Raw genomic sequence first — 56205 nt, forward strand, 5'->3', positions numbered from 1 at the left:
CCGTGGTCGCCGTCGCCGATCCGGACATGCCCACGCGCCCGCTGCTCGACTTCGGTGCCGGATACGTTCAACGGGCCCTGGACACACTGCCGAAGCAGGGACCGAAGGCGCCGTGGGTGATGTCGATGAGCTATTACGCGGATCGTCGCCTGCTCCGCGGTGACGTCGCGGACGAGAATCTGAGATTCTCCGGCGCGAAGGACCGAGCCCGGGAGCGCGCCGCGGTCTGATCGGAACGGCCCGCGTCAGTGGCTATGGGCGAGAACCTGAATCGACAGCACCACGAGCCCGATCACCACGAGGGTCACCAGCGCTGCGATCTTCTGCAGCCAACTGATCTCGGCCCTGCGGACTGCGAGCCAGGCGATCAGTCCGAGCGTGGCGATGTAGATCCACCCGGCGATCAGGAGCGCGGTGTCGAGTTTCAGGACCCCGACCCAGGCCACGACGATCAGACCCAACGGGAACACCAGGGTTCCGAGGGCGTGCGCAGAGATTCGGGCCAGATCGCGAAGCTCCCTGCCGTGGGGGAAGTGCCGGTGTACGGCCAGATGTGCGATGCCGTCGGAGGCGAACCCGGCCAGAATGACCGCGAGAACTCCGAGCAGCAGGATCTCGAAGGCGTACGCCGCACTGTGGTGGCCGCCGCTGTTGTAGAGGACGAGCACAATCGCCAGTCCGGTGAAGGTCGCGTAGACGCGCTCCTTGAGGTACATCACGGCGAGGCGTTTGCGGTCGTCGGGTATGTCCCGGGCGCTGAGCGGGTCGGGATCGTGTACCTCGGTCATGACCAATATTCTGCGCCACGACCGCCGCGGTGCGGGTGGTCCGCGGCAACTGCCTGTTCCCGGCTCATGGTGACCTCAGCTTCCGGTCCTAGTCTCGACACCATGCAGATCAATCCCACGGTTCCGGTTTCGTCCGTCGGCCTGGTCGGCGGGTACGCCGCCGCGCGCTTCTCGGGTCGTCGAGAACTCGGCGGCGTCGTTCTCGCCGCCGCGGGCGCATGGTGCACACGCGAATGGGCGCGGCAGGGACCCGCCGCAGCGGCCGGACTCCTCACCACCTACCTCGGGGCGTTCGGCCTGTCGCATCCGCTCGCTAAGAAGATCGGGGCCTGGCCGTCGGTGTTCGCGGTGACCGCGGCGACGGCAGGTGCCGCCTATGCGGTGACACGCTCGGCCTGATCGTGGGGCCGGAGCCCGCCGGGTCTGGAACAATCGGCAGGCGTGGCAACCCACAGCGCGTCCGGTCGGCCTCATGTCGTCATCGTCGGTGCCGGCTTCGGCGGCATGCATGCGGCGCGACGCCTCAAGCACGCTCCGGTGCAGGTGACCATGGTCGACCGGGGTACCAGCCATCTCTTCCAGCCGCTGCTCTACCAATGCGCCACCGGACTGTTGTCCGAGGGGGCGATCTCCAGTCCGATCCGGCACGTGCTGCGACGGCAACGCAACGTCAAGATCGTTCTGGGGGAGGCCGAGGATGTCGATCCGGTCGCGCACACGCTGAGGGTCTGTCGGCCCGACGGGACCTCGATGTCGATCGCCTACGATCACCTCGTCGTCGCCACCGGCATGCGTACCGCCTATCACGGCAATGACGAGTTCGCGCAGTTCGCGCCCGGTATGAAGACCCTCGATGATGCGCTGGCCATCCGGCGCAGGATCATCGGGGCCTTCGAGGTCGCCGAGACCCTGCCCGACGCGGATCAGCGGCGGCCGTGGCTGACCTTCGCGATCTCCGGCGGAGGGCCCACCGGGGTGGAACTGGCCGGGCAGATCCGGGAGTTGGCGACGCTGGCGTTGGAACACGAGTTCCGCACCATCGATCCCGCCGAAGCGCGGGTCCTGTTGCTGCACGGCGGTGATCGGGTGCTGCCCTCGTTCAGTCCCGGCCTGTCGCGGCGGGCGCAGAAGATCCTCGACGAACTCGGCGTCGAGACCCACCTCGGGGTCCATGTGACCGACGTGACCGCGGAAGAGGTCGAGACCACCGGCAAGGCCGAACCGCACGAGGTCATCCGCTATCCGGTGCGGACGACGCTGTGGACCGCCGGTGTCGAGGCGGTGCCGTTCGCGGGGGCGCTGGCACGTGCGCTCGGCATCGAGCAGGGTCATGGCGGGCGGATTCCGGTCGATGCCGATCTGTCCGTCCCGGGCCATCCGGACGTCTGGGTCGTCGGCGACATGAGTTCGCGCGACAACCTGCCCGGCGTCGCGGAGGTCGCGATGCAGGGTGGCCGACACGTCGGAGCGGTCATCGCGCACCTCGCCGACGGCGGCACCGAACGGGCGCCGTTCCGCTACCACGATCTCGGCAGCGCGGCCTACATCGCCCGGCGTCACGCCGTGGTGGAGGCGGGCAAGCTCCACCTCTACGGCTACCCCGGCTGGCTCGCCTGGGGTGTCATCCACATCGCGTTCCTCGCCGGCATCCGGAATCGCCTGGGCACCGTGGTGAACTGGGGCGCGACATTGCTCACGGACTCCCGACGCGAACGCGCCATCACCTACGGCGATCCGGAGACAGCGCGGCAGCCCTACCGCTGAGCGGTTCGCCCGGGCGTAGGCGTATCGATTCCACTACCTCTCAGGTAGTGGATTCACGATGTCCTCGGTACGACGATGGAGGTGTCGGTAGAGGAGGCACCAGATGTCGCGATCACGGTCCGTACGAGTTCCGGCTACGGCCCCCACCCCCTCGAGTCCCCGCTGGTTGACCATCGTCATGCGCTGCGATCGCTGGGGCTCGTATTGGTATGTGGCCGCGGGATTCTTCTTCGCCCCGGCACTGCTCGTGCTGGACCCCTGGTCCGGGGCGGTCGTGGTGGCGTGGACCCTGATCTCGTTGAGCGGATTGTGGCTCGGCGTCCTCGGCATCTTCATGGCGATCGGACTGGCGAAGGTTCTCCGTGCGGGCGAGGAGATCTCCGAGGAGTACTGGTGGTCGCTGCTGGGGCGGGATTCGCCGCCGGCCGATCACCCGGCCGGCGAGTGAGAATCGGCTACGCCAGCAGCCGCCACAGGCCGATCATGCCGACGATGACGATCGTGATGCGTAGGGCCGTCGGCGAGAGCCGTCGGCCGTACCGCGCGCCGATGACCCCACCCAGCAAGGACCCGATGGCGATGACGCCGGCCGCCGCCCAGTCGATGCGATGGAAAGCGACTGTGGTGTAGGTGATCGCGGCGACGATGTTCACCACCAGCGCCAGTAGGTTCTTTGCGGCGTTCATCCGCTGGAGATGGTCGGGGACGATCACCCCCAGCACGCCCATCAGCAAGATTCCCTGAGCCGCAGTGAAATAGCCGCCGTACACGCCCACCGCGAACGTCGCGGCCACCATCGCCGCGATCCGCGGCGCGCTCAACGGAGCCGGATGGTGTGCCGGTCCGATCGACCGATGCCCCACCCACCCCTGAATTCGAGGCTGCGCGACCACCAGGATCAGCGCCAGCACCAGCAGCACGGGCACCACCGACTCGAACACGGTCTCGGGGAGATGCAAGAGCAGCCAGCACCCGACGAGTGCCCCCGCGAACGACGCCGGGATCTGCCACCGCAGCCGCGGCCACTGGCCCTCCAGCTCGCGCCGGTATCCCCACGTTCCCGAGACCCCGCCGGCGACCAGCCCGATCGCGTTCGACATCGTCGCGCTCACCGGAGGCACCCCGAACGCGACCAGCGTCGGGAAGGTGATCAGCGTGCCGCTGCCGACGACTGCGTTGATCGCCCCGGCGCCGACCCCCGCGAGCAGTACGGCCACCAGTTCCCACGTCGTCACCCCTCGAGGGTGCACGGGCCCCGAGTTGGGTCCGACGCCGGGTGCCCGGTCGTCGTCTTCCCTAGACTCGAGTCATGAGCACCACCGACGAGGTCGTCGAACAGATCCTGCGCACCTACGACACGATCACGGTCGTCGGCGCGAGTGCCAACCCGGCCAAGGCCGCCAACGAGGTCCCGGCGTACATGGCCGAGCGCGGCTGGCGGATCATCCCGGTCAATCCGCACGCCGACGAGATCGTCGGCGAGAAGGTGTACCGGTCGCTGGCCGACATCCCGGAACAGGTCGGGCTGGTCGACGTGTTCCGCCCTTCGGAGGACACACCCGAGGTGGCCCGGCAGGCGGTCGCCGCCGGGGCCACCGCTCTGTGGCTGCAACTGGGTATCAGTTCGCCGGAGGCGCGCGCGATCGCCGAGGACGCCGGCCTGCTCTACGTCGAGGATCGGTGCCTGATCATCGAACAACGCCGCACCGGGCTGGCGCCGGCGCGGTCCTGACCCGAAGAACTGCCGACCGGGCGCCGTCCTGACCTGACCGGGCTTGACACACAGTGCATCTCGACATCCACAACGTCACCGCCGGCAGTCGACTGCCACTGTTCCTGCTCTTCTGCTCGTTCGCCGCGACCTTCATCGTCACGCGTGTCATCACCCGGCTGATCCGCGCGGGCAGGGGACCGTTCCGCAACAACGTCCGGGGCGGTGTCCACATCCACCATGCCGTGCCGGGGATCGTCCTGACCGTCGCGGGCGCGTTCGGGTCGGTGGCCGTCGACGGATCGTCGCCCGGCGCCGAGATCAGTGCCGTGGCAATCGGCATCGGAACATCGCTGGTGCTCGACGAGTTCGCTCTCATCCTGCACCTCGAGGACGTCTACTGGTCGCGGGAGGGTCAACTGTCGGTGCAGGTCGCCTGCCTGACCATCGCGGGTCTGGGCATGGCGGTCCTGGGGATCACCCCGCTGGCCGTCGAACACGAGGACACTGTCCGGATCGGGCCGATCGCGTTGTCGGTGAACCTGCCGATCCACATCGCCTGTGTCCTGATATGCGTTGCCAAGGGCAAATATTCGACGGCGGCCATCGGCGCGTTCATCCCACCGGTCGCCTGGGTCGGGGCGATCCGGCTCGCCCGTCCGCGCTCGCGATGGGCCCACCGACGCTACCGGCCGGACAAGCTCGCGCGGGCCGAGAAACGCGCCGACACGTTCGATTCCCGGTACGGCAATTGGGGACTCGACATCGAGGATCTGGTGGCCGGCAAGCCGACCGAGCATGATGCTCAGGACGCCGCGGTGGCCCCACCCTCGTGATGCAGCCCGAAACTCTCGGCCGCGAGACCGCGGAACGCCCGGACCGCAGGGCCGCCCGGGGCCCGCCACACCAGGCCGAGTGACGCCCGGTGATCCACGCCGCGGATCGGGCGACCGACGACGACATCGGCACGATCGGCGACCATCGACTGGCTCAGCACACCGATTCCCAGGCCGCTCGCGACGAGTTCGATGACCGCATCCGGCGACGACGCCTCCAGCATGATGCGGGCGTCGCCGCCCGCCCGGTCGAATGCCGTTCGGATGCCCGCGCCCGGCGGGAGGCCGATCAGCTCGTGCTGACGGAGATCGCGCATCGTGACCGTGGTCCGCGAGGCTAGCGGGTGGTCGCGGGGGAGGACCGCGACGACTCGCTCCCGGACCACGTTCAGCTCCTCGATGCCCTCGGGCAGATCGTCGGCGTAGCCCACCAGGGCGACGTCGAGCGAGCCCCGCAGCACGGCTCCGACGAGCCGGTCGGAGGGACCCTCGGTCAGGGAGAGTCCCACTCCGCGGTGACGATCGCGGAAGGCGCCGAGGGTGGTGAACAGTGGTCGCACGGTACAGCCGTCGACCATCCCCACCGAGAGGTGCCCACGCAGGACCTGATTGACCTCGGCGACCGCGTGCCGCACCGATTCGGCCGCGTTCAGCGTGTCGTGCGCGGCGGCCAATGCGGCCCGGCCGGCATCGGTCAGACCGACGCGACGTCCGGACCGATCGAAGAGGTCGGCACCCAGCTCGCGTTCCAGCCCACGGATCTGCGCGCTGATGTTCGGCTGCGTCGTGTGTACACGAGCGGCCGCCGCGGTGAAACTCGCCTCGGAGGCCACCGCCACGAAATACTCGAGCTGACGTAGATCCATAACTGTCAACGATACTTCGGATCAGTCGAATCAGTTGGACTTCTCGATATCCGAAGCGGGATGGTGGAATCACCGACCGACGACAACCCCAGGAGCGACCATGTCCGACAGGCCCACCGTCCCAACAGCCTCGGTCCCCGAGGACATCACCAGGCTCTTTGTCGAGTTCTCCAATGCCGGCGACGCCGACGCCGTCGCATCGCTCTATCACCCGGACGCGGTGATGGCCTACCCGCCCGGGGAGGTGACGCGTGGCCGTGCCGCCATCCGTGACCTGTGGGCGTCGGTGTTGGTGCACCGCCCCACTTTTGTTCCCGAAAAGCCGTTACCGACACTGTATTTCGGCGATGACATGGCCCTGACATCGACTCCGCCCCGGGATGGCGCCGGTGCGCGCGCCCAAGTCGTCATGCGACAGGACGACGGTTCGTGGGTGCGGGTCATCGATCAGCCGGAGTTCCAGTCCCCGAGCTAGGCTGACCGGCGAGTGCCTGCTGTGGAGCAGCCGCCCGATACCCGGCCGTTGACCCGTCGGGAACCGGTCGCGGCTATGGTCGAAGAATGGTGGAGCTGACGACGGCAGAGTCGAGGTTCGGAACATGATCGCGGTATTGGTCATCGTCGTCACCGTCGTGGTGGCGCTCTTCGTCCTCGGCGGTGCCGCCTGGTTCGCCTGGGATTCGGACAAACGGGTCAAGAAGTTCGCGCGCTCCACCGACCTGGTCCCGGGGAAGCCCGGACGGGCGCCGGCGTCATGGACCACGGCGACGAGCAAGGAAGCCCTGCTGCATCAACGAATTCGCTACGCCATCGCCGACGTGCACGCCAATCCGGCCATCCCCCACTTCCCCGACCTGGTGGCCGCCCGAGACCGCCTCGACGACGCGGTGTTCGATCTCGACGACAAACTGATCGCGATGTCCGAGATGCCCGACGACGAGGAGAAGACGGCGCGCCTGTCGTCGGCGGAGTCGGCTGTGGTGGTGCTCGAGGAACTGCCGAAGAAGCTGTGGGAGGCGCCCGAGGAGACCCAACTCGCGGATCTGGAGAAGGTGACGACCGCGCTCGTGCGCTCATGACGCCCACGACAGGGCGGTCGGCATGACGGGGGCCGAAGGGCAGGGCGCCGACGGGCACGCGTCCGACGATCAGATGCCCGACGATCAGATTCCCGACGATCAGGTTCCCGAGGAACCGCACGGCGATGCCGGCGTCGACGACGCCATGCTCACCGGGCGGACACTGTGGATCATCCTGCTGTTGGCTGCCGGCGCCGGTGCCGTCGCCGGGTTTGTCGGCGGCGCATTCCGATGGCTCCTCGAACGCACCGATCGCTGGCGCGGGGACGTCGTCGACTGGGCGCACACACACCCCGCGTGGGGGTGGTTGATACCGGTCGCCATCTCCGCCGTGGCCGCGGCGGCGGCCGCCGGCATCGCGCGGTGGCAGCCGCTTTCGTCGGGCAGCGGTATCCAGCATGTGGAGGCCGTCGACCGCGGCGAGGCCGATCCGCCGCCGTTGTCGGTGGTGCCGGCACGGTTCGTCGGCGGCCTGCTGACGATCGGCGCGGCCGGCATGGTCGTGGGCCGCGAGGGTCCGACGGTGCACATGGCGGCGGCGATCGGGGCGGCGGCGGGCCGACTCGCCAAGCTGCCTCTCGACGAGATCCGGTTGTTGCAGACGGTGCTGTCGGGTACCGGTCTCGCGGTGGCGTTCAATGCGCCGATCAGTGCTGTCTTCTTCATCTTCGAGGAGATCACCAAGAAGTTCCGGCTCCGCGAGGCTCTCGTCACGATGGTGGCGGTGGCGATCGGTCTGGGGGCCTCGCGACTGGTGCTGGGCGACGAACCGGACTTCCGGCACGTCGTGTCCGTCTCCGCGCCGTCGATCACGACATTGCCGATCTTCGTGGTGTTCGGTCTCATGGTCGGATTCCTGGGGGTCATCTACAACCGGCTGATCCTGGAATGCCTCGAGTGGTTCGACATGATCCGTCGTGTGCCCGCGGTGGTGAAGGCCGCGGTGATCGGCGCCGTGGTGGGTGGTCTGCTGATCGCCGATCCGGTGATGGGCGGCGGCGGTGAGGTGCTCGCCAGCCTCATCCTGGCCGGTCAGCACTACGCCTTGCCCGTCGTGATCCTCTACGTCGCGGTGCGCTTCGTCGCCGGTCCGTTGTCGTACGCCGCGGGCACACCCGGCGGTATCTTCGCGCCGATCCTCGCGCTCGGCGCGCTCATCGGGCTGGCGGCGGGCCGGATCACCCAGGTGGTGGTGCCGGGACTGAACGAGGACCTGACCATCGCGTTCGCGCTGGTCGGCATGTCCTGTCTGTTCGCCTCCATCGTGCGCGCGCCGTTCACCGGTCTGGTCCTCGTCATCGAGATGACCGCGGTCACCTCGGTCACCGTCCCCATGCTGGTGGCGGGGGCGATGTCGGTGGTGATCGCCTCGCTGCTGCGGTCACCACCGATCTATGACGCCCTGCGGGTGCGGATGTTGCGCAAACACGCCGAGGAGGAGCATCAGCCGTCGGGATGAGCTCTGCTCAATCGGAGGCGAGCTCGATCAGCTTGCGTACCGTCTTGAGGTTGCGCCCCGTGCCCTGCACCCCGAGTCCCTTGGCGATCACCGGTGCGGTCAGCTTCGACACCCCGGCGCCGCCGGCGTAGCGGATGTGCAGATCCTCGCCGATCACCGTGAACTCGTCGTCACCGAACTCCCGTTCGGCGAACTCCGTGGCCTTCGCGGCAGCGGGTTTCGACGTCAGGCAGTACACATAGGAGAATTTCGGATCGATGACCTCGAACGGATGTGCGGCCAGCGCCGCCTCCAGCTCATCGACCGACCGGCTGATCACCTCGCGAAACCAGCCGAACCGGTCGGTCATCGCCGTCTCGAGGGCGCGGTCGAATTCGTCGGGCGCACCGGGTGGTTCGCAGATGAGATTGCCGGAGGCGATGTAGGTCGACACGTCGGTGGCGCCGAGTTCCGCGGCGATCTCACGGAGGTCGGCCATCGGGAGCTTTGTGCCGCCGACGTTGACCGCGCGGATCAAGACCACACGTAGCGCCATCTACTCTCCTGTGTCGCCGGATTTCCGCCTGTGCGTTCAGATCACCACCGGGCGTGGCGGCGGATCCGGTTCGGGAGGACCGGGATTCGGGTTCGGGATCGGGTCCGGCTCAGGAACCGGGATGGGTGGCTCCGGGGTCGGCTCCGGAATCGGTTCCGGCGCGGGAACCGGTTCGGGTGGTGGCGGTGGAGGTGGGACAGGCCGACTCATGCGGATCACTCCTCACTGAGCTCTGGTGCTCGTCACTCTGCTGCTCGTCACTCTGCTGCTCGTCGCTCTGCTGCTCGTCGTGGTGGATCGACCCCTTCGACCGACGTTACGCCGATGGTCTCCGACCGGCCACGTCGTAGGTCAGGTGGGTGACCATCGACGTCGCCCGCGCCGATCGCGGGACGAGCCGCAGATCGTCGAGTCCGTCGAACACCTTCTCTCCGCGACCCAACACGAACGGCGCGATATGCAAACGCAATTCGTCGACAAACCCTGCGCCGAGGCACTGACGCAGCGTCGACGGGCCGCCCGCGACGGCGATCGAGCCGTCGGGCCCGGCGGCCTCGACCGCGTGGGCGTATGCCTCCTCGATCCCGCCGGTGACGAAATGAAACGATGTCCCGCCGGCCATCTCGACCGAGGCGCGGGCGTGGTGGGTCAGCACGAAGACGGGTACGTGATACGGCGGGTTCGGCCCCCACCAGCCCTGCCAGCTGTCGTCGGGCCAGGTGCCGCGGACGGGACCGAACATGTTGCGACCCATGATGTACGCGCTGTGGCCGGTGATCGCGGCGATCTCGGCGGCGTTCTCCTCCGCTGCGTCGAACATCCACCGGTGCCCGCCACCTTCTTCGAACCCGACACCGAGCGGCGCATCCAGCGACTGATCGGGGCCGGCGCCGTAACCGTCCAGGGACATCGTGATGTCGGCGGTGACGATGGGCATGTCGCGTCCTCCTGGCGGTCCGGGCTGTTCAGCCTGGTTGACTCGCCCACCGCGACAAAATCATCGGCGCGGCGTCAACGCACCTTCGACAGATCGGTGCGGATGAGCATGACGTTGTAGTCATCCCATCGAGAGGCCACGAAGTAGAGCGATCGGCCGGTGGCGCGGGGATGGATGTACGGCGCGTACAGACCCTGGGTCTGGGCCACCGGGACGATCACCTTCTGCCCGCTCCACGGACCGACCGGGGAGGGGGAGGTGCGCATCATGATGTTGCCGCCACTCTCGGTCAGCATGATGTAGCGCTTGAGGTAGTCGTTGTACGCCACCGACATCTCGCTGACCGGCTGACCGACGACCGGCACCGCGTCGCCCGGCCGCGGGGACCATGCGCCGCCGCCGCGGTAGTACTGATAGGCGTTCAGATTCAGGATCTCCCCCGGCCGCACGCGCGAGACGTACGCCGACCCGTACCGGCCGGCGGGTGTGCCGTACTCGTAGACATAGTCCCCCGACCGCAGGAAGGCGCCCATCTGGAACCGGTCGTGGCCCTGCGCGACCTGGCTGACCCCGGGCACGGTCACCTCGAGATTCATTCGGATGGTGTTGTTGTCGGTGGCCCAGGTCTGACCGTTGTCGTGCGAGACGGCGATCGCGGAGTAGCCGGTCGCCCAGCGGCCCGGCGACAGCCAGCGGCGGATCGACATGTAGCTCATGTACTGGGTGCCGTTGATCGAGATCCCGCCGGTCGGGATCTTGCCGACCTCGATGTTGCGGACGCCTACCGCGTTGAGCATCGGTTGCGCGAATGTCGGATGCTGCGGTGTCACCGACGCGCCCGACCGGATGGCGCCGGGTATGGCGTTCGGGAAGGTCATGCCCTTGTCGAGGTTCGAATTGCCGTTGCTGCGCAGCATGGTGTTGTTGCGCCACACCATCTGACCCGCACACGGGCCCCATGTGTCGCCGAACGCCATCAGTACCTGTCCGGAGCCGTTGTCCCACGGCACCCCGACGTCGGCGGACGTGATGGAGAAGCGTTTGTCGGTTTTGTTCGGGCTGCGTGGGCCGGTCACCCATTGGATCGCGGTGCTGGCGCCGTGCAGTTTGACCAGGGGCATCTGCGGTTTCTTGCCGTTCGGCCGATAACTGCCGAAGTCGGCGCTGCCGAGGCCGATGTCGCTCGACCCGGAGCTGCCGGTGCTGCCGACATCGGCGCCGTTGAAGCCGATCGCGCTGCAGATCGATGCCTGTGCCGGAGAGTCCACGGCCACCGCGCCGCCGACCGTGAGTGCGACGATGGCGGCTCCGGTGATGAGCGCACGCCGTCTGGACATGGGTGTTCCCCCCTGTGCGGACCGTGACTGTGGTGCCAGTGTTGCAGAAGTGGCACATCGATCACAGGTCCTGGTGCGAACCGAGATCCTGGCGTGACCCGGTCGGGTGGCGATGGTCCCGGGTGGGCCGTGTCGGTCACGCTACCGCAGGTGAGCCCATCGGTCGCGAGGATCGGGCATCAGTGTGGGGCAGGTCCGACATAGCGGGCACGCGGCCGGATGATCTTGCGTGACCGCGCCTGTTCGGCGATGTTGGCGCACCACCCGACGACGCGGCTCACCGCGAAGGTCGGGGTGAACATCGACCGGGGGATCGCGCAGGCATCCATCACGACGCCGGCATAGAACTCCACGTTGGCGTACCGCGGCTGGTCGGGATGGGCTTCGCGGAGTACTTCCACCACCGCTCGTTCGACGTCGACCGCCCGCTCGACCGTCGGCCCGCCCAGCTCGACGGCAATCGATCGCAGCAACTCCGAGCGGGGGTCGGTCGTCCGGTACACGGCGTGCCCGAAGCCCATGATCCGGCGGCGGGCGGCCACCTGTTCGCGGGCCCAGGTGGTCGCATCGCCGTGTCGGGCGATGTCGTCGAGTGCCTCCAGGGCGCGGTCCGGGGCACCGCCGTGCAGGGGGCCGGAGAAGGCGCCCAAGGCGCCGCACACCGCGGCGTAGACGTCGGCGCCGGTGGAGGCGATGACACGTGCGGTGAAGGTGGAGGCATTGAACCCGTGATCGATGGTCGCGATGAGGTACTGCTCGACGGCGCGCACATGCGCGGTCTCCGGGCGGCGGCCGGTCAGCTGGTAGAGCCAGTTCGCGGCCACCGGCAGGTCGGGGTCGGGGGCGATCGGCTCCTCGCCGATCCGGATGCGGTGCAGCGCGGACAGGATCGTCGGGGTCAGCGCCGCCACCCGCATCGAATCGGCCCGGACGGTCTCGGGTGTGCTCTCCCACAGCGGCGCGGCATGGGCGGCCGGGCCGGCCGCCGACAGGACGGTGCGTAGCCCGGCCAGGGTGTCGCGTTCGTCGCCCAAGAGTGCGACGGTTCGCAGAACGCCACCCAACTCGTCCGGGAGGTCCCGCAGTTGTGCGGTGGCGGCACGGAATTCGGCGAGCTGTGCGGATGTGGGCAGTTCCCCGTGGACGAAGAGGTACCAGACCTCCTCGAACGAACGGGTGCGGGCGAGCTCGATGGCCGAGTACTCGCGGTAGTGATAGAAACCCTCGTCGCCGCGGACGTCTCCGATCTCGGTGTCGGCGACGACCACGTTCGCCAGCCCCTCCGGCGCGATCAGCTGCTCCATTCCGATCTCCACTCTTGCTCGGCCACAACCGGATCGGTGTGGGGTGACTCCACGATGCGTCGTATTGATCAACGGCGTCAATGTTGATTTCATCAACGTATGGAGCGTGTGCACACCCGGCGGTTCCCGAAGCCGATCCATCACGACGGACGCGATTACCTGACCACCGAACAGGTCGCGCGGATGCTCGGTGTCAAGGTCGCGACCGTGTACGCCTACGTGAGTCGCGGGCGGATGACGAGCGTGCGGATCGACGGTGTGGACGGAAGCGTGTTCGCCGTCGACGACGTCGAGTCCTTCGTCTCCGACCGGACCAGACGAGCCCCGGCCGGGGTCGTCGAGCGCATCCACACACGGCTGACGCTGTTGCAGGACGACCGCCTGTACTACCGCGGACGTGACGTCGGCGAGCTGGCCCGTCGGCGCACGTTCGAAGATGTGGCGAACCTGTTGTGGGACAACGACGTGTCGTGGGATTCGGCGCCGATCGAGGCATCGCTGCAGGCGGCGATTCGAGGTGTCGCCGGCCGGTCGGCGCGCGGACTCGATCTGATCCGTCTGACCGTGGATGCTCTCGGGGCCCGGGATCCGGGTCGACATCAGCGGGAGCCGGGTGCGGTCGCGGCGACCGCTGCGCGGATCATCACGGGCTGTGTCGATGCGCTGGGTGGCGGCGGAGCTCGGTCGGGGACGATCGCCGAGCGTCTGTGGCCGTGCCTGACCGACGAACCGCCGACGCCGCGCAAGGTGGCTCTCCTCAACGCCGCGCTGGTCGCGCTCGCCGATCACGATCTGGCGGCCGGGACCGTGGCCGCGCGGGTGGCCGCGAGCGCCCGTGGGAGCATCTACGCGGTGCTCGTCGCCGGCCTGGGTGCGTTCGACGGTCCGGTGCACGGTGGCGCCACCACTCTGGCCTACCGCCTGCTCGCCGGTGCACTCGACGATCCCCGCGCCGCCATCGCCGAGCAGCTCTATCTGGGAAATGCGATCCCGGGGACCGGCCACGTGGTGTACCAGCGGCACGATCCGCGGGCAGAAGTGCTCCTGGAGCTGCTGCGATCATCAGGCGGCGGTGATCGCCGCGTCGTGGGCGTCGTCGACGAGATCCGCCGGCAGGTGCCGAGCTCGACCTTCGTCAACTCAGACTTCGCGCTCGCCGCCCTGGCGCTGCGCCACCGGATGCGGCCCGACGCTGCGGAAACGATCTTCGCGATCGCCCGGATGGCGGGCTGGACCGCGCATGCACTCGAGGAGTACGGCGAGCGGCAACTCCGATTCCGGCCGGAAGGCGTCTACACGGGGGTCCGGCCGGGTACCCGGTGAGTGGCCGGGTGTGCGGGGTGTGCGGACCCTTCGTGACGCTTCGCTCGTTCCTCGCGAGGCTCCTCAGGGATCGGGGGGGGGATGGACGCTTCGCTCGTTCCTCGCGAGGCTCCTCAGGGATCGGGGGGGTGGACGCTTCGCTCGTTCCTCGCGAGGCTCCTCAGGGATCGGGGGGGGGGTGGACGCGTCGCTCGTTCCTCGCGAGGCTCCTCAGGGATCGGGGGTCGTGACGCGTCGCTCGTTCCTCGCGAGGCTCCTCAGGGATCGGGGGGCGGACGCTTCGCTCGTTCCTCGCGAGGCTCCTCAGGGATCGGGGGGATGGACGCTTCGCTTGTTGCTCGCGAGGCTCCTCAGTGATCGGGGGGCGTTTCCTTCGGTCCCTGAGGAGCCTCCGAGCGTGCGAGGATGCGTCACGAAGGGCGCCACCGCTCAGAACGGCGTGGCGACGGCAAACGTCCGCCGGAACGGCAACACCGTCACGCCCGACGGCTCGGGTGGGTAGGCGTCGCGCAGCCGTTGTTTGAGCTCGGCGGTGAAGGCCTCGAGCGCATCGCCGTCGTTCTCGAGTGCCAGGAAGAACGGGCGTGCCGCGGTCCCGGAGATCCAGTCGTAGACCGGGTCCTGGCCTTGCAGCACATGCAGATACGTGGTGGACCAGGCATTGGTGGTGAATCCGCGTTCGGAGAAGAACGACAGATAGTCCCTCGCGTCGAAGCGGGGAACGTGGCGGACACCGGCGAGTGCGTCGGCGAAGCGTGGGTCGTCGGAGAGCTCCATGAGCGTCTGGTGTGTCGGAGCGTCGCGGTTGTCCGGTACCTGCAAGGCGAACACACCGCCGTCGTTGAGATGGCCGAGCAAGCGGTCGATGACCGAGAACTGTTCGGGGACCCACTGGAACATCGCGCTGGAGACGATGAGGTCGACGGGTTGGTTGGGCGCCCAGGTCGTCACATCGGCGAAGTCGTAGTTGGCGTGCGGGTCGGTGTTGTCGCGAATGGCCTGATCGATCATCGTCGGCGACGAATCGATCCCGAGGACCGTCGCCTCCGGCCAGAGCGCACGAAGATGTCGGGTGAGGTGGCCGGGGCCGCAGCCGAGGTCGACGATCAGGTTGGGCGCCGTCGGCACCTGTGCGATGAGGTCGATGTACGGGCGGGCGCGGGCGTCGGCGAATTGCAGGTAACGGTCCGGATCCCAGGTCTGCATAGCTCCTACAGTAGTGCGGTCGCACCGATTTCCGGAGGGTCGTAAGGCGTCGAAAGTACTCGGCATGGGCGCCGAGGGGGTTGCAGTAACCTTCCTTGCGTGACCGACGCTGCCTTCGATGACCCTCAGATCGCCCCAGACGCCGACATCGCTGATCCCGGCTCGACGACCGCCACCGACGTCGTGGAGATCTCGACCGATGGTGCGTGCCTGGGTAACCCGGGGCCGGGCGGTTGGGGAGCGGTACTGCGGTTCGGACGTCACGAGAAGCGCATCTCGGGTGCCGACCCCGACACCACCAACAACAAGATGGAACTGACCGGCGCGATCGAGGGACTGGCCGCGCTGACGAAACCGTCGACGGTCGTGCTCTACACCGATTCGAGCTATGTCCGCAACGGCATCATGAAATGGGTCGCCGGATGGCAGCGCAACGGCTGGAAGACCTCGGACAAGAAGCCGGTCAAGAACGCCGACCTCTGGCGGCGGCTGATCGAGGAGGAGAAGCGCCACGAGGTGACCTGGAAATGGGTCAAGGGTCACGCCGGCGACCACTACAACGAGATCGCCGACGAGCTCGCGACCACCGCCGCACGAGAGATCGCCGGGACGCGCCGATGACCGCGGGTCCGCTGCCGGTTGCGATCGAGCCGAACCGCGACGAGCACCTGGTCGCCGCCGTCGAGGCCGCGGGTGCCCGGGTCGTCGGTCTCGACGAGGCCCGCGTCCTGGTCTGGATCGGCGTGGTCGCCGAGTTTCCGCAGGTCCCTGATCAGGTCGAATGGGTGGCGCTGAAGACCGCGGGAATCGAGGAGTATGTCGGGGCAGGCCTGATCGACGACCGGCGGATCTGGACCAACGCGTCGGGCTTCTACGCCGAGAACGTCGCCGAGCATGCGTTGGGCCTCCTGCTGGCCGGGCTGCGCCAGATCAACACGGCCGTGTTGCGGCATTGGGACAAGCAGCCGATCGACACCGCAGTCCGATCGCTGCACGGGTCGACCGTGGCGATCGTCGGCGCCGGCGGTATCGCCGCATCGCTGATCCCGCGACTGCGCGCATGCGGTGCGCAGGTCATCGCGGTCAACCGATCGGGGCGGCCCGTCGAGGGGGCGTCGTTGACGCTGCCCGCCGAGCGAACCGACGAGATGTGGGCCCAGACCGACCACGTGGTGCTCGCCGCACCGGCCACCGCCGAGACCCGGCACATGATCAACGCCCGCACGTTGGCCGCGCTGCCGTCGCACGCCTGGGTGGTCAACGTCGCGCGTGGACCGCTGGTCGATCAGGAGGCGCTGGTGAGCGCACTGCGCGACGGGCAGATCGCGGGCGCCGCGCTCGACGTCACCGATCCCGAACCACCCGCTGCCGACGATCCGCTGTGGTCGATGGACAACGTGATCATCACTCCGCACGTCGCGAACCCGTCGTCGGGGCTGACCCGCACGATGGCGCCGTGGATGGCCGAGAACATCCGGCGCTATCTGGCCGGGGACGACCTGCTGTCGCGGGTGACGCCGGGGCGCGATTACTAGACCCGAGGCAGTGATCGGCGCCGGGGGTGTTGCGATCTGATCGGACAGCAGTGAGCGGGTCGCCCGAGCTGCTCTCGCGGTGCCGCGGTGATGCGATCGGCACCCGGTGGGGTCCATCATGGAATGACCATGGTCAGCCACGCGGGCGCGGATGACGGTCGGCTACTCGAGCAGGTCGCCCGGATCTGTGCTCGTGCCGAGGAGCCGCTCATCCTCCTCGAACACGTGGCACACGCCGTGCGCCGGCACATTCCGTATGCGGTGGCCGGTTGGCTGCTCGTCGACCCGGACACGCTCCTCATCACCGGGGTCTACGAAGAGGGCGTGCCGAGGGACGCGCACCTCGCGCTCATCGAGCTCGAACTCACCGTCCCGGACTTCACCAAGTTCGTCGACATCGCCCGGGGTTCGGAAACGGCGGCGGCGTTGAGCGCGGCGACCGGTGGACACCTCGACCGCAGCGCCCGCTGGACCCGGATCTACCAGCCGGGCGGCTTCGGCGATGAGCTGCGGGCGGTGTTCCGGGCGGGCCAGGTCACCTGGGGGCACGCCTGCTTGACCAGAACCGCCGACGATCCCTGGTTCACCCGCCGCGAGGTCGAGCTGGTGGCCCGGCTGTCGGCGCATGTGGCGCACGGTCTTCGGGCCGGTCTGCTGGTGCATCAGGTGGATACCCTGCGGACGGATGGTCCGCCCGCGATGATCGTGCTGGACGACGACGGTCGGGTCCGGACCGCGACGCAGCGTGCACGTGACTGGCTGGGCCCCATCGAGTCCTCCCGGCTCGATGCCTCGATCGTGGTGCACGAGGTGGCCGCCCAGGCACGCGCCCTCGCCGACGGCGAGCGCGTCGGGCCGCCGGCGGTCGCTCGGGCCCGCGCTGTCTCCGGTGAATGGTTGCTCGTGCGCGGGCTGCGCCTCGACAGCGTCAGCACGGCGGTCGTGCTGGAACCGGCACGCCGCGCCGACGTCGCACCCGTTCTGCTCCGGCTACATGAGTTGACGCCGCGAGAGCGCGAGGTCACCCAGTTGTTGCTGACCGGGATGGACACCGCCGACATCGCCCGTGAACTGTGGATCACGCCGGAGACGCTGCGCGGGCATGTGAAGTCGGTGTTCGCCAAGCTCGGGGTGGGCAGCCGGCCAGAGCTGCTGGCCCGGCTCCAGCATCAACCGCCGGTGCACTCGGCGTCGGGCTGATCGGTTCGGGACGCGAGGGGTGTCGGGGTGGCTCCGGCGGCAGCGATTCCACGGGCGGCTTGTCGGGCGAGCTTGCCGGTGTAGCCGGTGAGTCCGGGGCGCAGGACGTAGCCGACGAAGCGCAGTCCGGGCCGCGCCTCACCGCCGTCGACGACGCGCGGCAGACCGCGATCGTCGAGGACGCCCAGGTGCCCGGCGAGGGTGGGTAGGCCGCTGGTGTAGCCGGTCGCGGCGATCACGGTGTCGACGTCGACGTGTGAGCCGTCGCCGAGGTGGGCGCCGCGCTCGTCCAGTCGATCCACCGCGGCCACGACGTGGATCGCACCGCTGCGGATGGCGTCGATCACCTCTTTGTCGACGATGGCGGTGCCGGCGCCGCGTTCGAGCAGCTGCGCGAACACCCCGGCCGGCGGTGTACCGAGGCCGTATGCGGAGAGGTCTCCGACGGTCGCGCGCTGGATTCGGGCCAGCAAGGTGTCGACCGAGCGGGTCGGCATCCGGACGAGGATCGGCACGGGAAGGTCGCCGGGTATACCGGCGCTGCTCCGCAGCAAGATGTTCGGCGGCGTCCGAACCGACAGCAGCACCTCGGCGGCACCTTCGTCGGCCAGCTCTCGCGCGATCTCCATCCCCGTCGATCCCGCGCCGACGACGAGGACCCGATCCCCTCGGTACGGTGCGGCATTGCGGTACGCGGCAGAGTGCACGACCCTGGCCGGGGTGTGCGGACCGGTCGCCCACGCCGGGAGCGAGGGCACGTTGAAGATGCCGGTGGCCACCACGACGTGAGGCGCGTGCACCGTCCCGTCGTCGGTGGTGACGTCCCAGCCGCCGCCCGGGCTCGGGTCCAGGCGCTGCACTCCGACGCCATGCCGCACCGGGACATGTCGGGCGGCGGCGTAACCGTCGAGGTAGTCGACGTACTGGTCGCGGGTCGGAAACCAGCCGTAGGAACGGGGGAACGGGGAGCCGGGCAGCGCCGACCACCATCGGCTCGTGTTGAACCGAAGACCGTCATATCGGCCCGCCCAGGCGGCCCCGGTCCGCTCACCGCGTTCCAGCACGGTCACCGGGACGCCGCGCTTCACCAGTTCGGCGCCGGTGGCCAACCCGGATGGCCCGCTGCCGATCACGAGTACCTCATCCATGATTCTCACCTCCGCGGTCCGTTTGATGGACCCATACCCCAGTCTCGTCGCAGGTCCCGGGGGTGACCATCCCCCAGACGGGGGGTGTGGACGAGGGGTGCAGTGCGCCGGCTCGAACCAAGCAACTAGAACATGTTTCAGTTTTGGTCGAATCGATGGCATTCTGGCAGGCGTGATCCTGGACAGATTTCGTATCGATGACAAGGTGGCGATCGTCACGGGCGCCGGACGTGGACTGGGGGCGGCCATTGCGGTCGCCTTCGCCGAGGCCGGGGCCGACGTGGTGATCTCCGCGCGCAGTGAGGACGAACTCGACAAGGTCGCGGCCCGCGTCCGCGAGGCGGGTCGTCGGGCCAAGGTGGTGGTCGCCGACCTCAGTGATCTCGACGCCGTCGCCGGGCTCGCCCAGACGGCCGTCGACGAGTTCGGTCGGCTCGACATCGTCGTCAACAACGTCGGCGGCGCGCTGCCCCGACCCCTGATGGACACCAAACCCAAGCACCTGACACAGGCCTTCGACTTCAACGTGACGAACGCGCACGCGCTGATCGTGGCCGCGGTGCCGCACCTACTCGCCAGCAAGGATGGCGGAGCGGTCATCAACGTCACCTCGGCCGTCGGTCGCACGCCGGGTCGCGCGTATGCGGCCTACGGAACCGCCAAGGGTGCCCTCGCCCAGTACACGCGCCTCGCCGCGATGGACCTCAACCCGAAGATTCGGGTCAACGGCATCGCGCCGGGAGCGATCCGCACCTCGGCGCTCGACGTCGTCGCCGCCGACGAGGGCATGCGCACGGAGGTGGAAACCGCAACCCCGCTACATCGCCTCGGCGAGCCGGACGACATCGCGGCCGCGGCGCTCTACCTGGCTTCGCCCGCCGGCTCCTACGTCACCGGCAAGATCCTCGAGATCGACGGCGGCATCATCGCGCCCAACCTGGATCTGCCGATCCCGGATCTGTAGGTTTTCGCGCCCCGGGTCCCTGAGGATATCCGCCCTTCGTGACGCATCCTCGCAGGCTCGGAGGCTCCTCAGGGATCGGGGGGACGCATCCTCGCAGGCTCGGAGGCTCCTCAGGGAGCGGGTGGGGGGCCTTCGGCGCTGGTGGAGACGAGTTCTACCGGTCCCTGAGGAGGCCCGGAGCGCTAGCGGAGGACCGTCACGAAGGGCCCTTCGTGACGCATCCTCGCAGGCTCGGAGGCTCCTCAGGGAGCGGGGTGACGCATCCTCGGAGGCTCGGAGGCTCCTCAGGGAGCGGGGTGAAGGGTGGCTTCGTCGATCACGAAGGCCGTTCGTTGCGGGCGGCCTTTTCGACGATGGTCGCAATCCGTCTGGTCTTCGTCGCCGGCTGCTTGGCGAAGGCGATCTGACTCAACCCGAACTTGCGAGCGCTCGGCGGGAAGGCATCCCAATTCGCCCGGGCCTGAGGGTCGGCGTCCAGCGCGGCGGCGAGTTCGGGCGATTCGATCAGCGCCTCCGCGTCGTCGAGCAGATTCCAGAGGCCACGGGCCTTGGCGTCGTCGATGACGGCCTGGCCGGCCGGCTGCATCCGTCCCTCGGCGAGCAGATCGGCGACGCGTGCCTTGTTCGACGCTGCCCACGCGCTGTTGCGTCCTCGACGGGTGAACCACATGCCGCGGCGGTCGTCGTCGATGGTGCGGGTGTGGCCATCGACCCAGCCCCAGCACAGTGCTTCTCGCACGACCTCGTCGTAGTCGAGAGGCGCGTTGCCGGACTCCTTGCGCCAGAAGACGAACCACACGCCGTCGGATCTGTCGTGGTGGTTGCGGAGCCAGTCGTGCCACTCGTCGAGGGAAACGGGGTGCAGATGTTCGGCGCTCGGGTCGGCCACCTGAATGAGAGTAGCCGTCGGGGTGGTCGGTCTCGGTACAGTTGAGATGTGGGCGGTTTCATGGGCTCTATCGGCGATTTCTGGTGGCTGATCTTCCCGATCGGCGGCATCGTCGGGGGCTGGGGTGCCCGGATTGCGAGCTATAACGAGAAACGGCGTCGCGACAAGATCGAGCTCGAACGCATCCGCGCATCCGCCAAGACCGAACAGCTACGCATCACCCAGACGAGCCGGACCGCGATAGCCAAGGCGCTGGCACGCCATGATGACGTAAATGCGCGCTGGTTCGGCTACGAACTCGACCTGGCCACCCTCATCCAGTTCCCGATGATGACCGACCTTCGTGAGCCGCTGACACTGACCTTTCACCGCGCCAAGGTGCGGGCCGACGATCTCCGGCCCGACAACCCCGACGAACTGCTCGATCCGGCCGTGTTCGCCGAATACCGCGATGCCGTCGGCGAGTTCGCGACCGCCTTCGACGCCGCCGAACGGGAGGCCCGTCGTCGCAAGCAGGCCGACTTCTCACCGATCGAGCGGGAACGTCTCGAGCGGGCGCGTCGGTTGGTGGCGGTGGCGGCGGATTCGGCGGCCACACCCGCCGAACGGCAGGCCGCCTACCGCAAGGCGCGCGACGAACTCGAAGGCCTCATCGTGGTACCACCGGCTGCCAGCGAGCAGCTCGAGGGCCGGATCGCGGCCGCATTGGAGCCGGGCCGCGAGGGCTGAGCGTTCGTGTTCCCGGTTCGAACACGCACACCTCCCACAAACACGCGATGCATTGCGTGGGTGTGGGAGTTCTGCGTGTTCAGGCCGTGATGCCCAGTCGCTCAAGCCATCCACGGACCATCGGGACGACCCGCCCGTGGCGCAGATCGTCCCAGATCCACCGGACTACCTGGATACCCAGCCGGCGCAGTGCATCCTCGCGCGCCTTTTCGCGCTGCATCACGTCGAACGGACTGTCACCGTCTCTCAGATGCTTCTGGTATTTCGTCATCCCGTCGAACTCGCCGACGAGCTTGCCCATCCAGTCGTAATCGGTGCGCGCGATGAAGATTCCGTAGGGGTCGTAGAACTCGTGCTGCAGCCGTGGGACCGGCAACCCGGCGTTGATCATCTGGGCTCGGCCCCAGGACTCGCCCGCGTTCTCGGCGCCGGGGTCGGCGAACGACAGGGCCCGACGTGCGTGTGTGACGCCGCGCCGTCGATCAGCCAAGAGATCCGCGAGTACCTCGGCGTCGGCGCCACGGCGAAGCCCGGAGTCCAGCACCGCCAGGGCCTGGGCGAAGCCGTTGCTGCAGGCGACGTCGATGACAGTTCGTTCGAGCGAGGTGACCGTGAGATCGCCGATCGCGGTGATGTCGCGTGTGTCGAGCGGACCGGAATGAAGGTGCCGGTGCTTTTCGATCCGGCCACCCGTGTGCGCCCCGGTGGCGAAGTGCACCCGCTCCAGGCGCGGGTGGAGGAGCGACAAGCCGTGCTGGAGCGCTGCGGACTCGTGGCTCAAGGCGAACCCGCCTTCGCTCAATTCGACGGCAGCGAGCGATCGGAGGCGGTGCAGGTCTTCGGGCTTGGTGGGGATAGATGTTGCCGGCACAAAGGCTCCCGGCCAGATACGCCTGATGGTGCCGGCACGAGTCGCGCGTGCGAGGTGATTGTCGGTAAATCCGCGATCGAGCGCGTCGCGGCGGAGGATGAGGCCGTGGTCGTTGGTGGGGAAGTTGTCCATGGGTCTTGGACGTCGCGCAGCGCCAATCGGCTCCGCCGAACCTTCGAACACCCAAAACTCCCACAAACACGCGATGCATTGCGTGGGTGTGGGAGTTCTGCGTGTATTACCGCACCGGTTCGCCGACTTCGCTGACTTCGGTGACCTCGGTGTCGGCCGGCCCGGCGAACTGGCTGTTGTAGAGCCGGCAGTAGGCGCCGCGGGCGGCGAGCAGTTCGTCGTGGCTGCCCTGCTCGACGATCCGGCCGTCCTCCATCACCACGATGACGTCGGCGTCGCGGACAGTCGAGAGCCGGTGGGCGATCACGAAACTCGTGCGATCGGTGCGGAGGTTCGCCATCGCCTGCTGGATGAGCAGCTCGGTGCGGGTGTCCACCGAACTCGTCGCCTCGTCGAGAATCAGGATCGTGGGCTTGGCCAGGAAGGCGCGGGCGATCGTGATCAGCTGCCGTTCACCGGCGCTGACACCGCCGCCCTCTTCGTCCAGAACCGTGTCGTACCCGTCGGGCAACGTCCGCACGAAGTGGTCGACGTGACTGAGTTCGGCGGCCTCGATGACCTCGGCTCGTGTCGCGGTCGGGTCACCGTAGTGGATGTTCTCGTAGATCGTCCCGCCGAACAGCCATGAGTCCTGCAAGACCATGCCGGTCCGTTCGCGCAGGTCGTCGCGGGTCATTCGGCGCGAGTCGACACCGTCGACACGGATCGTGCCGTGGTCGACGTCGTAGAACCGCATGATGAGGTTCACCAGCGTCGTCTTGCCGGCGCCGGTGGGTCCCACGATCGCCACCATGTGGCCGGGTTGGGCCACCAGCGACAGGTTCTCGATGAGTGGCCGCTCCTCGACGTACCGGAACGACACGTCTTCGAATGCGATGAGTCCGTGATCGTGCGACGGGGTGTCGGGGGTCGACGGGTCGGGCGTCTCCTCCTCGGCGTCGAGGACATCGAAGATCCGTTCCGCCGACGCCACGCCGCTCTGCATCAGGTTGAACATCGACCCGATCTGGGTGAGCGGCTGGGTGAACTGCCGCGAGTACTGGATGAAGGCCTGCACCTCGCCGAGGCTCAGCGAACCCGACGCCACCCGCAGTCCGCCGACGACCGCGACCGCCACATAGTTCAGGTTTCCCAGGAACATGATGGTCGGCATGATGATCCCGGAGATGAACTGGGCGCGCCAACTCGATTCGTAGAGCTTCTGGTTGCGCTCGTCGAACGTCGCCTCGATCTCGGCCTGCCGACCGAACGCCTTCACCAGTTCGTGTCCGGTGAACGCCTCCTCGACCTGCGCGTTGAGCGCACCGGTCGACGCCCACTGCGCCATGAAATGCGGCTTGGACCGTTTGGCGATCTGCGCGGTCGCGATGAACGCGCACGGCACGGTGAGGATCGCGATGAGCGCGAGCAGCGGGGAGATCCAGATCATCATCACCAGCAGCGCGATCACCATCAGCACCGAGTTGAGGAACTGAGCGATGGTCTGCTGCAGGCTCTGCGACAGATTGTCGAGGTCGTTGGTGACGCGGCTGAGCAGGTCGCCGCGGGCGGAGGCGTCGTAGTAGCTCAGCGGTAGGCGGTGGACTTTGGCCTCGACGTCGGCGCGCAGGCGTCGGATGGTGCCGACGACCACGATGTTCAGCAGGTACGCCGACAGCCACGCCAGCGCCGACGACAGCACGTAGAGGACCAGCACGATCAGCAGCACCCGGCCCACGGCGGCGAAGTCGACGCCCACGCCGGGGGTGACGTCCATCGAGCTGACCATGTCGGCGAAGGTGTTCTGACCCTGCTCGCGCATTCCGGCGATCGCCTGGTCCTTGGTGAGACCGGCGGGCAGTTGCGACCCGATGATGCCGTCGAAGACGAGGTCGGTGGCATGGCCGAGCACCCGCGGCGCGACCGCCGACAAGATGACCGACACGACGATCGAACCGACGACGGTCACGGTGAAGACGCGGTAGGCGAGCAGCAGACGGATGAGTCGTTTCACCGACGGCCCGAACGAGCGTGCCTTCTCCGCCGGACCGGCCATCATCGGCGGGCCACCGCCACCGGGCCGTGTCATGACGCCTCCTGGATCGCGAGCTGGGATTCGACGATCTCGGCGTAGGTCTCGCAGGTCCCGACGAGGTCGTCGTGGCGTCCGAGCCCCACCACGCGACCTTGGTTGAGGACGACGATCTGGTCGGCGTCGACGATGGTGGACACCCGCTGGGCGACGACGATGACCGCCGATTCGCGGGTGGCCGGGCGCAGTGCGGCTCGCAGGCGGGCGTCGGTGGACAGGTCGAGAGCGGAGAACGAGTCGTCGAAGAGATAGACCGAGGGTCGGCGGATCAGTGCGCGCGCGATCGCGAGCCGCTGACGCTGACCGCCGGAGACGGTGGTGCCGCCCTGGGCGACCTTGGTCTCGAGTCCGTCGGGCATCCGGGCGACGAAGTCGTCGGCCTGTGCGATCCGCAACGCCGCCCAGATCTCCTCGTCGGTGGCGTCGGCCTTGCCGTGACGGATGTTGGAGGCGATGGTCCCGGAGAACAGGTACGGGCGTTGGGGCACGAGACCGATCGCCGAGCGCAGTTCGTCCGGATCGAGGCGTCGTACATCGGTTCCGCCGACGCGGACCTCACCGCCGGTGGCGTCGATGAGCCGGGGGATGAGTCCGAGGACGGTGGTCTTACCGGATCCGGTCGATCCGACGATCGCCGTTGTGGTGCCGGGTTCGACCCGGAAACTGATGTCGCGCAGGACGGGGTCGTCGGCGCCCGGGTAGCGGAACTCGGCGCCACGGAACTCGACCGTGCCGGGATCGCCGGCGAAGCCGATCGGAGACGACGGCGGCACCACCGACGTCTCGGTGTCGAGCACCTCGCAGATCCGCTCGGCGCAGACCGCGGCGCGCGGCGCCATCATCGCCAGGAAGGACGCCATCATCACCGACATCATGATCTGCATGGCGTAGCTCATCATCGCGGTCAGGGCGCCGATCTCGACGCTGCCGTCGGCGACCGCGTGCCCGCCGAACCAGATGATCGCGACGATGGTGACGTTGGTGATGAGCATGACCAGGGGGAACATCAGCGCCATCAACCGGCCCACGCGCAGGGTGGCGTCGGCGAGGTTGTCGTTGGCGCCGGAGAAGCGCGTGATCTCGTGCCGTTCACGCACGAATGCGCGGACCACCCGGATGCCGGTGATCTGTTCGCGCAGTACCCGGTTGACCGAGTCGATGCGTTCCTGCATGGCCCGGAATCCGGGGATCATGCGGCTGATGATCAGCGACATGGTGATGCCGAGGACGGGTACCGCGATCGCCAGCAACCACGCGAGCCCGGGTGCGACATGGATACCCATCACGATGCCGCCGACACACATGATCGGCGCCATCACCAGGATCGCGGTGCTCATCACCACCAGCAGCTGCACCTGCTGCACATCGTTGGTGGTCCGGGTGATCAGTGACGGCGCGCCGAAACCGCCGACCTCGCGGGCGGAGAAGGTGTTCACCCGGTGCAGCAGGTCGCCGCGGATGTCGCGGCCCACACCGAGCGCCGCGCGGGCGCCGAAATACTGGGCGGACACGGTGCAGATCACCTGGGCGACGGTCACCACCAGCATCCAGCCGCCGATGCGCAGGATGTAGTCGGTGTCGCCTTCGGCCACGCCCTTGTCGATGATGTCGGCGTTGAGCGTGGGCAGGTACAGCATCGCCGCGGTCGCGACGGATTGCAGGGCCACCACGACCACCATGTAGGAGCGATAGCCCGACAGGTAGGTGCGGATGAGTCGGGTCAGCATGAGGTGATCACTCAGAAGACGCTAGCAACCGGCACCGACGGTGCGCGACAGTGTTTCTGTTCCGTCGACCACGCTGGTAACCCGTCGGGCGATCGGGTGGCTCGGGGTGGCCGCGTGTGGGGTGTCCAGTTCGCTGGTCGGGTAGTCCGGGGTGGCCGCGTGTGGGGTGTCCAACTCGCTGGTCGAGTGACCCGGGGTGGCCGCATCGTGGGTGTCTAATTCGCTGGTCGAGTGACCCGGGGTGGCCGCATCGTGGGTGTCCAATTCGCTGGTCGAGTGACCCGGGGTGGCCGCATCGTGGGTGTCCAATTCGCTGGTCGAGTAACCCGAGGCGCTAGCCGAGGGTGTATCGAGACCTCGCGAGTCGCCTGGTCTCGATACGTCCTCGGCTAGTGGTGTGTATCGTAAATAATCGTCTAGTCGTTGGGTATGATTTCGGTATGAGCGCGCCTGCAGCACCGTTGGCTTTGTCGGCCGGTGAGCGAGAGACATTGGAGAAGTTGACCCGTAGCCAGCGGGTGCCGCATCAGCAGGTGTTGCAGGCTCGGGTGTTGTTGATGGCCGCCGACGGGGTGGCCAACATTCGGATTGCTGAGGAGGTCGGGGTGCGCCCGGCCACGGTGCGGGCGTGGCGCAACCGGTATGCCGAGGACGGTTTGGCGGGGTTGGGGTTGATCCGAAAGGGCCGCGGTCGACGTTCGTCGATCAGTGAGGAGAAGATCGCCGAGATCGTGAGGTTGACCAAGACGACCACGCCGCCGGGGCACACGCATTGGTCGTGCCGCACGATGGCGAAGAAGGTGGGTGTGAGTCCTTCAACGGTGCAACGGATTTGGTCTGATCTTGACCTCAAACCGCATCGGGTCGACTCGTTCAAGGTGTCGAATGATCCGCGGTTCGAGGAGAAGCTGATCGATGTGGTGGGACTGTATGTGAACCCGCCGGAGAACGCGATCGTGTTGTGTATGGACGAGAAAAGCCAGATTCAGGCGCTCGATCGCACGCAACCGTCGTTGCCGCTGGTGGAGGGGCGGGCCGGCACGATGACCCACGACTACAAACGCAACGGCACGACGACCTTGTTCGCGGCGTTGGATGTGCTGACCGGTTCGGTGATCGGTCAGTGCCTGCCGCGTCATCGCCACAACGAGTTCATCAAGTTCCTCAACACGATCGACAAGCAGGTGCCGGCGGGGTTGGAGGTCCATCTGATTCTGGATAACTACGCCACCCACAAACATCCCGAGGTGAAGCGATGGATGGATCGGCACAAACGGTTTCACTTCCACTTCACCCCGACATCGTCGTCCTGGCTCAACCAGGTCGAGCGCTGGTTTCGGGAGTTGACCGACAAGAACATTCGCCGCGGCATTTTTGGCAGCGTGCCCGAGTTGATCGCCAGCATCGAGGCATTCCTCAACGCCCACAACGATGATCCGAAACCCTACGTGTGGACCGCCACCGCCGAATCCATCCTGGCCAAAATCGCCCGCGCACGCACGACACTCGAACGAGTAGCCAACTAATTCAGATACACACCACTAGCGCCTCGGACTACTCGACCAGCGAGGGCGAGGGGGCGAGGGGCGCAGGGCGCCTCGGACTACTCGACCAGCGAGGGGCGAGGGGTGCGGGGTGGCTGGGACTACTCGACCAGCGAGGGGCGAGGGGTGCGGGGTGGCTGGGACTACTCGACCAGCGAGGAGCGAGGGGCGAGGGGTGCGGGGCGCCTCGGACTGCTCGACAAGCCAGGGGTGCGGGGCGCGGGACCGGCCTCACCCGGAGAAGGTGAACGGGACCACGGCCTCGGGGGTGTAGGTGAGGTAGGTGAAGGTCTCCTGGAAGTAGAGCGTCACGGTGTCGGCGTCGTGACTGTCGTAGCCGATCGACACATCCTGGCCGATGCTCATCTCGAAGTCGCCGCCGCGGGTGCTCAGCAGGAACGCACCCGAGATCGCGGGCGCCCAGACGATCTCACCGCCCCCGACCAACAGCCGCTGCAGGTGATCGCGGATCGGGACACCGTGGTTCGAGGTCTCGTTGACGAGTGTGTAGACGTCCTTCGACAGCGCCAGCGAATACGGGCCCTCGACCGAGGCCAGCCTCAGGGCGGTGGTGGCCTGCGACAACGCCTCGGCGTAGTCGCGTACGTCGCTGGGCAGGGCGATCGGCTTCACCGATGCGGTGGGGCGGATACCGGTGATCCCGCCGGCGGGGTAGCCCTCGAAGATCGCCCGGTCCTCCGCGCGGGCGAGTTCGGCGGCGGCGTCGCGGACGGGGTCCCAGTCGGAATCCTGCGCGCCGCGATCGACGTCGTCGATGGCCTCGCGGCTGACGGTGAACGGAACCCTCAGCTCGACCAGTGGCTGTGCGCGCCGCTGGTGCGCGATGATGCCGTCGGCGGGCGGGTCGATCTTGCTCCGATGACCGAGCGTCACCGAGGCGATCTCGAGGCCGAGCGGGCCGTTGACGTCGACGAGTCGACGCGCCGCGCTGTTGCGTTTGAACGAACGAGTCGCCTCTTCCTCGATCTCCGCCCACGCGGAATCGGAGATCGGTGCGAGTTCGCGATGCAGGTTGTTCATGCTGTCTCCTGAAGGTCGTGGTCGGGGGGATCGGATGAGTCAGTGCAGAGAGCCGATGCCTAGGGAGCCGTCGGTGGGATCTCGATACGCCTCGGGCTCGCTGCGCTCGCTCGTGGCTACTCGATCATCGGGGAAGGTAGCGGTGTCGCCATCGACCTCCTCGGCGGGCGCCGTCGGTGGGTCGGGCAGGTCCTCGAGGAAGTCGACGGTCGGGGTGAAGAACTGCGCGCCACTGACCGCGGTGGTGAAGTCGAGCAACCGGTCGTAGTTGCCGGGCGGGTCGCCGATGAACATCTTGCGCAGCATCTCCTCGGTGACGTCGGGTCCGGCCGAGTAGGCGATGTAGAAGGTGCCCCGCTCACCGGACCCGGAGGCGTCACCGTAGGGCATGTTGTCGCGGACGACGTCGATCTCCTCGCCGTCGGCATCCTCGACGACGTTCAGGGCGATGTGCGAGTTCGTGGGCTTCACGTCGTCGTCCATCTCGACGTTGTCGAACTTCGTGCGCCCGATCGCGTCCTCCTGCTCGGCGACACTCAGCCCGTTCCACGATTCGAGGTCGGTGACATAACGCTGGATCGCCACATAGCTGCCGCCCGCGAATGCGGGGTCGTCGTCGCCGACGGTGATCGCGTCGATGGCCGCCTGCCCGACCGGGTTCTCGGTGCCGTCGACGAAGCCGATGATGTCGCGCAGGTCGAAGTACCGGAAGCCGTGCACCTCGTCGACGACCGTGACCGCATCGCCGAGGGCGTCCATGGCCAGTCTCGCCACCTCGAAGCACAGATCCATGCGATCGGCCTTGATGTGCAGGAGCAGGTCGGCCGGCGTGGCCGGTGCCGTGTGCACCTCGCCCTCGTAGACGACGAAAGGCCGCAGCGCGCGGGGACGCGGCCCGTCGAACAGTCGATCCCAGGCCTGCGAACCGATCGAGACGATGGCCGCCAGCGCCGCCTCGGGCGCCCGCGACGAGACTGCCCTGGTCAGGGTCGGTAGATCCGACAACAGGTCGCGGACAGCGTCTTCCCCGCCGTCGTCAATCGTCAGGACCAGGAAGAGCGCCGATGTCGTCTTGCGCGTGAGGATCGTCTGCGGGACCGGCACGGACTCACTGTAACCGACGGTCGATCGGTGCCCGAGACTCGGCGACCGCGACGTCAGCTGCGCGCGATGGCCCGACCCGCGGCACGACCGGAGAAGATGCACCCACCCAGGAAAGTCCCCTCCAGAGCGTTGTAGCCGTGCACGCCACCGCCACCGAAACCGGCGACCTCACCGGCCGCGAACAGGCCGTCGAACGCGGTGCCGTCGGGATGCATCACCTGCGAATCGAGGTTGGTCTCCAAGCCGCCCAGAGTCTTTCGGGTCAGGATGTTGAGTCGCACAGCGATCAGCGGCCCGTGGGCGGGGTCGAGCAGGCGATGCGGCTTGGCGACGCGCACGAGTTTGTCGCCGAGGTATTGGCGTGCGTTGGTGATCGCCATCAGCTGCGCGTCCTTGGAGAACTTGTTGTCGATCTCGGCGTCGCGCGCGGAGATCAACCGTTCGACGTGCTGGAGGTCCAGTTTCGGGCCGCGCGCGATCTCGTTCATTCCGGCCACCAGCTCGGGAAGGTTGTCGCGCACGACGAAGTCCACCCCGTGCTTGGTGAACGCGTCGACCGGCCCCGGCGCGCCTTTCGCGAATCGGCTCTTCGCCGCGAACTTGAGGTCCTTGCTGGTGATGTCGGGGTTCTGTTCGGACCCGGACAGCGCGAACTCCTTCTCGATGATGCTCTGGGTCAGGATGAACCACGAGTAGTCGTGTCCGGTGGCGAGGATCTCCTTCATTGTCGCGTTGGTGTCGAAGCCGGGGAAATTCGGCGGCGCCAGGCGATTGCCGTTGGCGTCCAGCCACAGTGACGACGGTCCCGGGATGATGCGGATCGCGTGGTCGGGCCAGATCGGATCCCAGTTGTGGATTCCCTCGGTGTAGTGCCACATCCGGTCGCGGTTGACCAGACTGGCGCCCGCCTCCTCGGCGATGCCGAGCATCCGCCCGTCGACGTAGGCGGGGACACCGGAGATCATCGTCTTCGGGGCCGGACCCAGGCGCTCCGTCGGCCAATTGGCCCGGATCAGATTATGGTTGTGGCCGATACCGCCGGTGGTGACGACGACGGCGCCGGCCCGGATCTCGAAGTCACCGGTCACCTCCCGCGACGATGCGACACCGCGGTCGAGATCGGTCGGCGCGAGCACGCTGCCGCGGACGCCGACCGCGGCCCCGTCCTCCACGACGATCTCGTCGACCCGGTGACGGAACCGGAACTCCACCAGGCCTCGCTTCTCCGCCTCCAACACCGGTTCGACGAAGACGCGCACCACCTCGGGGCCGGTGCCCCAGGTCAGATGGAATCGGGGCACGGAGTTGCCGTGGCCGTCCGCGAAGCCACCGCCGCGCTCGGCCCACCCGACGATCGGAGTGATGCGCAGCCCCAGGTCGTGGAGGTACTGCCGTTTGATGGTGGCGGCGAAATCCACATACGCGCGCGCCCATTGCCGGGGCCAGAAGTCCTCGTCCTCACGGTCGAAACCGGCCGATCCCATCCAGTCCTGTAGTGCCAGCTCCGCCGAGTCCTTGATGCCGAGGCGTCGCTGTTCCGGGCTGTCGACGAGGAACAGGCCACCGAGCGACCAGAACGCCTGCCCGCCCAGGTTGTTGCGGTTCTCCTGATCCACGACGACGACCTTGCGGCCGGCACGAGTGAGTTCGTAGGTCGCGACCAGTCCCGCCAAACCCGATCCGACGACCACCGCGTCGGCTTGTTGCTGGCTCACGCCACCCTCCTACGAATGCTCGGTTGAGGTCGACCATAGCGCCAGCGACGGGGCTGTCGGCAGCAGTCGGTCAGAGTGCGATGTCGGCGTACCGATGTGCCCACGGTGCGGCCTGCTCGAGCTGGGCGGCGAGCTTCAGCAGGGCGCCGTCGGCACCGAGCCGGCCGACGAACTGGACGCCGAGCGGCAGCCCCTTGGCGGTCCAGTGCAGTGGGACGCTGATCGCCGGGCGGCCGGTCAGGTTGGCGAGCTGGGTGTAGGGCACCCAACCGAGGCTCTGTTCGATGAGGTCGTCGAGGATTCCGGTGCGCGCCAACAGGTTGCCCGCACGGACCTTCGAGATGACACGGGACGCCCGTTGCAGCAGCGCTGGCGTCGTGGTCGCGCCGACCGGCAGGGGAGGGGTGGCCAGCGTCGGGGTCATGAAGTAGTCGAAGGACCGGTGGAACCGCTCGAGGGAGAGCACGTAGTCGTTGACCTTGTTGAGGGCGGACATCGCGGCGACCACTCCGGAGGACCGGCCGAGTTCGGCGAGGGCCAGGGTGTCGGCCTCGAAGTCGCGGTCGGTGGCGCCGGTCTGGGCGCGGGCCTCGTCGACCTCGGTGGCCAGCACAGCGAACCAGATGGTCAAGAAGTCGCGGGCCAGCGCGCCGTCGTCGTAGGGCGGGGTCACCTCCTCGACGTGGTGTCCGAGGCCATCGAGCACCTGCGCGGCGTGGTCGAGGGCGGCGATCGCCTCGGGATCGGGTCTCGGGTTGATCGCCGATGACGACGAGTACCCGATCCGCAACCGTGACGGCGGGGTCGCGATCTGGTCGGTGAACGGGGTGTCAGCGGTGGGAGTGGGGTAGACCGAGCCCGGCGTGGGGCCGACGATCGCGTCGTAGAGTGCGGCGGCGTCGCGCACCGTCCGGGACACGACACCCTGAACCGCCATCCCGAACATCGATTCGCCGGTCGACGGGCCGAACGGCGACAGCCCGCGTGTCGGCTTGAGGCCGACGAGACCGTTGCACGCGGCCGGGATGCGGATTGATCCGCCGCCGTCATTGGCGCCGGCGGCCGGCACGATGCCGGCCGCCACCGCTGCCCCGGAACCACCCGACGATCCGCCGGGCGTGTGGCCGGGGTTCCACGGGTTGCGTGCGGCGCCCCAGAAGTCGGGTTCGGTCACACCCTTCGCGCCGAACTCGGGTGTGTTGGTCTTGCCGAAGATCACCAGCCCCGCGTCCAGGAACCGGGCCACGACGTTGGAGTGCTCGGTGGCGATGTGGCGGGACAGCGCGCGCGAACCGTAGGACGTCGGATAGCCCCGGTACTCCTGGGCGAGGTCCTTGATCAGGAACGGGACACCCGCGAACGGCCCGGCCAGATCGGCACGCCGAGCTCGGGTGCCGGCCTCGTCGTCCATCCGCAGCACGATGGCGTTGAGAGTCGGATTGACCTGGTCAGCGCGTTGCCGCGCGAGGTCGAGCAGCTCGGCCGGGGTGACCTCCCCTTTCGCGACGAGGTCGGCGAGCGCGGTGGCGTCCTGGCGGAGGTACTCACTGAGGTCCACGGCCAAACCCTACGGGCATGCCTGTAGGCCGGGGAATGGTCACCGTTTGTTGAGCAAACCGATAACACCCCGATAGCGTCGGGGGGACGGAACCTGAACGTGGTGGATCTTCGCTTCTCAGTTGGATTTACGTTTGTGCAGGTCCGCCGTGGCAGGGTGAGTCCCGGGCGCCGAAATCGCAAGTCAGGACCGTCGTTCGTGCTTTTGCCGGAGTGTTATCGATCCGTTACACTGCCTCACGACGGGTGGCGGCACGGCCGTGGAGCCATAGAATCCCGTGAGAATGACTTAAGAGTTTTGATGTGGCCCGTCATCGAGGTCGAGATCGAGAAGGACTAGTGAATGCTGACACGCGCCCGTAAGCGCCTGGTCGCCGGACTTGTGGCCGTCATCGCCGCAACGGGCGTGACCATGGTTGCTGCTCCGACGGCTCACGCAGCCGGAACCACCGAGTACGTGTACTCCGCGGCCATGCACCGCAACATCCCGGTGCGCATCGTCGACGGAGGTGGCGGCGGCCCGAAGCCGACGCTGTATGTGCTCGACGGTCTCCGTGCGCCGAACAACACCAGCGGCTGGCTGCAGAACACCAACGTCGACGACTTCATGGTCGGCAAGGGCACCAACGTCGCGATTCCGTTCGGTGGCGGCGGCAGCTTCTACACCGACTGGGAGCGCACCGACCCCAAGTTGGGTGTCAACAAGTGGGAGACCTTCCTGACCCGCGAGCTGCCCGCCTACATGGCGCGCAAGCACAACAGCGACAACCGTCGTAACGGCATCGCCGGACTCTCGATGTCGGGCACCTCGGCGCTGAACCTCGCATCGCGCCACCCCGGTTTCTACAAGGCGGTCGCGTCCTACAGCGGCTACCCGACCGTCACCATGCCCGGCTTCACCCAGGGCATCCAGGCGGCAGTCGCCGAGATGGGCGGCAACCCGATCAACATGTGGGGCTTCTATCCCGCAGGTGAGTGGTTTGCCAACGACCCGTTCCTGAGCGCAGGCAACCTCGCCGGCAAGTACGTCTACGTCTCGTCCGGCACCGGTGTCGGCAGCAAGTACGACACCTCGGTGAACCCGGCCAGCTCGAACTTCGACCCGGTCAAGTTCGCGCAGATGGTTCCGCTCGAGGTCGCGGCCTCGACCAGCAGCCAGATCTACATCGGCCGTGTGGCGCTGGTGCCGGGAGTCAAGCTGACCACCCACATCACCCCGGACGGTGTCCACTGGTGGGATTACTGGCAGAACGACTTCAAGCAGTCCTGGGCCACGACCTTCCGCCCGGCGTTCTTCTGATCGCAGCAGACTGAATCACGCAGATGCGGCCGGTGACCTTCGGGTCACCGGCCGCATCTGCGTTGTGTCGAGGGGCTGAGGGGCCTAACCGCGGGGCTATCAGGGCAAGCGTCACCACCCGGTCCCTGAGGAGCCTCCGAGCCTGCGGGCGTCACCACCCGGTCCCTGAGGAGCCTCCGAACCTGCGGGCGTCACCACCCGGTCCCTGAGGAGCCTCCGAACCTGCGAGCGTCACCACTCGGTCCCTGAGGAACGAGGCGCTAGCCGAGTGTCACGAAGGGCGCCCCTTCGTGACGGTCCTCCGCTAGCGCTCCGGGCCTCCTCAGGGAGCGGGTGGAGCTCCGCCGCCGGGCCTCCTCAGGGAGCGGGTAGGGCTGCGGCGCGGGGCCTCCTCAGGGAGCGGGGCACAGCTCGAGGGTTCGTCAGTCTCAGGCAGCGGGGGCAGCACCGGGGTCCGTCAGTCTCACGGAGCGGGGGATAGCTGCCCGCGCCGGGGTTTCCTCAGGTGCCGAGCCGACTTCGTCCGCCTACTCCGACGACGGGCGACGGAATCGGTGGGTGTCGTCGTCGGCCGGCGAGGTGGACGGTCGCGTTGCGCCCTCATCGGTGAGCTGGCCAAACGACCGGGTTGCCGAGTCGTCGGCGGGCGAACCGGCGTCCGTCTCCGGTGCGGACTCCACGCGCGGGATCTTCTCCGTCGGCTGATCCCACGGATCCGCTCGCGTGGTGGTCGCTGCTCCGGCGGCGGTGCCCGCCGCGGCGCCGGCGGCCGCGTGGGTGCCCTGGCCGCCGTCCTGCGGCTCGTCGAGCCGAGTCGTCGCGGCATCCTCATCGGTGGGCGGCGGAACGTCGTCAGGTGCGTCGTCTCCACGGCGACGTCCCCGCCACCACAGGAAGCCCCACAGGGCCAGCAGCAGCACGCCGACGATGCCGAGGATCAGCGGCAACCAGAAGCCACCGAGACGGAGCTGATCCACATAGCCCTGAGCCTTGGTGGTCTGATGCTCCACGGTTTGATCCGACCACTTGAACCGGCCCTTGAGGACGTCCATACGGAAGTCCCGGATCGGTGCGGGGGTGTCGCTGCTCTGGTCGGGTGATCGGAAGTACTGGTGCTGATCCTCCAGGCCGTCGACGATGGTGCCCGTCTGCGGCTCGACCCAGACGTGTCGGTTTGCAGTGGCGTAGCGGTGCATCGTCACCTTGTCGCTCGGCTTCACGCCGGGACCCGAGATGCCCCACCAGCTGGCGGGCATGGTCAACATGGTGCCCAGCGCCGCCTCACCCTGCGCGTTGGGCAGGCTGGAGACATCGGTCTCCGGGACGTCGCCGGCGAACTCGTAGGCCGTCAGACCGTTGATCGTCTTCTCCCCGACGAAGTTCATCGGGATGTCCTGGCGGGTGTTGGTGTCGTAGTAGAGGTACGAGCGCTTCTTGACGTCGAAACCGAACTTGTACTGGAAGCCCTTGCGGTCCGGCAGGTCCACCGAGACATCCTTGGGATTGACGCCCTCGGGCGCGGCCTCCAACTGCAGGGAACTCACGGTCCCGTTCGGCACCGACGTCTTGCGGTTCACCGAGACCCGGTCGATGTTCGCGGTGAGCAACCCGTCGTCACACTTACGGTCGGCGTCGGCGGCCGCCATCGTCGGCTCCGTCTCGTCGCCCTGCGAGTTCCGATACCGGTCGATCTCGACGGTCTGGGCGGACTGCAGCGTGGCCTGGCGCCGATCCGACGGGTCCACGATGACCGACCGCCGCTGCTGGGTGAGATGGGCGTCGAGCACCTGCGCCTTGCGCTGGGTCACCGAGCACCGATCGAAGATCTGGGCGGGGAAGCGGTCGCCGCTGGAACCGTCCTCGGGCACCGTCGTCGACACCGACGTGATGTCCAGGTCGAGGGGCACCACACGCAGCTGTGGCACCAGGAACAGCGGTATGGCTATGGCAGCGGCGATGCATGCGGCGCCGAGGAACGCCGGCAACGCCAGCCAAAGTCGTCTCATTCTCCACTCCCGTGTCAGGACTCAACGCCCCAACCCTAGCGGCGAGGAGTCCGGAGGCTGCGAACCTCATGGGCATTTCTGACAGCGGAGGGCCGATACAGGTCGGTGTGATGGCCTCGCGGACCATCGTTCCGTCACCTGATCTGAGCGCGATCGGTACGCCGATCCCGCTCGGCCTCCTTCATGATGCCGGCCATGTAGCCGTAGATCTCCTTGTCGGACATGGCTTTCCATCGCGGAGCCAACAACTTCATGTACTTTTCGACGTAGAGTAGCTGCTTGCCGACGAGCACCAGTTCCCGCGGTAGTCGTGCGTCGTGGGCTTTCGCGACCGCCGCCAGCTGCCGGCCGAGGTCCGTGTAGGACATCGAACCGAGGTCGGTCGAGGACAACGGCATCGCGACGTTCTTGATGTCCTCGGCGCCTTTGGCCGTCGAACCCGGCCGATGAACCGCGCCGAGAAGGAAGATGGCCCGCCCCGCCGACTCGTAGTCGCCCCGTACGAGCAGGTCGACGACCAGCTGCCGCAGGATGCGGCGGGTACGCGGGGTGAACCGACCGACGATGCCGAAGTCGAGGAGTACGAGCGTGCCGTCGGCGTCGACGAGGACGTTGCCCGCATGCAGGTCGCCGTGGAAGAGCCCACCGTGAAATGCCGATTCGAGCAGCGAGAGCAGCAGGTTGCGGCACAATGCCACACCGTCGTGCCCGGCCGCCCGGACCGACTCCACATCGTCGATGCGGATCGCGTAGATGCGCTCCATCGTGAGCACACGGGAGGTGGTGTAGGCGTCGTAGACCTCGGGCACGCGCACCCGGTCGCCGAACGGGCCGGGTCGCAGACACTCGTACCACTCGCGCATCGTGTTCGCCTCGTTGCGGAAGTCGAGTTCGGCATCGAGGCCGTCGGCGAAGTCCTCGACGACGTGCCGCGCGCTGAGCATGCGGCCGTACTCGGAGATCTCTGCGAGACCCGCGAATCGCTCCAGCAGCGCGATGTCGGGAGCGAGTCGGTCGACGATGCCGGGGCGCTGGATCTTGACCACGACTTCTTCGCCCGAATACAGGGTGGCGGTGTGCACCTGTGCGATCGATGCGGAGGCGATCGGAACGACGTCGAACGTCGCGAAGACCTCCTCCGGCGGCCGTCCGAGCTCCTCGATGAACAGCGCGCGGACGACGGCGGGTTCGGCGGGCGGCACCCGATCGAGCAGCGACTCGAATTCGGTGGAGAGCGTGTCGGTGAAGACCCCGGGGCTCGACGCGATGAGCTGGCCGAGCTTCACATACGTCGGACCCAGATGTTCGAACGTGGTCCGGATCTCGTGCGCGACCCGGCGGGCCGTCGGCGGTTGGCCGCCGATCGCGTCGCGTGCGGTGTGGAACAAGAAGCGTCCGACACCCGCCGCCGTGTGGGCGGTCGCCGCACCGAACCGCGTGATCTCGGTGAGCGCCGACACCGTGGGCAGTTGCGCGCGGAGGTCGGGCCGCACGTTCGGGCGGCCTGCATCTGCGGAGTTCTGCGTTGTCACCATCGGCAAGTGTAACGATCCGGACCCCCTCATCCCAGGTGACGACCCGGTCGGGTGGGGTCGGACAATGCCTGATCCCGGACGACGTACCCGGTCAGGCCGCCGATTTGGGCGCGCGGTTCGGTGATGGGGATCTCGTCACACCTGGCGTTCGGGGGCGCCAACGGGGATGTCGATTCACAAACAGGACACGACTGTGGTCAGATTGGCGTGGGGAACCTGAAACGACGGCTGTGCCGGTCTCGGCGCGGCAGAGGCGAAACACGGGAGGGGCGTGCACATGCGTACACGGATGATGCGGGGCGTGGTTGCCGCGGTGGCCACCGCGATGGCGTTGGGGGCCGGGACGGGGGCCGCGGGGGCAGATCCGAACATTCAGACTCCGGGGGTCGACGACGGGGTGCCGAACTGTGCCGTGCTGCAGCCGCGCGCGGCTGCCGGCTACATCGGCACCAACGACCCGAAACCGGTCCGCAGGATGGATGAGGACTTCGCCCGCGTACCGAGGGACTGGTGCAACACGTCCGTCGGCTACAGCCGACTGTCGTTCGGCCAGCAGAAGGGAGTGACGTTCGGCATCCCGGACACCCTGCACGCGCTGTTCCCGTACAACAACGCCGAGATGCTGTCGAAACCGGTGTTCGAACCGGGGTGGACGATGACCATGCGGGTCGGCGGAACCCAGCAGATCCCCAGCTGGGCCGGCACCACCGGTTGGGGTGTGTCCAACCGGTCGATCGATCCGCTCGGGCTCGAGCTCGCCTGGTTCATGTACAACGGCGCCGACAAACCGATCGGCGACGCGAGCACGCTCGCGAAACCGATCATCAACGCGCTCGGCATGGACTTCCCGCGCGGCTTCTTCCTCATGACCAAACGTGCCGGCGAGATCGTGCCGCAGATCCGGTTGCTGCCGCTGGACATTCTCGAGAAGCAGCACGACTACTCGGTCGTGCTCGGTCGCAAGACCGTGAGGTTTTACATCGACGGCAAGGAAGCAGGTACCGACATCGCGCCGTTCCACGCCGACGGCAAGAAGCAGAAGGTCGGTGGGCCCGGTTCGCACTACGGCACTTTCGACAACCCGCCGATCGGTACCTGGCATGACATCTCGGGGCAGCCGGTCCCGCTGCTCGGTCAGATGTGGCTCGACAGTGGCTACTGGTTCCCGCTGCCGTTGCCGCAGTGGAACAATCGCTGGCAGCAGGCCTACATGAAGCGCTACGTGCAGGGGCCGACGGGGCAGACTCCGCTTACCCTGTCGGGGTGGCAGGGCTGGCAGTAGGGCGTGGTCCGGGCCTCACGAATGTGTCGGTTCACCGGTGATCTGGTGATCGGCATGGTTGAGGGCCTCGGTGATCAATCGGCTCAGATGGCCGTCGCGTATTCGGTAGATGACGCGGCGGCCGTCTTTGCGTGTGTCGACCAAGCCGGTGAAACGGAGTTTGGCCAGGTGCTGGCTGACCGCGGTCCGTGAGGCACCGGTCGCCTCGGTCAACGCACCCACGTCGGCCTCGCCGGCGGACAGCAACCATACGATGTGCAGTCGCGTGGGCTCGGCCAGCATGGCGAACACCGACGTCGCCGCGCCGAGCAGCGCGGGGTCGGGCTCGATCGCGTGGTGCAGGCTGTCGGACTCGCGCGCCGGCGCCGTGTCGTCCATCATCTGGCCGAGCCTCCTCGCGAGATCGACAGTGCCGCCTGCACCGGGCCAACCCGCTCTCAGGCGGTCAGGGCCTCGCCTGCCATCGTAGGTGACCCGCGTCCGTGAGCCGGGTTCGACGACGCGGCGCGACGCCAGATCCGCCGCGCGGTGACTCCCGCCGTCGCGGCGAGGGTCGCCAGAACCAACGGTGTCGCCCAGGGGCCGACAAGGGCCGGCCCCCACCCCGCGACCGGATAGGTCACCAGGAACGCGGCGTGCGATGCGGAGAACTGCGCGGTGAACACCGCATCCCGGTCGGCGTCTCCGGTGTGATCGCGCAGCAGGCGGGTGGAGGCCGTGTTGATGAACGACGTCCCCATGCCGAGGACGAACCAGAGGACCAGCAGCGCCGCGAGCCCCGGGGTCAGTGCGAGCATCGCGCTCAGTCCGGCCAGGGTCATCGCGCACACCATCGCCGCACCACACACGACGCGCACCGTGCCGACCCGCCCCACCAGCCACGGTAGTGCGATGGCCGCCGTGATCGACCCGGTGCCGAACACGCCCAGCACGACGGCGAGCATCGAGGGGTCGAGTCCCAGCACCGTACGGACGTAACCAACCGAACCGACCACCACGACGGCAGTCGCCGCGGCGGTGGCCACATTGGCCCAGAGGAGCCCGCGGAGGACGGGGCGATTCACCATGGCCCGCAGTCCGGATGTGGCTCGGTGCCAGAAGTCGCCGACCGAACCCGCACTTTCACATTTGCCGGGAGCACCGTGCAGGCCCGACGACAGCACCAGGACGGCCGACCCGGCGAACCCGGCGGCGGTCCCCACGAAGAGGAACGAGTACCCGATCACCGTCAGCAGTGCGGCGGCGATCATGGGGCTGACCACGGACTCGAGGTCGTAGGCGATCCGCGAGGCAGACACCGCGCGCGTGTAGTCGTCGGGGTCGGTCACCACCGACGGAATCACGGATTGGAAGGTCGGGGTGAAGGTGGCCGACGCCGACTGCAGCGCGAAGACCAGCAGATAGACCTGCCAGATCTCGCCGATCCACGGCAGCGCGACCGCCATCGACAAGCGGACGAGATCGGCGCCCACGAGCACCGATCTCGCGGACCATCGGGCGCAGACCGCGCGCATCACCGGTGCCATGACGACGTAGGCGATCATCTTGATCGCCAGGGCGGTGCCGAGGACAACGCCCGCCTGACTGCCGGCCAGATCGAACGCCAGCAGACCGAGCGCCACCGTCATCAATCCCGTACCCAGCAGCGACACCACCTGTGCGGCATAAAGGCGACGGAACGTCGGGATACGGAACAGCGCTGCCACCCCTAGATGGTAAGCATGTGTGCGCATATGCGCACATAAATATTCCTGACTGTGATCTATTCGCTCGTCGTCCCACGCGTCGGCACTTCTCCGGAACACTGGAACGAGTGCGGGCCAGCCCCGCAGCGCCGTGCGCGGACCACAAGTCCCACGCACACATCTGACGTCGAAGAGAGGGAGTACCCATGCCCACCACCGTCAACGCCTACATCGCCACCGCCTCCGACCGGCCGCTCGAGGCCTCGACCATCGAGCGCCGGGACCCGAAACCGCACGACGTGGTCATCGACATCGCCTATGCGGGTATCTGTCACTCCGACATCCACACCGCCCGCGGTGAGTGGGGCCGGACGGCGTTTCCGGTGGTGCCCGGGCACGAGATCGCCGGCATCGTGTCCGCCGTCGGCTCCGACGTGACGCGCTACGCCGTTGGCGACCGCGTCGGCGTGGGCTGCTTCGTCGACTCGTGTCGCGAATGCGAGCCCTGCAAGGCAGGCGACGAGCAGTACTGCGAGCGTGGCATGACCGGCACCTACAACGCCGTCGACCGATATGGCGAGCCCACCCACGGTGGCTACAGCACGGCCATCGTCGTCGACGAGAACTATGTCTGCGGCATTCCCGAGGGCATCGGTCTCGACGAGGCCGCGCCTCTGCTCTGCGCCGGGATCACGCTCTTCTCGCCGCTGCGGCACTGGAACGCGGGCCCCGGCAAGAAGGTCGCCATCGTCGGACTCGGCGGGCTGGGCCACATGGGCGTCAAGATCGCCCACGCGATGGGTGCCGAGGTGACCGTGCTGTCGCAGTCGCTCAAGAAGATGGAGGACGGGTTGCGTCTCGGCGCCGATCACTACTACGCGACCAGCGACCCGGACACCTTCGACACGCTGCGCAACGAGTTCGACCTGATCATCAACACCGTGTCGGCGAACCTACCCATCCAGAAGTACCTCGGCATGCTCGCCATCAACGGCACGCTGGTGGAGCTGGGTCTGCCCGAACATCCCATCGAGATCCCGGCATTCGCCGTCACCGCCAACCGACGCAGCTTCGCCGGCTCGATGATCGGCGGCATCGCGGAGACCCAGGAGATGCTGAACTTCTGCGCCGAGCACGGCATCGGCTCCGAGATCGAGGTCATCGGCGCGGAGCAGATCAACGAGGCCTACGACCGGGTGGTCGCCAGTGATGTGCGCTATCGCTTCGTCATCGACACGGCGACGCTCTGATTGTGTCGCGCTGGTAGGCCCTTCGTGACGCTCGCAAGCTCGCTCCTCAGGGACCGGGGGACGCCGGCAAGCTCGCTCCTCAGGGACCGGGGGGGTGCTCGTGGGCGGTAACCACCAGTTTCCTGGGCCTGAAGAGCTTGCGAGGTTGCGGTAACCACCCGTTCCCTGAGGAGCCTCCGAGCTTGCGAGGATGCGTCACGAAGGGCCGACGCCAACCCTATTCGGTAATCCCATTCGATCCCTGAGGAGTTCCGGAGCGCTAGCGGAGGAACGTCACGAAGGGCCCTTCGTGACGCTCGCAAGCTCGCTCCTCAGGGACCGGGGGACGCTTGCGAGGATGCGTCAGGAAGGGCCGGCGACGTCACCCCTCACCGTAGGGAGTTGAATCGACGACATGACCCCGCCGTTTCACCACGCTGACATCCGTGGCGCCCGGATCGCGTGGAATCAGACCGGTCGCGGGCCCACGGCGATCTGGGCGCACGGCATGACGTCGAGCGCCTACGGTCAGGAGTCGGCGGGACAGTTCGATTGGCGCGCAGTGAGTTCGGCTCACCGTCTCATTCGCTACGACGCGCGGGGCCATGGTCGATCCACCGGTGGCATGACCGCGCACGAGTACACCTGGCCTGAACTCGGGCGTGATCTGCTCGCGTTGCTCGACGTCGCGGCTCCGAATGAGCGGGTCGCCGCGATCGGCTCTTCGATGGGCACGGCAACGATCTTGTATGCGGCTCTCGCGCAACCGGATCGGTTCGATCGGATCGTCCTGACCACGCCGCCGACGATCTGGGTCACCCGGGCCGCGATGGCCGCACTGCGGTCGGCCGATGCCGCGGAGATCGAACGCGATGGCCTGGCCGCGTATCTGCGTGCTGCGCCGGACGAGCCCGCATCCCCTGCTCTCGCGGACGCGAGACGTCATGTGGGTCCGATCTCGGTGCAGTCGTCGATCTATCCCTGGGTGCTACGCGGATCGGCGATTACCGATCTACCGACTCCGGAAGCTTTTGCTGCACTGAAACTCCCGACACTCGTACTGTGCTGGACCGGTGACGACGCGCATCCGGTGTCCAGTGGGGAACAGTTGGCCGAGGCACTCCCCGAGGCTGTCTTGTCGGTGGCTGCGACGCCGGCGCAACTGCGCGACTGGCCGCGGATGGTGGCCGACTTCCTGGCCTGATATCGGCAGCTCCCGCCGCTTGAACTCGTACCGCTGTGTTGCCAACTCATGAATTGCGCTTGACCGATACCCCTAAGGGGTATAAAACTGTGCAGAGGTTTGACGCAGAGCGGATCGGATTACGGGTGCCTCCAGCAATGGCGGCGCCGTGTGCTTCCGAAGGAGGTCTGACATCTACGCCGGTGTGGGAGCAATGCTCATGGTGGCCGCCGCGGTGATCGTGGCGGTACTCACGATCCACCGGTTCACGGCAGTGTCGCCCACCCCGCTCACCTCGCTCCCGTTTCAGTCGGGATGGACGCCGGAGGAACACGCTCTCTCCAGGTTTCACGTGCGGTGGTATCCGGCGACGCTCTTGTTTCTCGCTTTCGACGTCGAGATGCTCTTCATGTATCCGTGGGCGGTCGTCGTCGCCGATCTCGGGGCATCTGCGATCGTCGAGATGTTCGTCTTCCTCGCGGCGCTGTTCGTCGTCGTCGCATGGGCCTGGCGTGAAGGTGCGCTGCGATGGGTGTGAGGCAGCTGCTGGGGAGATCCGCGGCACGACGGGCCCACGTGTTGCTGGTGGGTGTGCCGGGCCGATGGCATCTGCAGGCCACTTTCGACGCCCGGCTGCGCGCCCGCGGATGGGTGCTCGCGGCCTCGCCCGCCGATGCCGATGTCCTCGCGGTCTGCGGCACGCCGGGGCCTGCGCTGAGTGAAGCGATCGACCTTGTCTGGCAACAGCTTCCGGGTCCTCGGGTGCGTGTCGACATCCACGCGATCGACACGATCGATGACACCTTGGACGACGCTGCGGCTCGGCTCGCCGATGTCGGTGAGCAGCGTCGTGATGCCCTCGACCGCGACGACCAGGCGACTGCGGGGGCCGGCGACGGGGGCCACGGCGACCACGGCTCGATGGGTCATGAGGACATGGACCACGGCTCGATGGACCACGAGCACATGGATCACGAGCACATGGATCACGAGCACATGGACCACGGCTCGATGGCGCCTGCCGGCATCGCTCTTGCCGAGGGCGGCGACGATCGTGACGAACTCGAAATGGACGTCCTCCACGTGACGCTCGGTCCGGTGCTGAAGTACTGGCCGGCCGGGGTCGTCGTGCGGTGCACGCTGCAGGGTGACGTCGTCACCGAGGCGCACGCCCACCTGCTCGACGCGGATGACGTGGCGCCGCAACCGGCATCCCTCGACACCACGCAGCAGGCGGCACGTCAGTGCGACGTCATCGCCGACCTGCTCGACCTCGCCGGATGGCCGGCGCCTGCACAGAGGGCCCGCGACTGCCGCGACGCATTGTTGATGAATCCCGAGGACGCCGACGTCGTCGCGGCGCTGCGCACCGTGCGGCGTACCGTTCGGCGCTCGGCGATCCTGCGTTGGTCGTTACGAGACCTGGGCGCCCGCGCCGCTCGCGGCGACCGATCAGCTGAGGGCGACATCTACGATCGACTGCTGCGCCGAATCGACTACGTCTGCGAGCTCATCGATCCGGAGTCGACATCGGAGCCGACGCCCCCCATGCCGACCGGGCTCGAGGCGGTCGGTGGTCTGATCACCGGTCTGGATCTCGCCACGGCACGGTTGGTCATCGCCGGGCTCGGAATCGATCCCGCCGCCCTGCTTCCCGGTGGGGCGCATCCCGGTGGAGAGGTCGAGGACCGCGATGGATGACTCGATGGTCGGCACCGGTCCTGCCGTATGGACGCTTGTGGCCGCGGCGCTGCTCGGCATCTTCGCCCTCTACGCTGCGACCCTCGACGGCCTGCTCGCCGAGGGTCGGCGACACGGCACGGGTGCGGCGCTGATCCCGCTGCGTGAAGGCGCGCGGCTGATGCGGCAGCGTCGCCGCGTCACCGTGGCGGCGGACACGCTGCTGTGGCGGGCCGGGGCCTACGGCTTGGGTGTCGTGGCGCTGCTGATGATCACGGTCATCCCGGTGGGCGGGTGGACACTGTTCGACCTCGATGTGGGCGTCGTGTGGTTCAACGCGATGGACGTGATGATCTGGGCCCTGGTGTGGCTGACCGGGTGGGGCGTCAACTCGGCGCACGCGCTCGTCGGCGGATACCGCTTCCTCGCTCACGGTCTCGGCTACGAGCTCCCGCTGATGTTCGCCCTCGTCGCCCCTGCGATCGCCGCGGAGAGTCTGCGGGTCGCCGACGTCGAGGCCGCACAGAACGGGCTGTGGTACGTGGTGTGGATGCCGGTCGCTTTCATCGTCTACTGCCTTGGCGTGACCGCATTCTCGGTGTGGGGTCCGTTCTCCGCGGCGGTCGGCGCCGATGTCGCCGGCGGCGTGCTCGCCGAACTGTCCGGCGTGGACCGACTCGCCTTTCAAGTCGGTCGGCTCGCACTTCTGTCCGCGGGCGCGGCATTCGCCGTACCGATGTTCCTGGGTGGCGGTGCCGGACCGTTCCTGCCCGACTGGGCCTGGTTCGGTCTGAAAACGCTTGTGCTGCTCACCGTTCTGGTGTTGCTGCGCCGTCGCCTACCGGTGTTACGGCCGGACAAGTTCATGGAGGTCGGCTGGGTGGTCCTGTTGCCACTCGTGCTCGTGCAAGATCTGATCGTCGCCGTCATCGCAGTCTGGAGGGGATGAATCATGCTCGTCGACATCGTGTTCTGGGTGTGTGCGGTACTCGCTGTCGCGGCCGGCGCCGCGGTGTTCTGGGTCGACTCGATGGCGCGGGCCACCTATGCGCTGGCGATATCGTTCGTGGCGGTCGGCGTGGCGATCCTGTTGCTGCAGCAGAACTACGTCGGGGTGGTCACCATCCTGATGATGGTGATGGAGATGGCGGTGATGGCCGTCTACATGGTCATGTTCATGGGCATGAACCCGGCGCTCATGCCGATGAGCATGGTGCACGACAAACGTTGGGCCCTCGCGGTGTCGGTCGGCACGTTCGCACTTCTCGCTGCGGGAATCCTGTTGGCGGACTGGCCGGAACGCCGAGGCGCCGAGTCACCGGACGTGACCCGGGCGCTCGGCGAGGCGCTGATGGGTCCGAAGATGCTGGCGATGGTGGTGATCAGCCCGGTAATGGTCGCGACCATGGTCGCCGGGATCGTGCTCGCCATGAAGCGAACCCGCTACGACCGCTTCGGTGACGACCTCAAGACCCGACCGGCCCAGGATCCGCAACCCGGAGGTGTGGGCCGATGACGCTGCAGACCGTTCTCCTCGTCGCGGCCGCACTCTTCTGCGTCGGCCTGTACGGCGCCCTGTCTCAGCAGGTCGTGGTGATGGTCATGATGGGGCTCGAACTCATGATCAACGGCGTGATCCTCGCTGCCGCGGGGGTGTGGTGGTTTCTGGCGCCGCATCCCACCGGGCAGGTGTTGCTCCTCGTCATCATCGCGGCCATGACGGTCGAGATGGCGATGGGGTTCGCGGTGGCCACGTTGCTGCACCGCCACCGTCGTGCCGACATGACCGACATGGCTGACGATCTCGCGCAGTGATACCGATGACCACCGTCGCCGATGCAGCCCTGGCTGCCCTCGTTCTGGTACCCGCCGTGGCCGGAGCGTTCCTTGCGCTGACCCCGCGGGCCGGTCGTGCCGCCGCCCCGGTGAGCGTCACGACCGCCGCAATCGTGGCCGGCCTCGCGGCGGTGGTGGCGGCGGGCCGACCGAGCGTGTCGATGCCGTTCATGGCCGGCAGCGACTTCACACTGGAGGTCGATGACCTTGCCGCGCTGGTGGTTCCGTCGGTTGCCGTGGTCGCGTTGCTGGTGCTCGTGTTCGCGGCGGCCGACATCACCGACGCGCCGGGCCGGTTCCACGGTCTGATGCTGCTGTTTCTCGCCGCGGTCATGATCACGGCGACCGCGGCCACGTTGCCGGCCCTGCTGTTCGCCTGGGAGCTGATGGGGGCGGCGTCGTATGCGTTGATCGGATTCGATTGGCGCACGGACGGAAAGATGTCCGCCGGTCTGGTCGCGTTCGTCACCACCCGCACCGCCGATCTGGGTCTCTACGTCGCGGCCGGTGCCGCGTTGGCCGGCGGGGCGGGACTGGCGCTCTCGGATCTGTCCGCGGCGAGCAGTGGGTGGCGAGACGTCATCGCGCTCGGTGTGCTGGTGGCCGCACTGGGCAAGGCGGCGCAACTCCCGTTCTCGTTCTGGATCTCGCGGGCGATGGAGGGGCCGAGCCCGGTCAGCGCACTGCTGCACTCCGCGGCGATGGTCGCGATGGGTGGTTATCTGTTGCTGCGGACCGCTCCGCTGCTCGCCGTGACCGGCTGGGCGGGGCCGGCCGCGGCGTGGGTCGGACTGACCACCGCAGTCGTGCTCGGGGTCGTCGCGATCGCCCAGCGCGACCTCAAGCAGCTGCTCGCGGCGTCCACGTCGGCGCAACTCGGATTCGTCGTCGCCGCAGCCGGACTCGGCGCTGTGGCCGGTGGGTCGGCGCAGCTGATCGCGCACGCCTTCACCAAGGCCGCGCTGTTCCTCGCCGCCGGGGCCTGGTTGTCCGCGCTGGGCACCAGGGACCTCGGCCGTCTCGGTGGGGTGGCCGGCCGGTGGCGTGTGCTCGGGGCCGCGGCCGTCGTCGCCGCGCTCGCGCTGGCGGGCCTTGCGCCGCTGTCGCTGTGGGCGACCAAGGACACGATCCTGGCGGCCGCCGCAGACGAGTCGCCGTGGCTGTATGGCCTCGGGTTGCTCGCGGCGGCGCTCTCGGCCGCCTATGCGGGGAAGGTGGTGATGGTGGTGTTGCGTCGGTCCGGACCCGATCGATCGACGCGGTCGGCGATCTCGCCGGGACTCGGGGAGGTACTGCCGGTTGCGATTCTTGCGACCGGCGCGGCGGTGGCCGGTGTCCTGGCCCTGCCGCCGGCGGGGGCGGCTCTGGCCCGCGCCCTCGACGACGGTTCGACCGTCGAGCCCACCGCCCTCGAACTGACCGCGTCTGCGCTGCTGACCGTCATTGTGCTGGCGCTGGTGTGGTGGCGCGGCGTTCCCGAACCGCGCTGGGCGGCGGCGTGGTTCGGCATGGAGAACGTCGTGCGGGTCGCCATCGTCGAGCCGATCCGGTGGGCGGCAGCAGCGCTCGCCCGCATCGACGACCGCCTCGACCACGCCGTCGACACCGCTGCGATCGGTACCACCCGGGTGGCGCGCGTCGCGGCCCGGATCGATACCCGCGACGTCGACGGCGCGGTGGAGGCCACCGCCGGCCTCACCGGGCGCCTCGGTGCGCTCGCCCGGCGCCCGCAGACCGGGCAACTGCACGAGTACTACCTGCAGATCGTCGTCGTCCTCGCCCTTGCCGTTCTCGTTCTCGTCCTCGTGAGGTGATCGTGCTCAGTCTGATCGTGTTCGGACCTCTGGCCGCGGCGCTGGCGTTGCTGGTGCCGGGCTGGACGGCCGCAGCCGCCCGGCGGTGGTGGGTGGCCATCGCCGCGGCCGACCTGGCGCTCGTGGTGTGGGCATGGATCGTCTACGACACACCCGCACCGGGCCGCCTCGCGCTCACCGAACAGGTCCCCTGGATTCCGGGCGTGCACAGCAGCTATCACGTGGGGGTCGACGGACTGTCGTTGCCGCTGGTCGCGATGACGGCGGTGATCTTTCTCGCGTGCGCCGTGTACTCGATGCGCACCGACGACGAACGGTCCCGTGCCAAGGTGGCCCTGTTCCTGTTCCTGCAGTCGGTCAGTCTCGGTCTGTTCGTCGCCGCCGACCTCATCCTGTTCTTCGTCTTCTTCGATCTGTCGATCGTCGCGATGTACTTCGTGATCGCGGGTTGGGGCCACGGCGACGCCCGGCGGTCCGCGCTCAAGTTCTTCCTGTACACCTTCGTCGGGTCGCTGGTGCTGCTGCTCGGATTCATCGGCCTCTATGTGGTCGCCGAGCCGCACACGTTCGACATGGTCGAACTGGCCGCGTCCCCGCCGTCGGCGGATGGCACGGTGACCGGCGGCCTCATCCTCGCGGCACTTCTGCTCGGGTTGGCGATCAAGACCCCGACCGTCCCGTTCCACACCTGGCTGCCACCCGCGCACACCGATGCACCCGCGATCGGTTCGGCGGTGCTCGCCGGTGTGCTCCTGAAGATGGGCACCTACGGATTCGTCCGGGTGGCGATGCCCATGCTGCCGTCCTCCTGGCAGGACTGGGCGCCGGTGATCATCACCATCGGGGTCATCTCGGTGATCTACGGCGCGCTGGTCGCGCTCGCCCAGACCGACCTGAAACGGATGATCGCCTACACCTCGGTCAACCACATGGGTTACGTCCTGGTGGGTCTCGGAGCGGCCGGAGTTCTCGCGAGCGGTACCGCCGACGCCCGATCGGTCGCGGTCACCGGTGCGGTCACGCAGATGGTGAGCCACGGGTTGATCACCGGCGCGCTGTTCCTGCTCGCGGGAGTGTTCTTCGACCGCGCCGGCAGTTACGACCTCGACTCCTACGGCGGGTTGGCGTCGTCGGCGCCGCGGCTGGCGACGCTGTTCGCCCTGGGTGCCTTCGCCTCGTTGGGCCTGCCCGGCTTCTCCGGGTTCATCGCCGAGTTCCAGATCTTCACCGGCAGCATCGCCGCGGTGCCGGTGACGGCGATCGCGCTCGTCGGCATCCTGATCGTCGCCGGGCTGTTCCTGTGGGCGCTGCAGCGCGTGTTCACCGGCCCGACGTCCGGTCACTCGACCGGGTTCGCCGACCTGACGGTCACCGAGGTGGCCTCGGTCGGTGCGCTGCTGGCCCTGTCCGTCCTCATCGGTGTCTTCCCGCGCTGGCTGCTCGACGTGATCGAGCCGGCGGCGTCGGCCCTCGTCGGCCTGGTGGGACGGTAGGCGATGGACGGGATGCGCCCACTGGCGATGCTGCCGGAGATCCTGCTGTTCGGCGGTGGGCTGCTGGTGCTGATCGGTGGATCGTTCCTGCCGCGCTCCCGGCAATGGTGGGCCCGCATCGGTGCCGCGGTAGCGCTGCTGGTTAGCGCTGTGCTCGCGGCGATCGCGATGGCCGGTGCCACGACGACCGCGTTCGAGGGTGCCTTCGTGGCCGACACGGCCACCGACGTGGTGCGGATCGCGGCCGTGATCGGCGCGCTTGCAGTACTCGCGATCGCCGGCGGCGAGATCTCCGGTTCGGACCGCGAGAGCGAGACGTACGCGTTGATCCTGTTCGCCACCGCGGGCACGCTCGTCGTCGCGGGCGCCGAGGACCTGTTGGTCCTGGCCCCCGGGTTTCTGCTCGCGAGCATCCCGGTCTACGGACTCATCGGGTTGCGTCGCACCGCCGAGTGCGCCGAGGCCGCGATGAAGACATACCTGCTCGGGGCGTTGTTCGGGATCGTGTTGCTCGCCGGGATCACCCTGCTCTACGCGGTCACCGCCGTCACCGACTATGCGGAACTGGCCCGCCGACTGCCCGACGCGCCCAGCGCCATCGTCGCCGCCGGTCTACTCGCGGTCACCGCGGCCCTGCTGTTCAAGGCGGGCGGTGTCCCGGCACACTTCTGGGTCCCCGACGCCGCGCAGGGTTCCGGCGCGGCCGTCGCCACGTTCGTCACCACGGTCCCCAAGGTCGGGGCGTTGGTTGCCATCTACCGGCTGGCGCTCGTCGTGCCGGACACCGTCGCCTGGCCTGCGGTGCTGTCCGTGTTCGCGGTGGCGGGCATGGTGTTGGCCACGCTGGCCGCCTACTGGCAGCGCGATCCCCGACGGTTGCTCGGCTGGTCGACGGTGGCACAGGTGGGTTTCCTGCTGGTGCCGGTGGTGGTCATCTCCGACACCGATCTGGCCCTGCCGTCGATGCTGTTCTATCTCGTCGGTTACACGGTCACCAACGTCGCTGCGTTCGCGGTGTCGGCGGCCGTGCCGACGATCCGGGATCTCGAGGGATTCCGGGGTCTCGGACGTCGCAGTCCCGTCCTCGCCGGGAGTCTGGTGGTCGCGTTGCTCGGGTTGGTCGGCACGCCACCCACCGCGGTGTTCGTCGGCAAACTCACCACGGCGACGGCTGCGTGGGACGGAGGTCGGGCGTGGCTGGCGGTGGCCGTCGTGGTCACCACAGTCCTGAGCCTGTTCTTCTATCTACGCTGGCTGGCGCCGGTGTTCGGACGAATCCCAGTGGGCGGCGAGACGGCGTCGACACGACCCGAGATCTGGGCGACAGCCACCGCGGTCATCGCCGCTGCAGCGAGCATCGCGATCGGTGTCGGTGCGGGACCCGTATGGGATCTGGTGGCCGGCTGACGCGCGTCCTGGCTGCCGGGGCCGCAGAGCGCCGACGACGCACGGTGGGCATGTTGCGGATCTCGCGCTAGAGTTTTCGACTGGGAATCGAAAACAGGTCGTCGTGGTTGTCCACTGATGACCGACCTCTTCGCGAGGGGAGCGACAATGAGCCACAGGCGGCCCACCCACAGGCGGCTATCCCGCACGGTGCCCGGAGACGAGTCCCGGGCCGACCTCGTCGTGGTCGGCGCCGGTGTCGCCGGATTGACCGCCGCGCTGTGCGCGGCCGAGGCCGGACTGCGCGTGGTGGTGCTCAACAAAGGACCGGGCTGGCGCGCGGACCTCGCGGAGCAATCGACGGCGACCTTCTATGCGCAGGGCGGGATCGCGGTGGTGGCGCCGCAGTATCCCGACGACTCCGTCGACCTGCACCTGGCCGACACACTCGCCGCGGGAGCCGGGCTCACCGACCCCCAGACCACGCGGCCGATCCTGGCCGACGGGTGGTCGGCGGTATCCGGCCTGATCGGATGGGGTGCCGACTTCGACCGCGCGGCCGACGGCTCGCTGGCCCGAACCCGTGAGGGCGGACACTCGGTGCGCCGGATCATCCACGCCGGCGGCGACGCCACCGGCGCCCAGGTGCAGCAAACGCTGAGTCGTCGCCTGCGCGAGGCAGCCCGTCATCTGCCGATCACGAACATCGACGACGCGATCGTCACCGAGGTCCTACGCCCGGACCGACAGACCTCGGGCGTGGCCTTCCGGACCTCCGGACGGCAGCGAGTCGTCCTCGCGCCCACCGTGCTGCTCGCCACCGGCGGTGCCGGACATCTGTACGCCGCGACGACCAACCCGGCGGGCGCCACCGCCGACGGGATCGCGCTGGCGCTGCGCGCCGGAGCCGTGATCGCGGACATGGAGTTCATCCAGTTCCACCCGACGATGCTCTACATCGCCGGGGCGCGCGGCCGGCGCACGCTGATCAGCGAGGCCGTGCGCGGTGAGGGTGGCCGGCTCGTCGACGCCGCCGGCCGGTCGGTGACCGACGGGGTGCATCCGATGGGTGACCTCGCACCCCGCGACGTGGTCGCCAACGCCGTCGAAGAACGGCTCGGCGCGACGGGCGATCCGTGTGTCTTCCTCGACGTCGCGTCCATCCCCGACTTCGTCACGCGCTTCCCGACGGTGACCGCCGGGGTGGCGGCCGCCGGACTCGACATCGCGAGCGGTCTGATCCCCGTGGTACCGGGCGCGCACTATCTGTGCGGGGGAGTGCTGACCGACGTCGACGGGCGTACCACCATCCCGGGGCTGCTCGCGGCGGGTGAAGTGGCCCGAACCGGGTTGCACGGTGCCAATCGGTTGGCGTCCAACAGCCTGCTCGAAGGCCTGGTGATGGGACGCCGGGCCGCGCACGTTGCCGCCGCCCGCCGCGACAAGGCGGTGGTCGACGCCGTGCCGTCGACACCGCCGAAGCGTCCGGTGCTCACCCGGCGAGACCTGCAGAACCTGATGTCCGCGTCGGCCGCGCTGCGCCGCGACGCGGACGGGCTGGCCGCCGTGGAAGACGAGCTGCGGAGGGCGTCGACCCGATCCCCGGACACCGTGTCCGACGTCGAGGATGCCGCGCTCACCCTGACCGCGCGCGTCGTCGTCGCCGCGGCACTGGCCCGGACCGAATCCCGCGGCTGCCACACCCGCACCGATCATCCGGAAACCGACACCGTCGCCCGGGCCCGCTGTTTCGGGTTGATCGACGACGAGATCACCGAATGTCACGGCACCGATGCGATCGCCGAGATCGGGGTGCTCGTGCCCTGAGAGCGGTCGGGCCTCCGATTCCGGGACCTCGCGGGCCCTGATCCGCGGTAACGTCGGCGACCATGACTGCGCCGGAGCGGATCGTCGTCGATCTCGGTCACGTCCGCCTGCATGCGCTCACCTGGGGGGACCCGCGCGCGCCCCTGGCTCTCTGCCTGCACGGATTTCCCGATTCCGCCTGGACCTGGCGGCATCTGGGACCGACGCTGGCCGCGGCGGGTCACCGGGTCGTCGCGCCGTTCACGCGCGGATACGCACCGTCGACCATCCCCGCCGATCATGACTTCCACGTCTCCGCCCTCGCCCACGACGCGCTCGCGTTGCACGAGGCGCTCGGCGGCGACGACCGTGCGGTCCTGATCGGGCACGACTGGGGTGCCCTCACCGTGCACGGCATCGCGTCCCGCGCCGACAACCCCTTCCGAAGCATGGTCGCGATGGCGGTCCCCCCGATCGCATCCATCCGCGAACGTTCCGGCTGGTCACAGATCCGTCTCGCCCTCCGGCAGATCGGGATGAGCTGGTACATCGGCTTCAATCAACTACCGACGATTCCCGAACGCAGTCTCGACCGACTCATCCCGTTCCTGTGGCGTCGATGGGGGCCGGCGCCGGACCCCGACGATGTCGCCAACGCACTCGCCGCGGTCCCGACGACCCCACACCGCCGGGCCGTCCTCGGCTACTACCGGGCGATGCTGCGGCCCCGGATCCATCCGCGATATGCCCACGACGGCGGTTCGTGGCTGCGACCACCCACCGCCCCCATGCTCTATCTGCACGGCACGCACGACGGTTGTATGCAGGTCGGGTTCGTCGACGGGCTCGCCGAGCACCTACCCGCGGGCAGCGACGTCGCCCGCGTGGCCGGCGCCGGACATTTCCTCCACCTCGACCGACCCGACGCCGTCCATCGGCACATCATCGGATTCCTCACCGCCGACGACCCGAACGGCGGCTAGGCATCCGCGCACGTGCGGCACAATCGGACTCATGCCGACCTCCACGATCGCGCCGCGCGAGATCTCGTTCACCGGTGTCGACGGCATCACGTTGCGTGCCGACGAATGGCGACCGGCCTCCGATCCCGTCGGTCCGTCGATCCTGCTGTTGCACGGTGGTGGGCAGACCCGCCACTCCTGGAAGCGGACGGGCGGCTTCCTCGCGGCCGCCGGTCTGCACGCCGTCTCCGTGGACACCCGCGGTCACGGACGCAGCGACTGGTCACCGGGCGGCGAATACAGCATGGAACTGCTGACCGGCGACGTGGTCGAGGTCGTCCGGCAGATCGGCCGACCCACCACGCTCGTGGGCGCCAGCATGGGAGGCCTCAGCAGTATCGGCGCGGCCGCCGAACTCGGTGCGCACACGGTGCCGACGTTGGTGCTCGTCGACGTCGTACCGCGTTTCAGCCACGGCGGTGGTGAGCGGGTGCGGGGTTTCATGGCCGGCAACGTCGGCGGTTTCGACTCGCTCGAGCAGGCGGCCGACGCCATCTCCGACTACCTGCCGCATCGGCCCAGGGCCTTCAATCCGGAAGGGCTCAAACGCAATCTGCGCGAAGGCGACGACGGTCGCTGGTACTGGCACTGGGACCCGGCGTTCGTGACGTCGGCGCCGGATGGCGCGAACTTCATCCCGGCCACCCGGCTCGAGGCTCAACTCGCATCACTGACGATTCCCATTCTGCTGATCCGGGGGAAATTGTCCGACGTCGTTCCCGCCGACGCCGTCGACGGGTTCCGCCGGGTCGTCCCGGATGCGCAGGTCGTCGAACTGTCCGATGCGGCGCACACCGCGGCCGCGGACGACAACGACGCGTTCACCGACGTGGTCCTCGACTTCATCGGCGTGAACCAACAGCCCTAGTACGACCACCGTCACCGACACTCCCGCCGCGTCTATGGCGTCTTCGGCCGATTCCTTCGTACACTTGCCGCCGGGGAGGTACTGCGATCGCACCGGATGTCGGGTAGGTGTGTTGTCGTGCGCCGCGTGATCTCGAGTGCCCGGGCCGATCGATCTATTCGTTGCGCATGCGCGTGACGCGCGAAGGAGTGACCGTATGAACGGCGAGGGCTGCTGGTCGACGGTCGTCTGCACCCCGGACGAGCGCAGCGCCCTGGGGTTGACCGGGCAGTCGGAATGGCTGCTGCATTGTCGGCTCACCGCAGGCCACCGCGGCAACCACGCCACCGATGCGAGCACGCGCCCGCGTGTCGACCGTCGTCTCTGGCTGGAGTGGAACGACTTCGACGATCACGCCCAGTCGCTGATCGAACGCAATCCGTGTTCGACACGCTCGCCGCAGGGCGCCACCTGCCTCTACTACGAAGGACATGGCGGTGCTCATCTCTTCGCGCCCTCCAACGGTCATGCACCGACGGCGGTGCCGGGATCGCCCCCGACGCCGAACTCCCCGCCCGGGCCGCCGTCGATGAACAACACGCAGGCGCCGGGGTCCGCGCCCGTGGCGCCGCACCGTCCGCGCCCCGAGCAGGCACCCGGGCAGCACATGATGCCACCCATGCCGCCGGCCGCGCGTCCGCCGCAGGCCCCGGCACAACCTGCGCCGCC

The 56205-nt window shown here is 68.0% G+C and carries 53 protein-coding genes (2 of these 53 cut by a window edge); 32 read left to right on the forward strand and 21 right to left on the reverse strand.

What is annotated here, in order from left to right:
- Window positions 1-230: the end of a flavin-containing monooxygenase gene (locus tag ACVT6V_RS06450; RefSeq protein WP_489898973.1), read on the forward strand. It extends 1264 nt beyond the left edge of the window; only the last 230 of its 1494 coding nucleotides appear in the window; its start codon lies off the left edge, out of view; the stop codon is at window positions 228-230.
- A 15-nt stretch (window positions 231-245) separates the two neighbouring features.
- Here the strand turns inward: ACVT6V_RS06450 and ACVT6V_RS06455 are convergent, their stop codons facing one another.
- Window positions 246-788 (reverse strand): hypothetical protein, encoded by a 543-nt coding sequence (locus ACVT6V_RS06455; RefSeq protein WP_489898974.1) that lies wholly within the window; start codon window positions 786-788, stop codon window positions 246-248.
- 102 nt (window positions 789-890) lie between these two features.
- Between ACVT6V_RS06455 and ACVT6V_RS06460 the strand changes: the two genes are divergently transcribed.
- The 3 genes from ACVT6V_RS06460 to ACVT6V_RS06470 all read left to right on the forward strand — a co-directional run bounded on the left by ACVT6V_RS06460 (window position 891) and on the right by ACVT6V_RS06470 (window position 3000).
- Window positions 891-1187 (forward strand): hypothetical protein, encoded by a 297-nt coding sequence (locus ACVT6V_RS06460; RefSeq protein WP_489898975.1) that lies wholly within the window; start codon window positions 891-893, stop codon window positions 1185-1187.
- A gap of 42 nt (window positions 1188-1229) precedes the next feature.
- A complete protein-coding gene (locus ACVT6V_RS06465; protein ID WP_489898976.1) occupies window positions 1230-2552 on the forward strand; it encodes an NAD(P)/FAD-dependent oxidoreductase in 1323 nt (440 codons plus the stop codon).
- Window positions 2553-2655: 103 nt separating this feature from the next.
- A complete protein-coding gene (locus ACVT6V_RS06470; protein ID WP_489898977.1) occupies window positions 2656-3000 on the forward strand; it encodes a hypothetical protein in 345 nt (114 codons plus the stop codon).
- Between the two features lie 7 nt (window positions 3001-3007).
- Here the strand turns inward: ACVT6V_RS06470 and ACVT6V_RS06475 are convergent, their stop codons facing one another.
- On the reverse strand, window positions 3008-3787 hold the full coding sequence (locus tag ACVT6V_RS06475) for a sulfite exporter TauE/SafE family protein (protein WP_489898978.1): 780 nt from the start codon (window positions 3785-3787) through the stop codon (window positions 3008-3010).
- A 74-nt stretch (window positions 3788-3861) separates the two neighbouring features.
- Between ACVT6V_RS06475 and ACVT6V_RS06480 the strand changes: the two genes are divergently transcribed.
- Window positions 3862-4284 (forward strand): CoA-binding protein, encoded by a 423-nt coding sequence (locus ACVT6V_RS06480; protein WP_489898979.1) that lies wholly within the window; start codon window positions 3862-3864, stop codon window positions 4282-4284.
- Between the two features lie 53 nt (window positions 4285-4337).
- Window positions 4338-5099: a hypothetical protein gene (locus ACVT6V_RS06485; protein ID WP_489898980.1), complete on the forward strand. Its 762-nt coding sequence runs from the start codon at window positions 4338-4340 to the stop codon at window positions 5097-5099.
- Here the strand turns inward: ACVT6V_RS06485 and ACVT6V_RS06490 are convergent.
- Window positions 5069-5965, reverse strand: a complete 897-nt coding sequence (locus ACVT6V_RS06490; RefSeq protein WP_489898981.1) for a LysR family transcriptional regulator — start codon at window positions 5963-5965, stop codon at window positions 5069-5071. The genes ACVT6V_RS06485 and ACVT6V_RS06490 overlap by 31 nt on opposite strands.
- A gap of 100 nt (window positions 5966-6065) precedes the next feature.
- Here ACVT6V_RS06490 and ACVT6V_RS06495 point away from each other — a divergent pair, with 100 nt between their 5' ends.
- The 3 genes from ACVT6V_RS06495 to ACVT6V_RS06505 all read left to right on the forward strand — a co-directional run bounded on the left by ACVT6V_RS06495 (window position 6066) and on the right by ACVT6V_RS06505 (window position 8503).
- Window positions 6066-6440 carry a YybH family protein gene (locus tag ACVT6V_RS06495; protein ID WP_489898982.1) on the forward strand — a complete coding sequence of 125 codons (375 nt, stop codon included), beginning with the start codon at window positions 6066-6068 and terminating at the stop codon, window positions 6438-6440.
- 124 nt (window positions 6441-6564) lie between these two features.
- On the forward strand, window positions 6565-7044 hold the full coding sequence (locus tag ACVT6V_RS06500; protein ID WP_489898983.1) for a hypothetical protein: 480 nt from the start codon (window positions 6565-6567) through the stop codon (window positions 7042-7044).
- Window positions 7045-7189: 145 nt separating this feature from the next.
- Window positions 7190-8503: a ClC family H(+)/Cl(-) exchange transporter gene (locus tag ACVT6V_RS06505; protein WP_489900726.1), complete on the forward strand. Its 1314-nt coding sequence runs from the start codon at window positions 7190-7192 to the stop codon at window positions 8501-8503.
- A gap of 7 nt (window positions 8504-8510) precedes the next feature.
- Here the strand turns inward: ACVT6V_RS06505 and ACVT6V_RS06510 are convergent, their stop codons facing one another.
- From ACVT6V_RS06510 to ACVT6V_RS06525, 4 genes are all read right to left on the reverse strand, one after another.
- Window positions 8511-9038 carry a DUF1697 domain-containing protein gene (locus tag ACVT6V_RS06510; protein ID WP_489898984.1) on the reverse strand — a complete coding sequence of 176 codons (528 nt, stop codon included), beginning with the start codon at window positions 9036-9038 and terminating at the stop codon, window positions 8511-8513.
- 316 nt (window positions 9039-9354) lie between these two features.
- Window positions 9355-9975 (reverse strand): dihydrofolate reductase family protein, encoded by a 621-nt coding sequence (locus tag ACVT6V_RS06515; RefSeq protein WP_489898985.1) that lies wholly within the window; start codon window positions 9973-9975, stop codon window positions 9355-9357.
- A gap of 74 nt (window positions 9976-10049) precedes the next feature.
- Window positions 10050-11312 (reverse strand): glycoside hydrolase family 183 protein, encoded by a 1263-nt coding sequence (locus ACVT6V_RS06520; RefSeq protein WP_489898986.1) that lies wholly within the window; start codon window positions 11310-11312, stop codon window positions 10050-10052.
- 179 nt (window positions 11313-11491) lie between these two features.
- On the reverse strand, window positions 11492-12616 hold the full coding sequence (locus ACVT6V_RS06525) for a citrate/2-methylcitrate synthase (RefSeq protein ID WP_489898987.1): 1125 nt from the start codon (window positions 12614-12616) through the stop codon (window positions 11492-11494).
- A 99-nt stretch (window positions 12617-12715) separates the two neighbouring features.
- Here ACVT6V_RS06525 and ACVT6V_RS06530 point away from each other — a divergent pair, with 99 nt between their 5' ends.
- Entirely contained in the window at window positions 12716-13939 is a 1224-nt protein-coding gene (locus tag ACVT6V_RS06530; protein ID WP_489898988.1) for a citrate synthase, read from the forward strand.
- A gap of 429 nt (window positions 13940-14368) precedes the next feature.
- On the opposite strand, the gene ACVT6V_RS06535 is transcribed toward ACVT6V_RS06530, so the two are convergent.
- Window positions 14369-15145, reverse strand: a complete 777-nt coding sequence (locus ACVT6V_RS06535) for a methyltransferase domain-containing protein (protein WP_489898989.1) — start codon at window positions 15143-15145, stop codon at window positions 14369-14371.
- A 129-nt stretch (window positions 15146-15274) separates the two neighbouring features.
- Here ACVT6V_RS06535 and rnhA point away from each other — a divergent pair, with 129 nt between their 5' ends.
- The 3 genes from rnhA to ACVT6V_RS06550 all read left to right on the forward strand — a co-directional run bounded on the left by rnhA (window position 15275) and on the right by ACVT6V_RS06550 (window position 17880).
- A complete protein-coding gene (gene rnhA / locus ACVT6V_RS06540) occupies window positions 15275-15766 on the forward strand; it encodes a ribonuclease HI (protein WP_489900727.1) in 492 nt (163 codons plus the stop codon).
- On the forward strand, window positions 15763-16680 hold the full coding sequence (locus ACVT6V_RS06545; RefSeq protein WP_489898990.1) for a D-isomer specific 2-hydroxyacid dehydrogenase family protein: 918 nt from the start codon (window positions 15763-15765) through the stop codon (window positions 16678-16680). The genes rnhA and ACVT6V_RS06545 overlap by 4 nt, the downstream gene beginning before the upstream one ends.
- A 129-nt stretch (window positions 16681-16809) precedes the next feature.
- A complete protein-coding gene (locus ACVT6V_RS06550; RefSeq protein ID WP_489898991.1) occupies window positions 16810-17880 on the forward strand; it encodes a helix-turn-helix transcriptional regulator in 1071 nt (356 codons plus the stop codon).
- Here the strand turns inward: ACVT6V_RS06550 and ACVT6V_RS06555 are convergent.
- Window positions 17850-19028, reverse strand: a complete 1179-nt coding sequence (locus tag ACVT6V_RS06555) for a flavin-containing monooxygenase (protein WP_489898992.1) — start codon at window positions 19026-19028, stop codon at window positions 17850-17852. The two genes, ACVT6V_RS06550 and ACVT6V_RS06555, sit on opposite strands and share 31 nt — an antisense overlap.
- A 172-nt stretch (window positions 19029-19200) precedes the next feature.
- Between ACVT6V_RS06555 and ACVT6V_RS06560 the strand changes: the two genes are divergently transcribed.
- Window positions 19201-19992 (forward strand): SDR family oxidoreductase, encoded by a 792-nt coding sequence (locus ACVT6V_RS06560; protein WP_489898993.1) that lies wholly within the window; start codon window positions 19201-19203, stop codon window positions 19990-19992.
- Window positions 19993-20308: 316 nt separating this feature from the next.
- On the opposite strand, the gene ACVT6V_RS06565 is transcribed toward ACVT6V_RS06560, so the two are convergent.
- Entirely contained in the window at window positions 20309-20881 is a 573-nt protein-coding gene (locus tag ACVT6V_RS06565) for a YdeI/OmpD-associated family protein (RefSeq protein WP_489898994.1), read from the reverse strand.
- A gap of 60 nt (window positions 20882-20941) precedes the next feature.
- On the opposite strand from ACVT6V_RS06565, the gene ACVT6V_RS06570 reads away from it, so the two are divergent.
- Window positions 20942-21610 (forward strand): hypothetical protein, encoded by a 669-nt coding sequence (locus ACVT6V_RS06570; RefSeq protein WP_489900728.1) that lies wholly within the window; start codon window positions 20942-20944, stop codon window positions 21608-21610.
- 79 nt (window positions 21611-21689) lie between these two features.
- Here ACVT6V_RS06570 and ACVT6V_RS06575 read toward each other — a convergent pair whose 3' ends face one another.
- From ACVT6V_RS06575 to ACVT6V_RS06585, 3 genes are all read right to left on the reverse strand, one after another.
- Window positions 21690-22613, reverse strand: a complete 924-nt coding sequence (locus ACVT6V_RS06575; protein ID WP_489898995.1) for a type IV toxin-antitoxin system AbiEi family antitoxin domain-containing protein — start codon at window positions 22611-22613, stop codon at window positions 21690-21692.
- 106 nt (window positions 22614-22719) lie between these two features.
- Window positions 22720-24681: an ABC transporter ATP-binding protein gene (locus ACVT6V_RS06580; protein ID WP_489898996.1), complete on the reverse strand. Its 1962-nt coding sequence runs from the start codon at window positions 24679-24681 to the stop codon at window positions 22720-22722.
- Complete coding sequence (locus ACVT6V_RS06585; protein ID WP_489898997.1) at window positions 24678-26411, reverse strand: ABC transporter ATP-binding protein; 1734 nt, start codon at window positions 26409-26411, stop codon at window positions 24678-24680. Before ACVT6V_RS06585 ends, ACVT6V_RS06580 begins: the two co-directional genes overlap by 4 nt.
- A gap of 440 nt (window positions 26412-26851) precedes the next feature.
- Here ACVT6V_RS06585 and ACVT6V_RS06590 point away from each other — a divergent pair, with 440 nt between their 5' ends.
- Window positions 26852-27937: an IS630 family transposase gene (locus ACVT6V_RS06590; RefSeq protein WP_489895452.1), complete on the forward strand. Its 1086-nt coding sequence runs from the start codon at window positions 26852-26854 to the stop codon at window positions 27935-27937.
- Between the two features lie 249 nt (window positions 27938-28186).
- On the opposite strand, the gene ACVT6V_RS06595 is transcribed toward ACVT6V_RS06590, so the two are convergent.
- The 4 genes from ACVT6V_RS06595 to ACVT6V_RS06610 all read right to left on the reverse strand — a co-directional run bounded on the left by ACVT6V_RS06595 (window position 28187) and on the right by ACVT6V_RS06610 (window position 33373).
- Window positions 28187-28996, reverse strand: coding sequence for a family 1 encapsulin nanocompartment shell protein (locus tag ACVT6V_RS06595; protein WP_489898998.1), 810 nt, complete (start codon window positions 28994-28996; stop codon window positions 28187-28189).
- A 39-nt stretch (window positions 28997-29035) separates the two neighbouring features.
- A complete protein-coding gene (locus ACVT6V_RS06600; protein ID WP_489898999.1) occupies window positions 29036-30100 on the reverse strand; it encodes a Dyp-type peroxidase in 1065 nt (354 codons plus the stop codon).
- A gap of 53 nt (window positions 30101-30153) precedes the next feature.
- Window positions 30154-31815, reverse strand: coding sequence for an FAD-binding dehydrogenase (locus tag ACVT6V_RS06605; protein ID WP_489899000.1), 1662 nt, complete (start codon window positions 31813-31815; stop codon window positions 30154-30156).
- A gap of 70 nt (window positions 31816-31885) precedes the next feature.
- Window positions 31886-33373: an amidase gene (locus tag ACVT6V_RS06610; RefSeq protein WP_489899001.1), complete on the reverse strand. Its 1488-nt coding sequence runs from the start codon at window positions 33371-33373 to the stop codon at window positions 31886-31888.
- Window positions 33374-33715: 342 nt separating this feature from the next.
- Here ACVT6V_RS06610 and ACVT6V_RS06615 point away from each other — a divergent pair, with 342 nt between their 5' ends.
- Complete coding sequence (locus ACVT6V_RS06615; RefSeq protein ID WP_489899002.1) at window positions 33716-34672, forward strand: alpha/beta hydrolase; 957 nt, start codon at window positions 33716-33718, stop codon at window positions 34670-34672.
- A 527-nt stretch (window positions 34673-35199) separates the two neighbouring features.
- Here ACVT6V_RS06615 and pgfA read toward each other — a convergent pair.
- Entirely contained in the window at window positions 35200-36678 is a 1479-nt protein-coding gene (gene pgfA, locus ACVT6V_RS06620) for a cell envelope lipid trafficking protein PgfA (RefSeq protein ID WP_489899003.1), read from the reverse strand.
- Between the two features lie 134 nt (window positions 36679-36812).
- Window positions 36813-38213: an ABC1 kinase family protein gene (locus ACVT6V_RS06625; protein ID WP_489899004.1), complete on the reverse strand. Its 1401-nt coding sequence runs from the start codon at window positions 38211-38213 to the stop codon at window positions 36813-36815.
- A gap of 277 nt (window positions 38214-38490) precedes the next feature.
- Between ACVT6V_RS06625 and ACVT6V_RS06630 the strand changes: the two genes are divergently transcribed.
- Window positions 38491-39495, forward strand: a complete 1005-nt coding sequence (locus tag ACVT6V_RS06630; RefSeq protein WP_489899005.1) for a hypothetical protein — start codon at window positions 38491-38493, stop codon at window positions 39493-39495.
- Window positions 39496-39510: 15 nt separating this feature from the next.
- On the opposite strand, the gene ACVT6V_RS06635 is transcribed toward ACVT6V_RS06630, so the two are convergent.
- Together ACVT6V_RS06635 and ACVT6V_RS06640 are read right to left on the reverse strand one after the other, a co-directional pair.
- A complete protein-coding gene (locus ACVT6V_RS06635) occupies window positions 39511-39876 on the reverse strand; it encodes an ArsR/SmtB family transcription factor (protein WP_489899006.1) in 366 nt (121 codons plus the stop codon).
- 56 nt (window positions 39877-39932) lie between these two features.
- Window positions 39933-41201, reverse strand: coding sequence for an MFS transporter (locus tag ACVT6V_RS06640; protein WP_489899007.1), 1269 nt, complete (start codon window positions 41199-41201; stop codon window positions 39933-39935).
- Between the two features lie 185 nt (window positions 41202-41386).
- Here ACVT6V_RS06640 and ACVT6V_RS06645 point away from each other — a divergent pair, with 185 nt between their 5' ends.
- The 14 genes from ACVT6V_RS06645 to ACVT6V_RS06710 form a co-directional block, all read left to right on the forward strand.
- Complete coding sequence (locus tag ACVT6V_RS06645) at window positions 41387-42430, forward strand: NAD(P)-dependent alcohol dehydrogenase (protein ID WP_489899008.1); 1044 nt, start codon at window positions 41387-41389, stop codon at window positions 42428-42430.
- Window positions 42431-42824: 394 nt separating this feature from the next.
- Complete coding sequence (locus ACVT6V_RS06650; RefSeq protein WP_489899009.1) at window positions 42825-43613, forward strand: alpha/beta fold hydrolase; 789 nt, start codon at window positions 42825-42827, stop codon at window positions 43611-43613.
- A 193-nt stretch (window positions 43614-43806) separates the two neighbouring features.
- Complete coding sequence (locus tag ACVT6V_RS06655) at window positions 43807-44130, forward strand: NADH-quinone oxidoreductase subunit A (protein WP_489900729.1); 324 nt, start codon at window positions 43807-43809, stop codon at window positions 44128-44130.
- A complete protein-coding gene (locus tag ACVT6V_RS06660) occupies window positions 44121-45293 on the forward strand; it encodes a hypothetical protein (protein ID WP_489899010.1) in 1173 nt (390 codons plus the stop codon). The genes ACVT6V_RS06655 and ACVT6V_RS06660 overlap by 10 nt, the downstream gene beginning before the upstream one ends.
- Window positions 45286-46221 (forward strand): NADH-quinone oxidoreductase subunit H, encoded by a 936-nt coding sequence (locus ACVT6V_RS06665; protein ID WP_489899011.1) that lies wholly within the window; start codon window positions 45286-45288, stop codon window positions 46219-46221. Before ACVT6V_RS06660 ends, ACVT6V_RS06665 begins: the two co-directional genes overlap by 8 nt.
- A 3-nt stretch (window positions 46222-46224) precedes the next feature.
- Window positions 46225-46788 carry an NADH-quinone oxidoreductase subunit J gene (locus ACVT6V_RS06670; RefSeq protein ID WP_489899012.1) on the forward strand — a complete coding sequence of 188 codons (564 nt, stop codon included), beginning with the start codon at window positions 46225-46227 and terminating at the stop codon, window positions 46786-46788.
- Window positions 46785-47087, forward strand: coding sequence for an NADH-quinone oxidoreductase subunit NuoK (locus ACVT6V_RS06675; protein ID WP_489899013.1), 303 nt, complete (start codon window positions 46785-46787; stop codon window positions 47085-47087). Before ACVT6V_RS06670 ends, ACVT6V_RS06675 begins: the two co-directional genes overlap by 4 nt.
- Before the next feature lie 5 nt (window positions 47088-47092).
- Window positions 47093-48922 carry a proton-conducting transporter transmembrane domain-containing protein gene (locus ACVT6V_RS06680; protein ID WP_489899014.1) on the forward strand — a complete coding sequence of 610 codons (1830 nt, stop codon included), beginning with the start codon at window positions 47093-47095 and terminating at the stop codon, window positions 48920-48922.
- Between the two features lie 2 nt (window positions 48923-48924).
- Window positions 48925-50415 (forward strand): complex I subunit 4 family protein, encoded by a 1491-nt coding sequence (locus ACVT6V_RS06685; RefSeq protein WP_489899015.1) that lies wholly within the window; start codon window positions 48925-48927, stop codon window positions 50413-50415.
- Between the two features lie 12 nt (window positions 50416-50427).
- Complete coding sequence (locus tag ACVT6V_RS06690; RefSeq protein ID WP_489900730.1) at window positions 50428-51822, forward strand: NADH-quinone oxidoreductase subunit N; 1395 nt, start codon at window positions 50428-50430, stop codon at window positions 51820-51822.
- Window positions 51823-51969: 147 nt separating this feature from the next.
- On the forward strand, window positions 51970-53628 hold the full coding sequence (nadB, locus tag ACVT6V_RS06695) for an L-aspartate oxidase (protein WP_489899016.1): 1659 nt from the start codon (window positions 51970-51972) through the stop codon (window positions 53626-53628).
- A gap of 62 nt (window positions 53629-53690) precedes the next feature.
- Complete coding sequence (locus ACVT6V_RS06700) at window positions 53691-54590, forward strand: alpha/beta fold hydrolase (protein ID WP_489899017.1); 900 nt, start codon at window positions 53691-53693, stop codon at window positions 54588-54590.
- Between the two features lie 31 nt (window positions 54591-54621).
- Entirely contained in the window at window positions 54622-55497 is an 876-nt protein-coding gene (locus ACVT6V_RS06705) for an alpha/beta fold hydrolase (RefSeq protein WP_489899018.1), read from the forward strand.
- Between the two features lie 196 nt (window positions 55498-55693).
- A protein-coding gene (locus ACVT6V_RS06710; RefSeq protein ID WP_489899019.1) for a hypothetical protein crosses the window boundary here: on the forward strand, window positions 55694-56205 show its 5' portion. Its footprint extends 559 nt past the window's final position; only the first 512 of its 1071 coding nucleotides appear in the window; the start codon lies at window positions 55694-55696; the stop codon falls past the right edge of the window.

The sequence above is a fragment of the Gordonia sp. LMA167 genome (genome assembly GCF_058130025.1).

Coding starts and splice junctions, on each gene's coding strand:
- ACVT6V_RS06510 (WP_489898984.1), bottom strand. CDS start 9,038: ATGGCGCTACGTGTGGTCTTGATCCGCGCGGTCAACGTCGGCGGCACA.
- ACVT6V_RS06635 (WP_489899006.1), bottom strand. CDS start 39,876: ATGATGGACGACACGGCGCCGGCGCGCGAGTCCGACAGCCTGCACCAC.
- ACVT6V_RS06630 (WP_489899005.1), top strand. CDS start 38,491: ATGCGTACACGGATGATGCGGGGCGTGGTTGCCGCGGTGGCCACCGCG.
- ACVT6V_RS06500 (WP_489898983.1), top strand. CDS start 6,565: ATGATCGCGGTATTGGTCATCGTCGTCACCGTCGTGGTGGCGCTCTTC.
- ACVT6V_RS06515 (WP_489898985.1), bottom strand. CDS start 9,975: ATGCCCATCGTCACCGCCGACATCACGATGTCCCTGGACGGTTACGGC.
- nadB (WP_489899016.1), top strand. CDS start 51,970: ATGAGCCACAGGCGGCCCACCCACAGGCGGCTATCCCGCACGGTGCCC.
- ACVT6V_RS06505 (WP_489900726.1), top strand. CDS start 7,190: ATGCTCACCGGGCGGACACTGTGGATCATCCTGCTGTTGGCTGCCGGC.
- ACVT6V_RS06530 (WP_489898988.1), top strand. CDS start 12,716: ATGGAGCGTGTGCACACCCGGCGGTTCCCGAAGCCGATCCATCACGAC.
- ACVT6V_RS06470 (WP_489898977.1), top strand. CDS start 2,656: ATGTCGCGATCACGGTCCGTACGAGTTCCGGCTACGGCCCCCACCCCC.
- pgfA (WP_489899003.1), bottom strand. CDS start 36,678: ATGAGACGACTTTGGCTGGCGTTGCCGGCGTTCCTCGGCGCCGCATGC.
- ACVT6V_RS06590 (WP_489895452.1), top strand. CDS start 26,852: ATGAGCGCGCCTGCAGCACCGTTGGCTTTGTCGGCCGGTGAGCGAGAG.
- ACVT6V_RS06490 (WP_489898981.1), bottom strand. CDS start 5,965: ATGGATCTACGTCAGCTCGAGTATTTCGTGGCGGTGGCCTCCGAGGCG.
- ACVT6V_RS06650 (WP_489899009.1), top strand. CDS start 42,825: ATGACCCCGCCGTTTCACCACGCTGACATCCGTGGCGCCCGGATCGCG.
- ACVT6V_RS06665 (WP_489899011.1), top strand. CDS start 45,286: ATGGATGACTCGATGGTCGGCACCGGTCCTGCCGTATGGACGCTTGTG.
- ACVT6V_RS06555 (WP_489898992.1), bottom strand. CDS start 19,028: ATGGATGAGGTACTCGTGATCGGCAGCGGGCCATCCGGGTTGGCCACC.
- ACVT6V_RS06675 (WP_489899013.1), top strand. CDS start 46,785: ATGACGCTGCAGACCGTTCTCCTCGTCGCGGCCGCACTCTTCTGCGTC.
- ACVT6V_RS06690 (WP_489900730.1), top strand. CDS start 50,428: ATGCGCCCACTGGCGATGCTGCCGGAGATCCTGCTGTTCGGCGGTGGG.
- ACVT6V_RS06525 (WP_489898987.1), bottom strand. CDS start 12,616: ATGGAGCAGCTGATCGCGCCGGAGGGGCTGGCGAACGTGGTCGTCGCC.
- ACVT6V_RS06460 (WP_489898975.1), top strand. CDS start 891: ATGCAGATCAATCCCACGGTTCCGGTTTCGTCCGTCGGCCTGGTCGGC.
- ACVT6V_RS06495 (WP_489898982.1), top strand. CDS start 6,066: ATGTCCGACAGGCCCACCGTCCCAACAGCCTCGGTCCCCGAGGACATC.
- ACVT6V_RS06455 (WP_489898974.1), bottom strand. CDS start 788: ATGACCGAGGTACACGATCCCGACCCGCTCAGCGCCCGGGACATACCC.
- ACVT6V_RS06705 (WP_489899018.1), top strand. CDS start 54,622: ATGCCGACCTCCACGATCGCGCCGCGCGAGATCTCGTTCACCGGTGTC.
- ACVT6V_RS06645 (WP_489899008.1), top strand. CDS start 41,387: ATGCCCACCACCGTCAACGCCTACATCGCCACCGCCTCCGACCGGCCG.
- ACVT6V_RS06580 (WP_489898996.1), bottom strand. CDS start 24,681: ATGACACGGCCCGGTGGCGGTGGCCCGCCGATGATGGCCGGTCCGGCG.
- ACVT6V_RS06615 (WP_489899002.1), top strand. CDS start 33,716: ATGCTGACACGCGCCCGTAAGCGCCTGGTCGCCGGACTTGTGGCCGTC.
- ACVT6V_RS06670 (WP_489899012.1), top strand. CDS start 46,225: ATGCTCGTCGACATCGTGTTCTGGGTGTGTGCGGTACTCGCTGTCGCG.
- ACVT6V_RS06520 (WP_489898986.1), bottom strand. CDS start 11,312: ATGTCCAGACGGCGTGCGCTCATCACCGGAGCCGCCATCGTCGCACTC.
- ACVT6V_RS06595 (WP_489898998.1), bottom strand. CDS start 28,996: ATGAACAACCTGCATCGCGAACTCGCACCGATCTCCGATTCCGCGTGG.
- ACVT6V_RS06570 (WP_489900728.1), top strand. CDS start 20,942: ATGGGCTCTATCGGCGATTTCTGGTGGCTGATCTTCCCGATCGGCGGC.
- ACVT6V_RS06680 (WP_489899014.1), top strand. CDS start 47,093: ATGACCACCGTCGCCGATGCAGCCCTGGCTGCCCTCGTTCTGGTACCC.
- ACVT6V_RS06575 (WP_489898995.1), bottom strand. CDS start 22,613: ATGGACAACTTCCCCACCAACGACCACGGCCTCATCCTCCGCCGCGAC.
- ACVT6V_RS06535 (WP_489898989.1), bottom strand. CDS start 15,145: ATGCAGACCTGGGATCCGGACCGTTACCTGCAATTCGCCGACGCCCGC.
- ACVT6V_RS06550 (WP_489898991.1), top strand. CDS start 16,810: ATGGTCAGCCACGCGGGCGCGGATGACGGTCGGCTACTCGAGCAGGTC.
- ACVT6V_RS06660 (WP_489899010.1), top strand. CDS start 44,121: ATGGGTGTGAGGCAGCTGCTGGGGAGATCCGCGGCACGACGGGCCCAC.
- ACVT6V_RS06655 (WP_489900729.1), top strand. CDS start 43,807: ATGCTCATGGTGGCCGCCGCGGTGATCGTGGCGGTACTCACGATCCAC.
- ACVT6V_RS06700 (WP_489899017.1), top strand. CDS start 53,691: ATGACTGCGCCGGAGCGGATCGTCGTCGATCTCGGTCACGTCCGCCTG.
- ACVT6V_RS06545 (WP_489898990.1), top strand. CDS start 15,763: ATGACCGCGGGTCCGCTGCCGGTTGCGATCGAGCCGAACCGCGACGAG.
- ACVT6V_RS06625 (WP_489899004.1), bottom strand. CDS start 38,213: ATGGTGACAACGCAGAACTCCGCAGATGCAGGCCGCCCGAACGTGCGG.
- ACVT6V_RS06585 (WP_489898997.1), bottom strand. CDS start 26,411: ATGCTGACCCGACTCATCCGCACCTACCTGTCGGGCTATCGCTCCTAC.
- ACVT6V_RS06480 (WP_489898979.1), top strand. CDS start 3,862: ATGAGCACCACCGACGAGGTCGTCGAACAGATCCTGCGCACCTACGAC.